Origin of the sequence: Thioalkalivibrio sp. ALE21 (genome assembly GCF_003208255.1) — a bacterium.
In the GTDB taxonomy this organism is placed as follows: Bacteria; Pseudomonadota; Gammaproteobacteria; order Ectothiorhodospirales; family Ectothiorhodospiraceae; genus Thioalkalivibrio; species Thioalkalivibrio halophilus.
Genome location: NZ_QKMA01000012.1, coordinates 1 through 57,671, shown reverse-complemented (window position 1 = coordinate 57,671; position 57,671 = coordinate 1). Strand labels below are relative to the sequence as shown.

The 57,671-nt window shown below is 68.0% G+C and carries 48 protein-coding genes, 1 tRNA gene and 1 other RNA gene (1 of these 50 running past the window's edge); 26 read left to right on the top strand and 24 right to left on the bottom strand.

Annotated features, from left to right (window positions below; translation table 11 throughout):
• A protein-coding gene (motB, locus tag D893_RS10275) for a flagellar motor protein MotB (RefSeq protein WP_110619733.1) crosses the window boundary here: on the top strand, nucleotides 1–307 show its end. It extends 593 nt beyond the left edge of the window; the window shows 307 of its 900 coding nt (coding positions 594–900); its start codon lies off the left edge, out of view; the stop codon is at nucleotides 305–307.
• Nucleotides 308–322: 15 nt separating this feature from the next.
• On the opposite strand, the gene ilvA is transcribed toward motB, so the two are convergent.
• Nucleotides 323–1,840, bottom strand: coding sequence for a threonine ammonia-lyase, biosynthetic (ilvA, locus tag D893_RS10270; RefSeq protein WP_110619732.1), 1,518 nt, complete (start codon nucleotides 1,838–1,840; stop codon nucleotides 323–325).
• Between the two features lie 124 nt (nucleotides 1,841–1,964).
• Between ilvA and rpiA the strand changes: the two genes are divergently transcribed.
• Nucleotides 1,965–2,627, top strand: coding sequence for a ribose-5-phosphate isomerase RpiA (gene rpiA / locus D893_RS10265; RefSeq protein WP_018946441.1), 663 nt, complete (start codon nucleotides 1,965–1,967; stop codon nucleotides 2,625–2,627).
• Nucleotides 2,628–2,633: 6 nt separating this feature from the next.
• The gene (locus D893_RS10260) at nucleotides 2,634–2,843 is read left to right on the top strand and encodes a DUF2905 domain-containing protein (protein WP_018870056.1); all 210 of its coding nucleotides are present in this window, start codon (nucleotides 2,634–2,636) and stop codon (nucleotides 2,841–2,843) included.
• Between the two features lie 9 nt (nucleotides 2,844–2,852).
• Here D893_RS10260 and D893_RS10255 read toward each other — a convergent pair whose 3' ends face one another.
• From D893_RS10255 to D893_RS10205, 11 genes are all read right to left on the bottom strand, one after another.
• Nucleotides 2,853–3,677 carry a rhodanese-like domain-containing protein gene (locus tag D893_RS10255; RefSeq protein ID WP_018946442.1) on the bottom strand — a complete coding sequence of 275 codons (825 nt, stop codon included), beginning with the start codon at nucleotides 3,675–3,677 and terminating at the stop codon, nucleotides 2,853–2,855.
• Nucleotides 3,678–3,780: 103 nt separating this feature from the next.
• Nucleotides 3,781–7,623 (bottom strand): DUF3683 domain-containing protein, encoded by a 3,843-nt coding sequence (locus tag D893_RS10250; protein ID WP_018946443.1) that lies wholly within the window; start codon nucleotides 7,621–7,623, stop codon nucleotides 3,781–3,783.
• A 193-nt stretch (nucleotides 7,624–7,816) separates the two neighbouring features.
• Entirely contained in the window at nucleotides 7,817–8,734 is a 918-nt protein-coding gene (locus D893_RS10245; protein ID WP_110619731.1) for an MBL fold metallo-hydrolase, read from the bottom strand.
• A 188-nt stretch (nucleotides 8,735–8,922) separates the two neighbouring features.
• A non-coding RNA gene (locus D893_RS10240) (RtT sRNA) lies at nucleotides 8,923–9,052 on the bottom strand.
• Nucleotides 9,053–9,089: 37 nt separating this feature from the next.
• A tRNA-Gln gene (locus D893_RS10235) sits at nucleotides 9,090–9,163 on the bottom strand.
• Between the two features lie 47 nt (nucleotides 9,164–9,210).
• Nucleotides 9,211–9,603: a 30S ribosomal protein S9 gene (gene rpsI / locus D893_RS10230; RefSeq protein ID WP_024328551.1), complete on the bottom strand. Its 393-nt coding sequence runs from the start codon at nucleotides 9,601–9,603 to the stop codon at nucleotides 9,211–9,213.
• A 40-nt stretch (nucleotides 9,604–9,643) separates the two neighbouring features.
• Complete coding sequence (rplM, locus tag D893_RS10225; RefSeq protein WP_018946445.1) at nucleotides 9,644–10,072, bottom strand: 50S ribosomal protein L13; 429 nt, start codon at nucleotides 10,070–10,072, stop codon at nucleotides 9,644–9,646.
• A gap of 150 nt (nucleotides 10,073–10,222) precedes the next feature.
• Nucleotides 10,223–10,726 (bottom strand): DUF4168 domain-containing protein, encoded by a 504-nt coding sequence (locus D893_RS10220; protein WP_110619743.1) that lies wholly within the window; start codon nucleotides 10,724–10,726, stop codon nucleotides 10,223–10,225.
• Between the two features lie 66 nt (nucleotides 10,727–10,792).
• A complete protein-coding gene (locus tag D893_RS10215) occupies nucleotides 10,793–11,299 on the bottom strand; it encodes a hypothetical protein (protein WP_110619730.1) in 507 nt (168 codons plus the stop codon).
• Nucleotides 11,300–11,524: 225 nt separating this feature from the next.
• Nucleotides 11,525–12,913, bottom strand: coding sequence for a sigma-54 dependent transcriptional regulator (locus D893_RS10210; protein ID WP_110619729.1), 1,389 nt, complete (start codon nucleotides 12,911–12,913; stop codon nucleotides 11,525–11,527).
• Entirely contained in the window at nucleotides 12,910–14,421 is a 1,512-nt protein-coding gene (locus tag D893_RS10205; protein WP_110619728.1) for an ATP-binding protein, read from the bottom strand. Before D893_RS10205 ends, D893_RS10210 begins: the two co-directional genes overlap by 4 nt.
• Before the next feature lie 334 nt (nucleotides 14,422–14,755).
• Between D893_RS10205 and D893_RS10200 the strand changes: the two genes are divergently transcribed.
• Nucleotides 14,756–15,406: an MBL fold metallo-hydrolase gene (locus D893_RS10200; protein ID WP_018946449.1), complete on the top strand. Its 651-nt coding sequence runs from the start codon at nucleotides 14,756–14,758 to the stop codon at nucleotides 15,404–15,406.
• Nucleotides 15,407–15,426: 20 nt separating this feature from the next.
• Here D893_RS10200 and htpX read toward each other — a convergent pair whose 3' ends face one another.
• Nucleotides 15,427–16,314, bottom strand: coding sequence for a protease HtpX (gene htpX, locus D893_RS10195; protein WP_018946450.1), 888 nt, complete (start codon nucleotides 16,312–16,314; stop codon nucleotides 15,427–15,429).
• A gap of 154 nt (nucleotides 16,315–16,468) precedes the next feature.
• Between htpX and D893_RS10190 the strand changes: the two genes are divergently transcribed.
• The gene (locus D893_RS10190; RefSeq protein WP_110619727.1) at nucleotides 16,469–19,921 is read left to right on the top strand and encodes a PAS domain S-box protein; all 3,453 of its coding nucleotides are present in this window, start codon (nucleotides 16,469–16,471) and stop codon (nucleotides 19,919–19,921) included.
• 20 nt (nucleotides 19,922–19,941) lie between these two features.
• A complete protein-coding gene (locus tag D893_RS10185; RefSeq protein ID WP_110619726.1) occupies nucleotides 19,942–21,792 on the top strand; it encodes an EAL domain-containing protein in 1,851 nt (616 codons plus the stop codon).
• A 43-nt stretch (nucleotides 21,793–21,835) separates the two neighbouring features.
• Here D893_RS10185 and parC read toward each other — a convergent pair whose 3' ends face one another.
• Nucleotides 21,836–24,091, bottom strand: a complete 2,256-nt coding sequence (gene parC, locus D893_RS10180) for a DNA topoisomerase IV subunit A (protein WP_110619725.1) — start codon at nucleotides 24,089–24,091, stop codon at nucleotides 21,836–21,838.
• Nucleotides 24,092–24,265: 174 nt separating this feature from the next.
• Here parC and cls point away from each other — a divergent pair, with 174 nt between their 5' ends.
• Nucleotides 24,266–25,690, top strand: a complete 1,425-nt coding sequence (cls, locus tag D893_RS10175) for a cardiolipin synthase (RefSeq protein ID WP_018946454.1) — start codon at nucleotides 24,266–24,268, stop codon at nucleotides 25,688–25,690.
• Here cls and D893_RS10170 read toward each other — a convergent pair.
• Nucleotides 25,681–27,366 (bottom strand): diguanylate cyclase, encoded by a 1,686-nt coding sequence (locus D893_RS10170; RefSeq protein WP_110619724.1) that lies wholly within the window; start codon nucleotides 27,364–27,366, stop codon nucleotides 25,681–25,683. The two genes, cls and D893_RS10170, sit on opposite strands and share 10 nt — an antisense overlap.
• Before the next feature lie 143 nt (nucleotides 27,367–27,509).
• Here D893_RS10170 and D893_RS10165 point away from each other — a divergent pair, with 143 nt between their 5' ends.
• Complete coding sequence (locus D893_RS10165; protein ID WP_024328540.1) at nucleotides 27,510–27,956, top strand: DUF3293 domain-containing protein; 447 nt, start codon at nucleotides 27,510–27,512, stop codon at nucleotides 27,954–27,956.
• Nucleotides 27,957–27,963: 7 nt separating this feature from the next.
• On the opposite strand, the gene D893_RS10160 is transcribed toward D893_RS10165, so the two are convergent.
• A complete protein-coding gene (locus D893_RS10160; RefSeq protein ID WP_024328539.1) occupies nucleotides 27,964–28,431 on the bottom strand; it encodes a CopD family protein in 468 nt (155 codons plus the stop codon).
• 125 nt (nucleotides 28,432–28,556) lie between these two features.
• On the opposite strand from D893_RS10160, the gene D893_RS10155 reads away from it, so the two are divergent.
• The 3 genes from D893_RS10155 to D893_RS10145 are packed head-to-tail and all read left to right on the top strand — an operon-like array spanning nucleotide 28,557 to nucleotide 32,077.
• Entirely contained in the window at nucleotides 28,557–29,648 is a 1,092-nt protein-coding gene (locus D893_RS10155) for an SO_0444 family Cu/Zn efflux transporter (RefSeq protein ID WP_024328538.1), read from the top strand.
• A 13-nt stretch (nucleotides 29,649–29,661) separates the two neighbouring features.
• On the top strand, nucleotides 29,662–30,333 hold the full coding sequence (locus tag D893_RS10150; protein ID WP_110619723.1) for a class I SAM-dependent methyltransferase: 672 nt from the start codon (nucleotides 29,662–29,664) through the stop codon (nucleotides 30,331–30,333).
• A gap of 55 nt (nucleotides 30,334–30,388) precedes the next feature.
• On the top strand, nucleotides 30,389–32,077 hold the full coding sequence (locus D893_RS10145; RefSeq protein WP_110619722.1) for a sensor domain-containing diguanylate cyclase: 1,689 nt from the start codon (nucleotides 30,389–30,391) through the stop codon (nucleotides 32,075–32,077).
• A 1-nt stretch (nucleotide 32,078) separates the two neighbouring features.
• On the opposite strand, the gene D893_RS10140 is transcribed toward D893_RS10145, so the two are convergent.
• The gene (locus D893_RS10140; protein WP_110619721.1) at nucleotides 32,079–32,831 is read right to left on the bottom strand and encodes a glycosyltransferase; all 753 of its coding nucleotides are present in this window, start codon (nucleotides 32,829–32,831) and stop codon (nucleotides 32,079–32,081) included.
• Between the two features lie 102 nt (nucleotides 32,832–32,933).
• On the opposite strand from D893_RS10140, the gene D893_RS10135 reads away from it, so the two are divergent.
• Both D893_RS10135 and D893_RS10130 read left to right on the top strand, forming a co-directional pair.
• Nucleotides 32,934–33,560, top strand: a complete 627-nt coding sequence (locus D893_RS10135; RefSeq protein WP_018946462.1) for a hypothetical protein — start codon at nucleotides 32,934–32,936, stop codon at nucleotides 33,558–33,560.
• A complete protein-coding gene (locus D893_RS10130; RefSeq protein ID WP_018946463.1) occupies nucleotides 33,557–34,063 on the top strand; it encodes a cytochrome c in 507 nt (168 codons plus the stop codon). Before D893_RS10135 ends, D893_RS10130 begins: the two co-directional genes overlap by 4 nt.
• A 41-nt stretch (nucleotides 34,064–34,104) precedes the next feature.
• Here the strand turns inward: D893_RS10130 and D893_RS10125 are convergent, their stop codons facing one another.
• Together D893_RS10125 and D893_RS10120 are read right to left on the bottom strand one after the other, a co-directional pair.
• On the bottom strand, nucleotides 34,105–36,867 hold the full coding sequence (locus tag D893_RS10125) for a cation-transporting P-type ATPase (RefSeq protein WP_110619720.1): 2,763 nt from the start codon (nucleotides 36,865–36,867) through the stop codon (nucleotides 34,105–34,107).
• A gap of 154 nt (nucleotides 36,868–37,021) precedes the next feature.
• Complete coding sequence (locus tag D893_RS10120) at nucleotides 37,022–37,558, bottom strand: outer membrane beta-barrel protein (protein WP_019589264.1); 537 nt, start codon at nucleotides 37,556–37,558, stop codon at nucleotides 37,022–37,024.
• Nucleotides 37,559–37,895: 337 nt separating this feature from the next.
• Between D893_RS10120 and D893_RS10115 the strand changes: the two genes are divergently transcribed.
• Nucleotides 37,896–38,225, top strand: coding sequence for a high-potential iron-sulfur protein (locus tag D893_RS10115; RefSeq protein ID WP_018946465.1), 330 nt, complete (start codon nucleotides 37,896–37,898; stop codon nucleotides 38,223–38,225).
• 27 nt (nucleotides 38,226–38,252) lie between these two features.
• Here D893_RS10115 and D893_RS10110 read toward each other — a convergent pair whose 3' ends face one another.
• Nucleotides 38,253–39,035 carry a hypothetical protein gene (locus D893_RS10110; protein ID WP_024328532.1) on the bottom strand — a complete coding sequence of 261 codons (783 nt, stop codon included), beginning with the start codon at nucleotides 39,033–39,035 and terminating at the stop codon, nucleotides 38,253–38,255.
• Between the two features lie 82 nt (nucleotides 39,036–39,117).
• Between D893_RS10110 and D893_RS10105 the strand changes: the two genes are divergently transcribed.
• The 3 genes from D893_RS10105 to D893_RS10095 are packed head-to-tail and all read left to right on the top strand — an operon-like array spanning nucleotide 39,118 to nucleotide 41,392.
• Entirely contained in the window at nucleotides 39,118–39,705 is a 588-nt protein-coding gene (locus D893_RS10105; protein ID WP_018946467.1) for a TetR/AcrR family transcriptional regulator, read from the top strand.
• On the top strand, nucleotides 39,702–40,268 hold the full coding sequence (locus D893_RS10100; RefSeq protein WP_018946468.1) for a carboxymuconolactone decarboxylase family protein: 567 nt from the start codon (nucleotides 39,702–39,704) through the stop codon (nucleotides 40,266–40,268). Before D893_RS10105 ends, D893_RS10100 begins: the two co-directional genes overlap by 4 nt.
• A gap of 17 nt (nucleotides 40,269–40,285) precedes the next feature.
• A complete protein-coding gene (locus tag D893_RS10095; RefSeq protein WP_038036002.1) occupies nucleotides 40,286–41,392 on the top strand; it encodes a DUF3524 domain-containing protein in 1,107 nt (368 codons plus the stop codon).
• On the opposite strand, the gene mltF is transcribed toward D893_RS10095, so the two are convergent.
• On the bottom strand, nucleotides 41,364–42,809 hold the full coding sequence (gene mltF / locus D893_RS10090) for a membrane-bound lytic murein transglycosylase MltF (protein WP_018946470.1): 1,446 nt from the start codon (nucleotides 42,807–42,809) through the stop codon (nucleotides 41,364–41,366). The genes D893_RS10095 and mltF overlap by 29 nt on opposite strands.
• A 177-nt stretch (nucleotides 42,810–42,986) precedes the next feature.
• On the opposite strand from mltF, the gene D893_RS10085 reads away from it, so the two are divergent.
• Both D893_RS10085 and D893_RS10075 read left to right on the top strand, forming a co-directional pair.
• On the top strand, nucleotides 42,987–43,190 hold the full coding sequence (locus D893_RS10085; RefSeq protein ID WP_018946471.1) for a DUF3185 family protein: 204 nt from the start codon (nucleotides 42,987–42,989) through the stop codon (nucleotides 43,188–43,190).
• Nucleotides 43,191–43,565: 375 nt separating this feature from the next.
• A complete protein-coding gene (locus D893_RS10075; RefSeq protein WP_018946472.1) occupies nucleotides 43,566–44,867 on the top strand; it encodes an outer membrane protein transport protein in 1,302 nt (433 codons plus the stop codon).
• Here D893_RS10075 and D893_RS10070 read toward each other — a convergent pair.
• The gene (locus D893_RS10070) at nucleotides 44,861–45,862 is read right to left on the bottom strand and encodes a matrixin family metalloprotease (protein ID WP_110619719.1); all 1,002 of its coding nucleotides are present in this window, start codon (nucleotides 45,860–45,862) and stop codon (nucleotides 44,861–44,863) included. The two genes, D893_RS10075 and D893_RS10070, sit on opposite strands and share 7 nt — an antisense overlap.
• Nucleotides 45,863–45,960: 98 nt before the next feature.
• On the opposite strand from D893_RS10070, the gene D893_RS10065 reads away from it, so the two are divergent.
• Entirely contained in the window at nucleotides 45,961–46,383 is a 423-nt protein-coding gene (locus tag D893_RS10065) for a DUF3617 family protein (protein ID WP_018946474.1), read from the top strand.
• Nucleotides 46,384–46,449: 66 nt separating this feature from the next.
• On the opposite strand, the gene D893_RS10060 is transcribed toward D893_RS10065, so the two are convergent.
• Both D893_RS10060 and hrpB read right to left on the bottom strand, forming a co-directional pair.
• Nucleotides 46,450–46,671, bottom strand: a complete 222-nt coding sequence (locus D893_RS10060; protein ID WP_018870091.1) for a hypothetical protein — start codon at nucleotides 46,669–46,671, stop codon at nucleotides 46,450–46,452.
• Nucleotides 46,672–46,779: 108 nt separating this feature from the next.
• Nucleotides 46,780–49,323 (bottom strand): ATP-dependent helicase HrpB, encoded by a 2,544-nt coding sequence (gene hrpB / locus D893_RS10055; protein WP_110619718.1) that lies wholly within the window; start codon nucleotides 49,321–49,323, stop codon nucleotides 46,780–46,782.
• A gap of 247 nt (nucleotides 49,324–49,570) precedes the next feature.
• Between hrpB and D893_RS10050 the strand changes: the two genes are divergently transcribed.
• From D893_RS10050 to D893_RS10025, 6 genes are all read left to right on the top strand, one after another.
• Nucleotides 49,571–49,972 carry a LysR family transcriptional regulator gene (locus tag D893_RS10050; RefSeq protein ID WP_110619717.1) on the top strand — a complete coding sequence of 134 codons (402 nt, stop codon included), beginning with the start codon at nucleotides 49,571–49,573 and terminating at the stop codon, nucleotides 49,970–49,972.
• Between the two features lie 225 nt (nucleotides 49,973–50,197).
• Nucleotides 50,198–52,504, top strand: coding sequence for a pyridoxal-dependent decarboxylase (locus D893_RS10045; RefSeq protein WP_110619716.1), 2,307 nt, complete (start codon nucleotides 50,198–50,200; stop codon nucleotides 52,502–52,504).
• Nucleotides 52,501–56,088 (top strand): response regulator, encoded by a 3,588-nt coding sequence (locus D893_RS10040; RefSeq protein ID WP_110619715.1) that lies wholly within the window; start codon nucleotides 52,501–52,503, stop codon nucleotides 56,086–56,088. The genes D893_RS10045 and D893_RS10040 overlap by 4 nt, the downstream gene beginning before the upstream one ends.
• Nucleotides 56,089–56,098: 10 nt before the next feature.
• Nucleotides 56,099–57,019, top strand: a complete 921-nt coding sequence (locus D893_RS10035) for a diguanylate cyclase (RefSeq protein WP_110619714.1) — start codon at nucleotides 56,099–56,101, stop codon at nucleotides 57,017–57,019.
• Between the two features lie 92 nt (nucleotides 57,020–57,111).
• Nucleotides 57,112–57,468, top strand: coding sequence for a hypothetical protein (locus D893_RS10030; protein ID WP_110619713.1), 357 nt, complete (start codon nucleotides 57,112–57,114; stop codon nucleotides 57,466–57,468).
• 12 nt (nucleotides 57,469–57,480) lie between these two features.
• On the top strand, nucleotides 57,481–57,671 hold a 191-nt coding region (locus D893_RS10025; protein WP_246863901.1), incomplete at its 3' end, for a helix-turn-helix domain-containing protein.

Genomic DNA, 57,671 nt, shown 5'->3' with positions numbered 1-57,671 from the left:
CTCGATCACCGGCCACACCGATGCCCGCCCGCTGCAGCGCGAGGACTACACCAACTGGGAGCTGTCCACCGACCGCGCCAACGCCGCGCGGCGCGAGCTGATCGCCGGCGGCACCGAACCGGAACAGATCGCGCGCGTGGTGGGGCTGTCCGACACCGTCCCCTTCGACCGGAACAACCCCGAAGCCGCGGTGAACCGGCGCATCACCCTGATCGTACTCAACCAGGAGGCGGAGGAAGCGATGCGCGAGGGAATCGAGACCGAGGGCACCCCGCCGGCGGATGCACTGGACGCCCCGGAAGACTGACCCCGCACGGCACCATCAGCGCAGGAACAGCGAATAGGCCGGGTTGCCGGTCTCCTCGTGCCAGGGATAGCCGACCTCTTCGAGGAATTCGCGGAACCGCTTGCGGTCTTCCTTCGGGATCTGCATCCCTACCAGCACCCGGCCATGGGCCGACCCGTGGTTGCGATAGTGGAACAGCGAGATGTTCCAGGTCTCGCCCATGTGGTTGAGGAAGTTCAGCAGAGCGCCCGGGCGTTCCGGAAACTCGAAGCGGTAGAGCCGCTCGTTGCGCACCTCGCCACCGTGGCCGCCCACCATGTGCCGCAGATGCAGCTTGGCGACCTCGTTCTCGGTCATGTCGAGGACCTCGTAGCCTCGCTCGCGCAGGTTCGCGAGGATCTCCGCGCGCTCGGCATCCCCGCCTTCCAGCTTGATCCCGGCGAAGACATGTGCGGTGCTGTCGTCGGCGTAGCGGTAGTTGAATTCGGTAATGCCCCGCTTGCCCACCGCTTCGCAGAACTCGCGAAAGCTGCCGGGCCGTTCGGGGATGGTCACCGCGAACAGCGCCTCGCGGTGTTCGCCGATCTCGGCGCGCTCGGCCACGTGGCGCAGGCGGTCGAAGTTGATGTTGGCCCCGCTGAGAACCGCGGCCAGGTGCGCCCCGCGCAGCCCCTCGCGCTGGGCATACTGCTTCATCCCGGCGACCGCCAGCGCCCCGGCCGGTTCGGCCACCACGCGGGTGTCGTCGAAGATGTCCTTGATCGCCGCGCAGATGGAATCGGTGTCCACAAGCAGCACCTCGTCCACCAGCTCGCGGGTCAGGCGGAAGGTCTCCTTGCCCACCTGACGCACCGCCGCGCCGTCGGCGAAAATGCCCACCTGTTTCAGGCTGACCCGCCGGTTCTGCTGCAGCGCCTTGTACATCGACGGTGCATCATCCGGCTCCACGCCGATCACCCGGATCTCCGGGCGCAGGCGCTTGATGTAGGCCGCCATGCCCGAGACCAGGCCACCCCCGCCGATGCACACGAACACCGCATCGAGAGGCCCGGGATGCTGACGCAGCAGCTCCATGGCCACCGTGCCCTGGCCGGCGATCACGTCCGGATCGTCGAACGGGTGGATGAAGGTGTAGCCGTGCTCCGCCTCCAGCTCGCGGGCATGCGCTGCGGCCTCGTCGAAGGAATCGCCGAACAGCACCGCCTCGCCGCCGAAGCGGCGTACCGCATCGACCTTGATCTGCGGCGTGGTGACCGGCATCACGATAACCGCGCGGATACCGCGGTGGGTCGCCCCCAGCGCCACGCCCTGGGCGTGGTTGCCCGCCGAGGCCGCGATCACGCCCTTCGAACGCTGCTCCTCCGAAAGCTGCGCGATCTTGTTGTAGGCGCCGCGCAGCTTGAACGAGAACACCGGCTGCAGGTCCTCGCGCTTGAGGCGGATATCACAGCCCAGCCGGTTCGACAGCGTGGGCATGACGTCCAGCGGCGTCTCCCGCGCAACGTCGTACACGCTGGAGGTGAGGATCTTCTCCAGATAGGGATAGTCTTTCATGACTTCGCACGATAGCACGCGCACCGCATACCTTGTGAGCTCTTCGCGCTGCGCGGCGCTTGTCCCGTCAACGTCGGGATGGTTATGCTCGACAGGTTATATCAAGAACATGCGAGACGAAGCGATGACTCAGGACGAAATGAAGAAGGCGGTGGCCGAAGCGGCCCTGTCGAAGATCGAGGACGGCTGGGTGGTCGGTGTCGGCACCGGATCGACCGCCAACTATTTCATTGATGCCCTGGCGGGCATGAAGAACCGCATCGACGGGGCCGTCGCCTCCAGCGAGGCGAGCGCGGAGCGCCTGCGCAAACATGGCATCGAGGTCCTGGACCTGAATTCGGCCGGCCCGCTGCCGATCTACGTCGACGGCGCCGACGAGGCCACCACCCACCTGCACCTGACCAAGGGCGGTGGCGGCGCGCTGACCCGCGAGAAGATCGTGGCCGCGGCCTCCGAGACCTTTGTCTGCGTGGTCGACGACACCAAGATCGCGAACTATCTGGGCAACTTCCCGCTGCCGGTGGAGGTCATCCCGATGGCCCGCAGCCACGTGGCGCGCGCGCTGTCGAACCTGGGCGGCAATCCGGAACTGCGCGAAGGCTTCGTCACCGACAACGGGAACGTCATCCTCGACGTCCACAACCTGCGCATCATGAACCCGGTGGAGCTGGAATCGGAGATCGATCACATCGCCGGGGTGGTGACCAACGGGCTGTTCGCGCGGCGCCCGGCCGACGTGATGCTGATCGGCAGCGAGAAGGGCGTGCGCGAACTGCACCACCACTGAGGCACGATGAACGAGACCGGCAAGTGGCTGATCATCATCGGCGGCGCGATCGTCCTGATCGGGCTGCTGTGGCCCTGGCTGGGAAAGATCCCCTGGGGGCGGCTCCCGGGGGACATCGTGATCGAACGCGGTGACAGCCGCTTCTACTTCCCGCTGACGACCATGATCATCGTCAGCATCGTGCTGTCACTGATCCTGAGCTTCTTCCGCCGCTGATCCCCGCTCTCAGCCCATCACCTCGTCGTAGAACGCCTCCATTCCGCCCTCGAGGAAGTAATAACGCTCGTCCTCGATGCCCAGCTCGCGCAGGCGATACTGCAGCCAGCGCACCTGCTGTCCGTGCTGGTCGAAGATCAGCAGGGTGTCGCCGTCCGCGGCGGCCGCCCGCAGGGCGTCGTCCAGGGCCGCCGGCTCATTCACCGGCATGACCCGCTCGCGTCCGCCGAACAGGGCGATGTCGTCCTCGTCCCCGGCACCACTGATGTCGAGCAGCAGGCTGTCGTCTTCCTGGGCCCGGCGTGCGAACGTCTCTCCATCCAGCAACCGCGCCGCGAACGACGCGTCGGGGATCAGATCGTCGTCCTCGACCGCTTCGCCGAACAGGCGGGAGAAGCGCGGATAGCTCCGCGCCCAGTCGTTCATGCCGGCATCATACGCCAGCACGGCATCAAGCCCGGCATCACTGGCCCGCGCCGCGGCACGGTACGCCCGATGGCTGTCGCGCCCGTTGCAGTAGAACACCAGCGGGCTGCCCTCGCGGGCTTCCAGGTCGCGGACACGCTCGTCGAAATCGGGGGCGTGCAGATTCACGTGATGGGCGTCGCGCATCCGCATCACGTCGAATTCCGCGCGCGGGCGCACGTCCACCAGGGTCGAGCCGCTGAACTGACCACGCAGGTCGAACAGTTCGATGGCCTCCACCCCGAAGCGTTCGTAAAGATGACGCCCCGGAAACTCCGCCAGCTGGGCCGAGACGATGACAGGGGTGGCCAGCAGGCCGGCGGCAAGGGCGAACACACCCGAACGAACAGCGAAATGACGAAAGCTCATGCGATCTCCGTTGACGTCAGCAGGGGGCCGCGGGATACGGCCTTCCCTGCGACGCCCTGTGAACTCCGTTTATTCCACTGCGCAGTGTACGGGAAACCGTCGTTCAGAGCAGGACCTTCTCGATGCCTCCTTCACGCGCCCGGTCGATGAAGCCCTTCTGCCAGTCCTCGCCCAGCAGCCGGTTGGCCATCTCCACCACGATGTAATCGGTGTCCAGGCCGGTATCCTCGCGGTAGCGCGACAGCCCCTGCTGGCAGGCCGGGCAGGAGGTCAGCATCTTCACGTTGCCGTTTTCCGCCTTCTCCTCGCCGGTCAGCTGCTTGATGCCCTTGTGCAGCTCCTCCTGCTTGCGGAAGCGCACCTGGGTCGCAATGTCCGGGCGGCTGACCGCGAAGGTCCCGGCCTCGCCGCAGCAGCGGTCGGACTCCAGCACCGGCTGGCCCAGCAGGTTGCCGGCCACCTCGGTCGGCTTGTGCGACTTCATCGGCGAGTGGCAGGGGTCGTGGTACATGTACTGAACCCCCTGGAGGCCTTCCAGTTTGATGCCCTTCTCCATCAGGTACTCGTGGATATCCAGCAGCCGGCAGCCCGGGAAGATCCGCTCGAATTCGTATTTGAGCAGCTGATCCATGCAGGTCCCGCAGGAAACCACCACGGTCTTGATATCGAGGTAGTTGAGCGTGGTCGCGATGCGATGGAACAGCACGCGGTTTTCGGTGCTGATCTGCGAGCCCTTCTCGAAATCGCCACCGGCGTTCTGCGGATAGCCGCAGCACAGGTAGCCCGGCGGCAGCACGGTCTGCGCCCCCGCATCGTAGAGCATGGCCAGGGTGGCCAGGCCGACCTGGCTGAACAGGCGTTCGGAGCCACAGCCGGGGAAGTAGAACACCGCATCGGAGTCCATATCGGTCTTCACCGGATCGCGCAGGATCGGCACGTAGCGCGAGTCCTCCAGCCCCAGCATCTGGCGCGTGGTCTGGCTCGGCAGCCCCGCCGGCATGGGCTTCTTCACGAAATGCACGACCTGCTCGTGCACCGGCGGCTTGCCGGTGGTCGAACGCGGGGTCTTGCCCTCGCCGGTCAGGCCGAGCTTCTTGAACGACCAGTGGCCCAGGCGCTGGGCCGCGTACCCCATCTGGATCGCGCCCTTGCGAATACCCTTGATGGTGGCGGGATCCTTGGTGTTCAGGAAGGCCATGGACATCATGGTCGCCGGCGATGCCTTGCGCTTGCCCTTCTTGTTCAGGATCGAGCGCATGTGCATGGTCACGTCGCCGAAGTCGATATCGACCGGGCACGGGTTCAGGCACTTGTGGCAGATCGTGCAGTGATCGGCCACGTCGTTCATTTCCTCGAAGTGGTTGAGGGACAGCCCGCGCCGAGTCTGCTCTTCGTAGAGGAAGGCCTCGACGATCAGCCCGGTCGCCAGGATCTTGTTGCGCGGCGAGTACAGCAGGTTGGCCCGCGGGACGTGCGTGTTGCACACCGGCTTGCACTTGCCGCAGCGCAGGCAGTCCTTGATCTCGTCGTTGAGATCCCCCAGCTCGCTCTGCTCCAGGATCAATGCCTCCTGCTTTACCAGGCGCAGCGACGGCGTGTAGGCATTGTTCAGGCCGGAGCCTTCCATCAGTTTGCCGGCGTTGAACACTCCTTCGGGGTCGATCTGCTTCTTGTACTTCGCGAAGGACGTGATCGACTCCGGGTCCAGGTACTGCATCTTGGTCAGCCCGATGCCGTGCTCACCGGAGATCACCCCGTCCAGCTCGCGCGCCAGGCGCATCACCTCGTCCACCAGGCGCTCGGCCTGATGCATCATCGGGTAGTCGTTGGAATTGACCGGGATGTTGGTGTGCACGTTGCCGTCGCCCGCATGCATGTGCAGGGCGATGAACAGACGACTCGTCAGTACCCGGTCATGGATGGCGGTCAGGCGCTTGCGCACCGACTCCATCTGGTGGCCGTTGAAGATGTCGAACAGCGGCCGTTCGACCTCCGCGCGGTAGGAGATGCGCAGGCTGCGGCGCAGCAGCAGGTGGATCAGCTTGTCATGCGGACGCATGTCCGCACGCGCGGCGTCATCCAGCAGCTCGTCGCATTCGGAGGCCAGGGTGTGGAAGTTGTCGGCGATGCGCGACCAGCGATCGCGCACGGATTCCAGCACCTCGACCGCCCGCTGGCGCTTGGACTCGAACCACTGCTGGCCCTCGCCCTCGGCGTCTTCCAGCAGCTCGCGCAGTTCGGGATGATCGCCGCGCATGCACTCCAGCATCTCGTCGATCATCGCCAGCTTGTTCTTCAGCGATTCGCGGACGTTGAGGGTCTCCACCCCCTCGGTGTATTCCGCCAGCCGCTCCAGCGGGATCACCACGTCCTCGTTGATCTTGAACGCGTTGGTGTGATGGGCGATAGCCGCGGTGCGGGCACGATCCGCCCAGAAGCGCTTGCGTGCCTCGGGGCTCACGGCGATGAAGCCCTCGCCGTTGCGGGCGTTGGCCGCACGCACCATCTGCCCGGCCAGCCGGCCCAGCGCGTCCTCGTTGTCGGAGACGATGTCGGCCACCAGGACCATCTTCGGCAGGTCGCCGCGCGCCCCCTTGGGGGTGTACTTCACCGCGCGCACGTAGCGTTCGTCGAGGTGCTCGAGCCCGGCCAGCAGGACCTCGTCCTCGGCATCCACCGCGTCCTTGATCTCGACGATCGCCGGGACCGCCTCGTGCAGGTCGGTGCCATAGAACTCCAGGCACACAGTGCGGATGTTGTCCGGCATGCGGTGGAGGATGAACTCCGCCGAGGTGATCAGGCCGTCGCAGCCTTCCTTCTGGATGCCCGGCACCCCCATCAGGGTCTTGTCGGTCACGTCCTTGCCGAGCCCCGTCTTGCGGAACTGCGCCCCGGGCATCTCGAGGATCTCGGGCTCGCCCTTCTGGGTCTTCCCGTCGGCCTCGTAGCGAGTCACGCGGAACTGCACCGTCTGCGCATCGTGGATCTTGCCGAGGTTGTGATCGAGGCGCTCGATGTACATCCAGTCGGCCTCGGGGGTGACCATGGTCCAGGCCGCAAGGTTATCCAGCGCGGTGCCCCACAGCACCGCCTTCTTGCCGCCGGCATTCATGGCCACGTTGCCGCCGATAGTGGATGCGTCCTGCGAGGTCGGATCCACCGCGAATACCAGGCCGTTATTGTCGGCCAACTCGGAAACGCGCTTGGTGACCACGCCCGCCTCGACATGCACCACCGGCACTTCCTTGTCCACACCCGGCAGCGTGCGCCGCTGCACGTCGCTAATGTTTTCCAGCTTCTCGGTGTTGATGACCGCCGAGCGCTTGGACAGCGGAACCGCACTGCCGGTATAGCCGGTACCGCCACCGCGCGGGATCACGGTCAGACCCAGCTCGATACAGGCCGCGACCAGCGGGCCCATTTCCTCTTCGGAATCCGGCGTCAGCACCACGAACGGCAGCTCCACGCGCCAGTCGGTCGCGTCGGTCACGTGCGAGACCCGCGCCAGGCCGCCGAACTGGATGTTGTCCTTGTGCGTGAGCCCGTTCATGCGCTTGCGAACCTTGTCGCGCAGCGCCAGCGTCTTGTCGAACTCCTCCGCGAACGCGGTCAGCGCCGCCTGGGCGCGCCGGGCCAGGGTCAGGGCCTTCTCGTTGCCCTCGGCACGCGCCTCGATCTGGTCGAGACGATGCTGCATCGCATCGATCAGGGAACGGCGACGCTTGCGGTCCCCCAGCAGATCATCCTGGATGTACGGGTTGCGCGTGACCACCCACATATCCCCCAGGACCTCGAACAGCATGCGCGCGGACACGCCGGTACGGCGTTCGCCACGCAGCTCGTTGAGCAGCTCCCAGGTATCGGACCCGAGGAAGCGGATAACGATTTCGCGGTCGGAGAAGGAAGTGTAGTTGTACGGTATTTCGCGCACGCGTTCGGCGGTCATTGAGGCGGGGCCTCCCGATCAGAGTGAAGCGCAAGGTTAACGGCCAGCCGGACCGAAAGCACGATCTCGCACTCGCGGTCCATTCTTTTGGCACCAAAGTAGTTGCGCAATATTAAGGAAACCCTGATCGACGTGCACGTCCGACCGGGCCCGGAACAGCCCGGGCCCGGTCGGCTGCGGAGATAATGCGGCGTCAGAACAGTTTGGATTCCATCTCCAGAAACACCGCATTGGCGTTGGAGCGGTTGGTCTGGTCGAACGCCGGCAGGTCTTCGTATTCGGACCAGTCCATGGCAGCGTAGGCCTCCTCGAAGGACATCATGTCCTCGACCGATTCCGCCATGTGCTCACGCAGCTTCACCAGGTAGTCCCGGGTGAAACGCACCGCGCGCCGGGCATTGGCGGTCGCGTCGCCATGCCCCGGGATCAGAAAGTTCGGCTCCATCGCCTCGACCTGCTCGAGGCGGTTCACCCAGTTGCCGGAATCCAGGGCATCATCGCCGAGGAAGGGGATGCGGCCATCAAACACGATATCGCCGGCAAACACCACGCCGTCTTCCTCGACCACCATGATGACGTCATCCGGTGAATGCGCCGGACCGGCATGCAGCAGGCGGAAGGTCTTGCCGCCCAGCTCGATGGTGTACTCCTCGTCGAACAGCTCGTCCGGCGGGATCACCTGGGTGTCTTCGTCCACCCACGGATAGAGCACGCCCCGGCGCTGTTCCAGCCGGTTTTCGGCCGCGGGCCCGCGCAGATAATCCTCGGCGCGCCGCTGCCCGATGATGCGTGCTTGCGTGTGATCGGCGAATGCCTGCAGACCGTAGATATGGTCCGCATGGTAATGACCGGCGATCACGTAGCGGATGGGTTGATCCGTAACCTCCCGGATCCGCCGGATCATCTCGAACCCCAGGGCCGGGGTCCCCAGGGCGTCGTAGACCACTACGCCTTCGTCGGTCACCACGAAACCGGCGTTGGAAGTGTGGCCCTCGTTGTCGGGGCCCGGGATGCCCGACAGACCGATCATGTACCAGGCATTGGTCCCTTCCACCTGGCGGGCGCGGGTATCGACAGTGACCTCGGGATACGGATTCTCGGGTACGGACATGGCTTCTCCTTGCTCGAAACCTGGGACTGACTATAGACCACAGACGCACGGAGAAGACCCGACATTCCGTAGAAAAGCCTGCGCGTGTGCGTTGCTCCGCTGCGCTCCGCCGAACCTTCCAGGTTCTCATCCTGGTCCGAGTCCATATCCATGAAAAAGGGCCCCGCGAGGGGGCCCTTTTCCATGGATGGCTGGGGGACCAGGGTTATTCGGCGCTGCGCGCCTCACCCTTCGGGCCGCACACGCTGCGCGTGTGCGTTGCTCCGCTGCGCTCCGCCGAACCTTCCAGGTTCTCATCCTGGTCCGGGCCCATATCCATGAAAAAGGGCCCCGCGAGGGGGCCCTTTTCCATGGATGGCTGGGGGACCAGGATTCGAACCTGGGTTGACGGAGTCAGAGTCCGTAGTCCTACCGCTAGACGATCCCCCAATTCTGGCCGGTGCCCGAAACCTCCGGGTGCACCGGCGAAAACCGGATCAGCGCTTGGAGTACTGCGTCGCGCGACGGGCCTTGCGCAGGCCGATCTTCTTGCGCTCCACCTCGCGGGCATCCCGCGTCAGGTGACCGCCACGACGCAGCGTGCTGCGCAGGTCCTCATTATACTCAACCAGGGCGCGGGCGATACCCAGACGAATGGCACCCGCCTGACCGTTACCGCCCCCGCCGGAGACCGTAGCCACCACGTCGAAGCCGTCGAGGGCTTCGGCCGCTTCCAGCGGCTGCCGGACAACCATGCGCGAAGTCGGACGACCAAAGAACTCGTCCAGCGGACGGCCGTTGACGGTCACGTTGCCCGAGCCGGGACGCAGAAAGACACGCGCGGAAGCCGTCTTGCGGCGACCCGTACCGTAGTACTGATTCATAGCCATTGGAATCGATTTCCCTGTTTCTGGTTGGCGGCGCCGCGGATCAGATGTCCAGCGGCTGCGGCTGCTGGGCCGCATGCCGGTGCTCGGTTCCGGCATACACCTTGAGTTTCTTGAGCATCGACCGGCCGAGCGGGTTGCGCGGCAGCATGCCCTTGACGGCCAGCTCGAGCACCTTCTCCGGATGACGTTCGATCATCTGGGAGAAGTTCGCCTCCTTGATGCCCCCCGGATAACCGGTATGGCGATAATACATCTTGTCGGAGGCCTTGTTGCCCGAGACCCGGATCTTGTCCGCATTGATCACGACGATGTAGTCGCCGGTATCCACGTGCGGCGTGTAGACGGGCTTGTGCTTTCCGCGCAGCCGACGCGCGATTTCCGTGGCGAGTCGACCGAGGGTCTTGTCACTGGCATCCACAAGGAACCAGTCGCGTTCGACTTCTGCCGGCTTGGCGCTGATGGTGCTCATGTATCGATGCTCCGATGTCGGGGCGATTCAGAAAGCGCGAAAGAATACCGTGTTGTACCCCGTCATTCAAGGGTCCCACGAGCGATCGCGCAAAAAGACGGGGCCGCCCCGAAGGACGGCCCCGTCAGCGCATGCCTGTCCCTTGCGGGCTTACATGGCGCTTTCGGCCTGCTGCTGGACCTCCTGCATCAGCTCGGGGTCGTTCTGCAGGGCCATGGCGACCTCATTGTACTCTTCAACGGTCATGCCGGCATCCTCCACGGCCGCGACCATCTCGTCCTGGGCCTCCTGCTGCATCTGCTGCGCCTCGGTCTCGTCCTCGGCTTCCTGCAGGCGCTGGGAGAAGTCCTCGCGGACCTCCTGCACACCGACAAAGGCTTCGACGAAGGTGTCGATGTCTTCATCGGACAGGTCGACCTCGGGGGCCTCCTGCTGCATCGGGGCGCCGCCACCTTCCGGCGGAGCACCACCCTGGGCGCCACCTTCCGGCGGAGCACCGCCCTGGGCGCCACCTTCCGGCGGAGCACCGCCCTGGGCGCCACCTTCCGGCGGAGCACCGCCCTCGGCGCCGCCACCCATCTGGGCGGAGGCCACGCCACCGAAGGCGAACATGGAAGTCAGGGCGAAAGCCATTGCGGTCTTGCGAAAGTTCATCATTGCGTTTGCTCCTTGGTCTTTACGACGGTCTGTATTCACGAAAATCATGATCTGCGGGCCGGACTACCAGTCCCGCTCCGTGCCCTGCCGCGGGTCTTCGCCGGGCTCGGGCATCGCCTCGCCCTCGGGCCGCTCGCCCGGGGCCGGCATCTGCTGGCCGGTGGCACCGCCACGCGGATCCGTGCGCTCGGGTTCCATGCTCCCCGGCGGCGCGTCACGCGGCTCGGGGGGCGCACCTTGCGGCCGATCCGGCTGCCCCGGTCCGGTCTGCGGGCCGGTCTGCGGTTCGGGGGGCTGCCCGCCGGGCGGGAGCCCGCGTTCCTGTCCGGTCCCGCCCGGCGGAAGCCCCCCGCCCTGGCCGCTCCCGCCGGGTGGCGGGGCATCCTGCGGTGCCGGTGCGTCCTGCCGCGGCTCGGGCGGCTGGCCCTGCCCCGGGGTTCCGGCCTCGGGAGGCATGTCGCCGGCGGGGGCACCGCCCTGGCCCGCCTGGGCCGCGGCCACCCCGGAAAAGCCGAGGGTCAGCACCGAACCGAGCGCCATGGCCGTTGCGGTTTTGCGGAAAGTCGTCATGCGACCTCCTGTGGTTTGCGGATTTCGCTACGGACAAGTCACATGATGCAACCCACGGGCCAACATTCAGAACACAAAAAAATATCTTTTCAATCAGAGATATGAAGGCCGTCCGTGCGGCCGGGAGGAGAACAGAAAGAAGATCAGAACTGTTTCTTTTCGACACATGGGTCGCAATGAAACGTGTCACCGCGTCCGCATGACACACCGCGCAAGGGAAAGGGCTCAGTTCGTATCGGACTCGCCGAGCCGCCGATAAAGCGTCTTGCGGCCGATCCCCAGCATGCGCGCTGCCCGTTGCTTGTTGCCCTCGCAGTGTTCCAGCACGCGCTGGATGTAATCGGTCTCGAGTTCGGCCAGCGAAGGCCAGTGGGCGTCCCGGGCTCCGGGAGCGCCGTCACTTGGGGACGTACCGGCGGGTGTCCCGCCGGATGCCGATGCGTGCACCCGCTCCGGCAGGTCGCGCAATTCGATCTGGTCACCGGAAGACAGGGTCGCGGCGCGTTCCATCAGACTGGAGAGCTCGCGCACGTTGCCGGGAAAGGCATAGTGGAGGAGGGCCCGCATCGCCTCGGGACTCGGACGGCGCTCCGGCAGCCCGTGAGCCAGGGCGTGCTGGCGCAGGAACTGCAGGGCCAGGCGTTCGATATCCTCGCCCCGGTCGCGCAACGGCGGGATCTCGATACGAAAGGTCTCCAGCCGATAGTAGAGGTCCTCGCGGAACTCGCCCTGCGCGATGCGCCCCGGGATGTCCTGGTGGGTCGCCGCCACGATGCGAACGTCGGTGTCCACCTCCTCGTTGCCGCCCACCGGACGCACGCGCCCGTCCTGCAGCAACCGCAGGAGCTTGCTCTGCATCGCCACCGGCATCTCGGCGATCTCGTCGAGAAACAGGGTGCCTCCGTCGGCCTCGCGGAACAGGCCGCGGCGCGCGCCCCTGGCCCCGGAAAAAGCCCCGGCGACATGCCCCAGCAGTTCCGATTCCAGCAGGCTCTCGGGGATGCCGGCGCAGTTCAGGGCAACGAAGGGACCGTCGTGGCGAGCACTCTCGGCGTGCAGCGCACGCGCCACCAGCTCCTTGCCGGTACCGGACTCACCGGTGATGAGCACCGATCCATCGGAAGCCGCGATCCTCCGGATCAGGTCGAACAGCCGCAACATCGCCGGACTGTTCCCCTGCATGCCGTGAAATCCCTCGCCGGCCGCCAGCAGCTCGCGATACTGGCGCACCTCGGCCTTCAGCCGCCGGGCCTCGATCACCCGGTCGGCCGCCAGCCGCAGATGATCGAGATCCACCGGCTTGGTCAGAAAATCATCCGCCCCCGCCTTGAGCGCGGCCACGGCCTGGTCGATGGTTCCGAAGCCGGTGAGCATGATGAAACCGGGCTCCGGCACCGCCTCGCGCGTGGCTTCCAGCACGCGAAAGCCATCCTCGCCCGGCAGTCTCAGATCGCTGACCACCAGGCCGAAGGGTTGCTGGCCCAGGGCCTGCATCGCCTCTTCGGCGCTGCCCACGGCCACCACGTCATGCCCCGCCTCGCGCAGCTCCTCCACCAGCAGATCCCGGTGACCGCGATCGTCCTCCACCACCAGCACCGACTCCGGATTGGTCATGCACCCTCCTCCGGCAATGTTCCATCCTCTCCATCCCGCGCGGCACTTCCCGCGGCATCCGCAGCCCGGGGAAACCGGATCACGAAACGGGTCTCACCCGGGGCCGAACGATCCAGCGCGATCGACCCGCCATGATCCTCCATCGCCACCTGGGCCACCGCCAGCCCGAGACCGGTACCCTTTCCGGCCGGCTTGGTGGTGAAAAAGGGTTCGAACAGGCGCTCCGCGGCCTCCGCATCGATACCGCCTCCGGCGGCCGGGCCGTCGTCGGCCACGGTGACTTCGACCTGCCCGTCCTCCACGCCCCAGGTGATCCGCACGCGCGACCGGGCTGCCTGCCCGCCGTTCTCGATCAGGTTTTCCAGCGCCTGGCCCAGTCGCAGCCGGTCCGCTTCCACCTGCAGGGGCGCGCCTTCCAGCTCGAATTGCACGTCCGGACAATGTCCCCGACCGCGCACGCGATCCACCAGTTCCCGGACCAGTTCATCCAGATTCACGCTGCGGCGCTGCAGCGGATTGCGCCGGGCAAAATCCAGCAGCTGCCGCACGATGGTCTCCACCCGTTCGGTTTCTGCCCGCAACTCCTGCATCTCCTTGCGCGCCGGGTCGTCCTCGGCCAGACGGCGGGCGGCCCGCTGGGCGCGTCCGGCGATGATCCCCAGCGGGGTTCCCAGCTCGTGCGCCACCCCGGCCGCCAGCTGGCCAATCGCCGCCAGCTTTTCCGAATGCCGCAGTTTTTCCTCCAGCGCTCGCTGCTCGGCCCGCTGCGCCTCCAGCGCGGCTTCGGACGCCTCGCGCCGTTCCAGCATCCCGTTCATGGTCGCCGCGACATGGCGCAGCTCCGCCGGCCCGGCCTCGGGTGCCCGCACGCCGCGCACCCCTTCGCCGATGTCGTGCATCACCCCGGTCAGGCGCTCGACGTGGCGCCCCACGGCCCGGTGGTACCCCACCAGCACCAGGGCCAGGAACAGCACCGTCACCGCCCCGGTCAGCACCGCGCCCTGCCAGCGCAGCTGGGAGACGTAGGCACGAAACGGAGACACGTCACGGGTTACCTGGAGCAGGCCCACGATTCGTCCCGCATGGTCCGCCAGCGGCAGAAAGAACGAAAAAACCTCCCGCCCGCGATGTTCGTCGAAAGCGCCCAGGGTTCCGGTCTCGCTGATCGCCTGCGCCTCTCCCCGATGCCGCAGCGACGGGCTGGGCGGCCCGGAGGTCGCCACCAGCTCGCCGCGCGCGTCGTAGACGTACACCCCGAAGACCTCGTCGATCTGGAACAGCGAGTCCAGCGACTCCTGAACGGCGGCCACGTCCTGTTCAACAATCGCCGTGGACACCGGCAGACGGATCGCCCGCGCAACCAGCTCGATGTCGTCCTGCATGCGGTCTTCCATCTGCGTCTGGAATTCCTGCAGGCCCAGCGCGACCACCGCCCCCACCAGCAGGAGCAGCGGCAGCAGGATGAACATCACCACCACGTTGCGCAGGCTGTTCAGGCGTCGCGTCATGATCGATGGGAACCGGGGGCGGGCATGCCGCCATGGTAGGCGCGCCGGCCGGACGATGCGAACGGGCAAAAAAAAGCGCGGGACAGAGCCCGCGCCAAGAAAACCACCAAAGGAGGATGGAGGAGTCCGCCGATGCTGTCAGGGGGGACAACATTCAGCGTATGCAGATCTTCTAATATTAGGATTTTCCTGTCAAGCACTTCCCGCGAGCGACGAACAGAAAGCGGTCGCGCCGGACCGGTTTTTCTCCTAAGCTTGCGATCTGCACACCCGTAAGACGCATACGCCGCACAACTATTCCGTCCCGACGCGTTCGCCGCGAAGCGATACCCCGATGCTTGAACACTGCACCCTTCCGGTAACCCCGCTGGAGCAGAACGCCACCCTGATCTGGTGCAACGAAACCGGTCGCGCCGCCTGGGTCGACCCCGGCGGCGAGGCCCCGACCCTGCTGGCCCGCGTGCGCGATCAGGGCCTGGAACTGGACTCCATCCTGCTGACCCACGGCCACCTGGATCATGCCGGCGGCGCGGCCGAGCTGGCACGGCTGTCCGGCGCGCCCGTCATCGGCCCGCAGCGCGAGGACGCGTTCTGGCTCGAGCAGCTGCCGCAGCAGGCCGCGATGTTCGGATTTCCGGAAATCGCGCCGCTGACCCCGGACCGCTGGCTGGACGACGGAGAGACCCTGGAGCTGGGGAACGAACGGCTGCAGGTGCTGCACTGCCCGGGACACACCCCGGGGCATGTGGTGTTCTTCAGCCCGTCCGCGCGGCTGGCGCTGGTGGGGGACGTGCTGTTCAACGGCGCGATCGGGCGCAGCGATTTCCCCGGCGGTAACGGGCGCGTACTGATCGAGTCGATCACGCAGAAACTGTGGCCACTCGGAGATGACGTCCGTTTCATCCCCGGCCACGGACCGGAGTCCACCTTCGGCGAGCAGCGCCGGCGCAATCCGTTCGTCGCCGATCACGTGCTCGCCGGATGAACCCCGGCGCGGGGCCTGCCTCAGGCCCCGGCGCGCAGCGCGGCGATGCGCTGTTCGATCGGCGGATGGCTCATGAACAGCTTCTTCAGGCCCTGCGCCATGCCGCCACGGATGCCGAAGGCGGCCATCTGATCCGGCATGTCCACCGGCCGGCCGGATGCCCGCGCCAGCGACTCCAGCGCCCCGATCATCTTCTCGCGCCCGGCCAGTTCGGCTCCGGCCCGGTCGGCGCGGAACTCGCGCTGGCGCGAGAACCAGAACACGATGATGGAAGCCAGGATCGCGAGGATGATCTCGGCCACGATGGCGGTGATCCAGAACGCCGGGCCGTGACCGGACTCGTTCTTGAACACCACGCGATCGACAAAGTGCCCGATCACGCGCGACAGGAAGATCACGAAGGTGTTCACCACGCCCTGGATCAGGGCCAGGGTCACCATGTCGCCATTGGCCACGTGGCCGACCTCGTGGCCCAGCACGGCCTCGACCTCGCCCTGCCCCATGTTCTGCATCAGCCCGGTGCTGACCGCGACCAGCGCGTTGTTCCTGCTCATGCCGGTGGCGAAGGCGTTGGGGTCCGGCGAATCGTAGATCCCGACCTCGGGCATGCCGATGCCCGCCTGCTTCGCCTGGCGCTGGACGGTCTCCAGCAGCCACTGCTCGGTGGCATTCGAAGGCTTCTCGATCACCTGGACCTTCATGGTCTTCTTCGCCATCCACTTGGAGATGGCCAGGGAGATGAACGAGCCGCCGAAACCGAACACCGCGGCAAAGATCAGCAGGGCCGTCAGGTCGAGGTTGACCCCCTGCTCGTCGAGGATGCTCTCCACCCCGAGGATGCGCAGCGTGATGCTGAGCACGATCAGGATGGCGAAGTTGGTGGCCAGGAACAGCAGTATGCGTTTCATCGGATGAACTCGTTCTCCGTTGCGGGTGGAATCAGGCATTTCGGACGGTGTATTAGATAGGGGCGATACACGCGGGTTCAAGTCCCGGCCACACACACCGTCGCCTGCATGACGTATCATCCCTCCGTAAACCATTTTCCGCCCAGGTTCACGCATGCGGGCACCCCCCACCCCCGAAGACGAAGACCGGCGACTGGCCGGCGTGCGCCGTCTCCTGCTCGAGGAGACCGACGGCGAGCGCCTGTTCGCGCCGCTGCTGCGTCAGGCAGCGGCACGCCTGGAGGTCCCGATCACGGTGGTCTCGGTGATCGACCACGACCACCAGCGACTGCTGGGCGCCTACGGCGCCTGTCACCGCCGCATACCGCGCGAGGTCTCGTTGTGCGCCCATGCCATCGCCACCCCGCAGCACACCACCATCGTCGACGACGCGACCGACGATCCGCGCTTTGCCGACAACCCGCTGGTCACCGGCGAGCCGGGCGTGCGTTTCTATGCGGGGATACCGCTGACCCTGGAAGACGGCCTCGCGGTAGGTACCCTGAGCGTGATGGATACCCGGCCGCGCCGGTTCGATGCGGACCGGATCCGCGCGCTGGAGGACTTCGCCGGGCTCGCCGGGCACATCCTGCGTACCGAGTTCCTGCGCGGAGATTATGACGCCACCCGCTCCGCACACGAGCACCAGAGCCGCAAGCTGCACGCCGTGCTCGAGACCGCGGCCGCCGGCATCATCCAGATCGACGCCGGTGGCCTCATCGAGAGCTTCAACCCCGCGGCCGAGCGCCTGTTCGGTTACTCCGCGGCCGAGGTTCTGGGCCACAACGTGTCCATGCTCATGCCGGACCCCTGGGCGAGCCAGCACGACGACTACCTGCGCCACTACCAGGCTACCGGGGAGGCGCGCATCATCGGGATCGACCGCGAGGTCCGCGGCCTGCATCGCGACGGGCACACCTTTCCGATGCAGCTCGCGGTCTCCTCCATCCGGATCGACGGCGGAGAACACTACATCGGCATCGTCAACGATCTGACCGAACTGCACGAGGCCCAGGAACGCGAACTGCGCGAAAGCCGCCTGTTCAACGCGGTGCTGCGCGGGGCCCCCAATCCGATCTACGCCAGCGACGCCGACGGCCGCTACGTGGTGGCCAACCCGGCCTGCGAGCCACTGCTGGGCTTCGCGCCGGAAAAGGCCCTCGGAAGCACGGCCCACGATCTTTTCAGTGCCGACGTGGCCGACTATGCCCGCGGCCTCGACCACGAAGTCATGACCACCGGCCAGACCCGCACCCAGCCGCTGCATTTCGAGCACAACGGCCGGAGCTGGGAACTGGAACTGATCAAGACCCCGCTGGTCGGCGAGGACGGGCGTTCCGAGGGCGTCATCACCGTCGCCCACGACCTCAGCGAGATCACCCATGCGCAGAATGCCCTGCGCGAGGCGGAACGCCGTCGCAGCCTGTCGCAGCGCTTTGCGCGCATCGGCAACTGGAGCGTGGACGCGGTCACCGGCGAGCTGGACTGGACCCCGGAGGCCGCCGCCCTGACCAAAGGCGCCGAGCATCCCGCGCTGCAGGATCCGCGTTTCCTCACCGACATTGTGCTGCCGGAGGACCGTCCCCGCGTCCAGGGAGCGCTGAACGAAAGCCTGGCCTCGGGGACTCCGCTGGACGTGGAATTCCGCATCCGCACCTCGCCGCCGCGCTGGCTGCGCGCCCAGGGCGATCTGGAACGCGACGACCGTGGCCGCCCGCGACACCTGCTGGGGATCGTCCAGGACATCGACGCCTACCGCAACGCGACCGCGCAGCAGCAGCGCCAGCAGCATCTGCTGGAGGCCATGCGCCTGGCCACCACGCAGTACATGGAGACCGACTCCGCCGAGGACGTCTGGCCGTTCCTGCTGGACACCCTGCTGCAGGTGACCGACAGTCACTACGGTTTCATGGGCGAGACCGAATGGCACGACGGCCAGCCGTGTCTCAAGATCCACGCGATCACCAACCTGGCCTGGAGTGATGCCTCCGAACGGCTCTATCAGGAACTGCTCAGCGGCGACATGCGGCTGTGCGGGGCGAACAGCCTGATCGGTCGGGTCATGCACGAGGGCCGCATGCTGATCTCCGACGACGTGATGACCGACCCCCGCGCCGGCGGCCTCCCCGAAGGGCATCCGGAACTCGGCCCGTATCTCGGCATGCCGCTCTACCACGGCGACGAGCTGGTGGGCATGTTCGGCATCGCCGACCGCCCGGGCGGCTACGACCAGGAACTGGCCGACTTCCTCGCCCCGTTCTCCGCGACCTACGCGATCCTGATCCGCGCCCTGCGCGACCGCGAGGCGCGCCGCCGCGACCGCAAGGAGCTCGAACGGGCGATGCACGAGGCCGAACGCGCGAGCCGGGCCAAGTCGCAGTTCCTGTCCAACATGTCGCACGAGCTGCGCACGCCCCTGAACTCCATCCTTGGCTTCGCCCAGCTGCTCGCGGAGAGCCCGCGCGAGCCGCTGAGCGAACGCCAGGCCCGCCAGGTCGGCCACATCCGCGAGAGCGGCACCCACCTGCTCAGTCTCATCAGCGATGTCCTCGACCTCTCGCGCATCGAGACCGGCCGCCTGACCCTGTCGCCGGAGGCCACCGCGATCGGCGCGGTACTGCGGGAAGCCCTGGACATGGTCCGGCCGCTGGCCGAGGAACGCAGCGTGGCGCTCCACCACCCCGACCCCGCGACCGCCTGGCCGACGGTGCACGCCGACCCGACCCGCGCCCGTCAGATCCTGATCAACCTCCTGTCGAACGCCATCAAGTACAACCGGCCCGACGGCCGGGTGGACGTGATCGTGCAGGCCGAGCGCAACGACGCGACTGCCGATCCGGGGCGAGATCCGGAACACGGCATGCTGAACGTGGAGGTCCATGACACCGGTTACGGGATCCCGGAGGAACACCAGGAACGCCTGTTCCAGCCATTCGAACGCCTGGAACAGGAAGGCGGCGGCGTCGAGGGCACCGGCATTGGCCTGGTCATCTCGCGCGAGCTCGCCACGCGCATGGGTGGCGAACTCGATTTCTCCAGCACCGAGGGCGAGGGCTCTTGCTTCCGCATCCGCCTGCCCCTCGGCCAGCCATCGTCGGCGGCCGACGCGCCCGATCGCGCGCCGCCGGACCCCGCCGAAGGCCACGCCGGCGATGCCGATGCCGATACCGGTGCCGCCCCGGCTGCCGTCCGGCGGATCCTGTATATCGAAGACAACCTGGCCAACGTGGAACTGATGCGCGAACTGCTGCGCAACCGGGGCCGGACCGAACTGCGCGTCGCCGGCAGTGCCGAACAGGGTCTGATCACCGCGCGCGAATGGCTGCCGGACCTCATCGTGCTCGACGTCCATCTGCCCGGGATGAGCGGCACCGCCGCGGCCCGCGTGCTCAAGTCGCGGCCGGAGACCCGGCACATACCACTGATCGCCCTGAGCGCGGACGCCACCCGTGAAAAGGCCGGTGAAGGGAACCAGAATCCCGATTTCGAGGACTATCTGACCAAGCCGCTGGATATCCCGGCCTTCATGCGCAGCCTGGACCGGCTGCTGAACCCGACCGACGACTGACCCACGAACGCCACGCCGCCATGCTCACACCCGACCAGTCCCAGACCGAAGCCCGCATCCTCATCGTGGATGACAACCCGATGAACGTGGAGCTTCTGACCACCATCCTGGAGGACGCCGGCTTTCAGCATGTCCGGGGCGAGACCCGTCCGCAGCAGGCGGTGCAGTCCTGGCGCGAGGACCCGCGCGACCTGATGCTGCTGGACATCCGCATGCCGGGCATGGACGGCCACCAGGTCATGGAGACCCTCAACGCCGAACTCCAGGACGGTGACTGGCTTCCGGTGATCGTGCTGACCGCCCAGATCGACCCCGACACCCGCCAGCAGGCGCTGGCGGGCGGCGCCCTCGATTTCATCACCAAGCCGTTCGACGCCTCCGAGGTGGTGCAACGCATCAACAACCTGCTGCGGGTGCGGGCCCTGCACAACGCCACGCACAACGAGGTGCAGGACCTGTCGCAAAGCCTCGAGACGCAATCCCTGACCCTGCAGCGCAAGGATCGCGATCTGGAATACCTGGCCCACCACGATCTGGCCACCGACCTGCCCAACCGCGCGGCGCTGCTGGAAACCCTGGAGCAATGGCTGCAGGACCCGAGGATCCCGGTGATCGATCTGGTGATGCTGCGTCTGGGAGGACACGAGCCGCTGGAACGTCTGGAGGGGCACGCGGCCGCCGACCTGATGCTGCGCGAGACGGGCCAGCGCCTGCAGGGGTGCCTGGAGACACTGGCGGGAGACACCGCGCTGTGCGGACTGTGGGGCGGGTCCACCTTTCTGCTGCTGGCCGCCAGCGAACACGGTCTGCCCGACGACACCCTGCAGGCCATGCTGGAGAGCAGCACCCGGACGCTGCGCATCGGCCAGTACGAGGTCCGCCCGGAGATCGTGGCCGGACATGCCCGGACCACGGAAGCCGGCCACGACACCGGCGAACTGATCCGCCGGCTGATGCTCACGCTGTCCAGGGCCGACCGGCGGCAACTCCCCTGGCTCACCTACGTCCCGGAGCTGGAGCAGGCCGCGCGCCGGCGCCACCGGCTGGAACACGACCTGGCCGACGCCCATAACGGCGACGGCCTGTCCCTCCTGTACCAGCCCAAGATCGATCTGGCCATGGATTCCGTGGTCAGTTTCGAGGCCCTGATGCGCTGGGAACACCCCGAGCTCGGACCGGTCTCGCCCGGCGAGTTCATCCCCGTCGCCGAGACCACCGGCGCGATCGTCAACCTGGGCGAGTGGGCCCTGCACGAGGCCCTGGCGGCCACGGCCCGCTGGCGCGCCGCCACCGGCGAGTGCTATCCGGTCGCGGTCAACGTCTCCGCCCGCCAGTTCGAGGCCCTGACCGCGCGTGGCCACACCCTGACCCAGGCCGTACGCACGGCGCTGGAGCACACCGGCACCCCGCCCGGCTGCCTCGAGGTCGAGATCACCGAGACCGCGATCATGCACAACCTGGAGGATGCACTGGACGAACTGCACGCCCTGCGCGACCTCGGGGTGTCCATCGCCATCGACGACTTCGGCACCGGCTATTCCTCGCTCGCCTATCTGCGCCGGCTGCCGGTATCCACGGTCAAGGTGGATCGCGCGCTGGTCGACGGCATTGCCAGCGACCCCGGCATGCGCGGCCTGTTCGAGGCAATTCTCGCGGTGAGCCGCGGCTTCGGCCTGCAAACCGTCGCCGAAGGCATCGAGACCGCGGAGGACGCCGCCCTGCTGCACGAACTCGGCTGCCCGGTGGGCCAGGGTTTCCTCTACCATCGCCCCCTGCCGGAGGCCGAAGCCTGCGCCCTGATCACCCCCGCATCAAGCCATCGGGCCAGACCCTCCGAAGAACGCAGCGAACGCAACGCCCGGGGCTCCTGACCCGGGGCACCTGCCCCGGACCGGGAACTGTCGGCCGCGTCCGTCAGCGCCGCACTTCCAGCCGGTCGACGTTCTGGTAGCCGCGCGGGAGCTGCCGCCCGCGCCGCGTGCGCTCGCTCACATACTCGCCCCACTCCGCCGGCGCCAGGGCCTTGAAGCGCTTGCCGGCATGCACCACCAGGGTGTCACCCGGCGCCAGAGCCACGATCTCCTGCACCCGCTCCGAGCCGTCCTTGAGCGACGCCGCCGGGATCCCGGCCAGTTTGTTGCCCTTGCCGCGGGCCAGCTCCGGCAGCGAGGCCGCGGGGAACACCAGCAGGTAGCCCCGGGTCGTGACCACCGCCAGATGGTCGTTCTCCGGATCCGGCACCGCGACGGGCGGCAGCACCGCTGCCCCGGCCGGCACGGTCAGCACGTTCTTGCCCGCCTTCTGCCGCCCCAGAAGATCCTCCAGCCGGGTGATGAAACCATAGCCATGATCGGTGGCCAGCAGCCAGCGATCCTCGCCGGCGCCGGTCGCCATGCCGACGAAATGCGCCCCCTCCGCCGGGTTCACCCGGCCCGACAGGGGTTCGCCCTGACCGCGCGCGGACGGCAGGCTGTGGGCCTGCAGGGTGTAGGCGCGGCCGGTGGAGTCGAGAAACGCCAGCGGCTGATTGCTGCGTCCGGCGACCGCGGCGCGGAAGGCATCGCCGGCCTTGTAGTTCAGGCCGCGGGCGTCCACATCATGGCCCTTGGCGGCGCGCACCCAGCCCTTTTCCGAAAGCACGATGGTCAGCGGCTCCGCCGGCACCAGCGCGGATTCGTCCAGCGGCCGCGCGGCTTCGCGTTCCACCAGCGGGGATCGCCGCTCGTCACCATAGTCGGCGGCGTCCTTCTCGATCTCCTGGCGCACGCGGGTCCGCAGGCGACGCTCGGACCCCAGGGTCTTCTCCAGCTGGTCGCGTTCCTGCGAGAGCTCGTCCTGCTCGCCGCGGATCTTCATCTCCTCCAGCTTCGCCAGATGCCGCAGCTTGAGTTCCAGGATCGCCTCGGCCTGGGTCTCGCTGAGGCCGAAGCGGCTGACCAGTTCGGGCTTCGGCTCGTCGTATTCGCGGATGATCGCGATCACCTCGTCGATGTTGAGATAGGCGATCAGCAGGCCTTCCAGCACGTGCAGCCGCGCCTGCACCTTCTCCAGGCGCCACTGCAGGCGCCGGCGCACGGTCTCGATGCGAAACTCCAGCCATTCGCGCAGCAATCCGGGCAGATCGCGCACCTGCGGGCGGCCGTCGAGCCCGATCACGTTCATGTTCACGCGGTAGTTCTTCTCGAGGTCGGTGGTGGCGAACAGATGCGCCATCAGCGCCTCGATGTCCACGCGGCTCGAACGCGGGGTGATCACCAGGCGGGTCGGGTGCTCGTGATCGGATTCGTCGCGCAGGTCCTCGATCATCGGCAGCTTCTTCGCCCGGATCTGGCTGGCGATCTGTTCCAGCAGCTTCGCCCCGGACACCTGGTGCGGCAGCGCGGTGACCACGATATCGTCGCCCTCGCGCTCGTAGCGCGCCCGCGCACGCACCGACCCCTGGCCGGTGGCGTAGAGCTTCTGCAGTTCGGCGCGCGAGGTGACGATCTCCGCCTCGGTGGGGAAGTCCGGCCCCGGCAGGTGCTCGCACAGCTCGTCCACCGTGGCCTTCGGGTGTTCCAGCAGGTGCACGCAGGCCGCGGCCACCTCGCGCAGGTTGTGCGGGGGGATGTCGGTGGCCATGCCCACGGCAATCCCGGAGCCGCCATTGAGCAGCACGTTCGGCAGCCGCGCCGGCAGCATCTTCGGCTCCTCCAGCGCGCCGTCGAAGTTCGGCACCCAGTCCACCGTGCCCTGCCCCAGCTCGGAGAGCAGCAACTGGGCGTAGCGCGACAGGCGCGACTCGGTGTAGCGCATCGCGGCGAAGGACTTGGGATCGTCCGGCGAGCCCCAGTTGCCCTGCCCGTCCACGAACGGATAGCGGTAGGAGAACGGCTGCGCCATCAGCACCATCGCCTCGTAGCAGGCGGCATCGCCGTGCGGATGGAACTTGCCGAGCACGTCGCCCACGGTACGCGCCGACTTCTTGTACTTGGCGGTGGCGGACAGCCCCAGTTCGCTCATCGCATAGATGATGCGCCGCTGCACCGGCTTCAGCCCGTCGCCGATATGCGGCAGGGCGCGGTCCAGGATCACGTACATGGAGTAATCCAGGTACGCCTTCTCGGTGAAATCCTTCAGCGGCAGCTGCTCGCCATTGGCGAACGATTCGGGAGTCAGGGAATGGCTCATGCGCGATTCTCGGCCGGGGAGCGAAACGGAGGGCGACAGGGCTGGATTCCCGCGGGCCACCGTGGCGGGCACCGGGGAAAATCTTTAAGCTGCCGCCCGGCCCGCGTACTGTAGCGGGCCTGCGGCGGTTCATCCACAACGCCGCCACGCCACACCGTCACCGGGAGACCTGCTGTGCTCGACAGCGGCTGGGCCGCCAGTGTTTTCGCCGTCGTCTCGCTCGCGATCGCCGTCGCCACCGCCGCGCACGCCCTGCTGCAGCGGCGCGACACCGGCATGCTGATCGCGTGGGTCGGGCTGATCTTCCTGCTGCCGCTGGCCGGCTCCATCCTCTACTGGCTGTTCGGCGTCAACCGCATCCGGCGCCGTGCGCATGCCCTGCGCGAGGGGCACCTGCTGTCCGGGCTGCAGCCGCACGAAGGGGCACGCCCCGCGCCGCCGGCGCGCTGGGAACGCCTGGTACACAGCGGCGACCGCCTGAGCCCGTTCCGCCTGACCGGCGGCAACGCGATGGAACCGCTGTTCGACGGCGACCAGGCCTTCGGCGCGATGCTGGAGGCGATCGATCGCGCGGAACATTCCATCACCCTGGCCACCTACATCTTCGATTATGACACTCAGGGCCAGCGTTTCATCCGGCACCTGCAGGCGGCGCGCGAACGCGGTGTGGCCGTGCGCGTGCTGGTCGACGGCATCGGGGTGCGCTACAGCCGCCGCAACACCCTGCGCCATCTGCGCCGCGCCGGGCTCGTCGCCGCCCCCTTCCTGCCCGTGCACCACATCCCGCGCAGCCTGGCGGTCTTCAACCTGCGCAATCACCGCAAGCTGCTGGTGATCGACGGGTATCGTGGCTTCACCGGCGGCATGAATATCCGCCGCGGGCACAGCCCCAGCGACCCCGGACGTCACCCCATCCAGGATCTGCATTTCGCCGTGCGCGGGCCGGTCTGCCGCCAGCTGCAACGGGTGTTTGCCGAGGACTGGGAATTCACCACCGGCGAACAGCTGAAGGGCGAGACCTGGTTCCCGCCGCTGGACGCCGACGGCGGTGCCCTGCTGTGCCGCGGGCTGCCCGACGGCCCGGACGAGGATTTCGAGGTCCTCAACTTCACCCTGCAGGCGGCGATCGCCGAGGCCCGCGAGCGCATCGTGATCGCCACGCCCTATTTCCTGCCCGACCACGCCCTGGTGGGGGCGCTCAAGGCCGCCGCACTGCGCGGGATCCGCGTGGACATCCTGCTGCCGGAACACAACAATCTGCGGCTGGTGCAATGGGCCAGCCAGCCGGGCCAGGCGGAACTGCTGGAACGCGGCTGCCGCCTGTGGCTGACCCCGCCGCCGTTCAACCATTCCAAGATCATGCTGGTCGACGGCGAATGGGTGCTGGCGGGCTCCGCCAACTGGGACCCGCGCAGCCTGCGCCTGAACTTCGAGTTCAACCTGGAATGCTACGACCCGGGGCTGGGCGGACGCCTGACGCAGTGGGCCGACGAGCTGCTGGAAGACTCGCGCGAACTCACGCTTACCGAGGTCTACCGCCGCCCGCTGCCGATCCGCCTGCGCGACGGCGCCGCCCGGCTGCTGACCCCCTACCTCTGATCCGACAGCACCAGTTCCTGGCCGGAACCGTTCTTGGCGACGTACATGGCGTGGTCCGCCTGCTGCAGCAGCTCCTCGGCCCGTTCGCCGTCGTCGGGATAGATCGCCGCCCCCAGACTCAAACCCACGCGTACCGCCTCCTGATTGATCTCCACCGGCTCGGCGAAACGCTGGTGCAGCTTGCGTCCCACGGCGCGCACGTCCTCGGGTCCGCCCACAGCCTCCAGCAGCAGGACGAACTCGTCGCCCCCCACGCGGGCGACCACGTCACTCTCGCGCACCCCGCTGCGCAGGCGCGCGGCCACGGTCACCAGCACCACGTCACCGGCATCGTGACCCAGACGGTCGTTGACCGGCTTGAAGCCGTCCAGGTCGCAGACCAGCAGCGCCAGACGGGTGCCGTTGCGCCGCGCCCGGCTCAGCGCCTGACGCAGGTGCTCCTGCAGCAGGCTGCGGTTCGGCAGTCCGGTCAGCGAATCATGATGGGCCTGATGCCACAGGCGTTGTTCGGATTGCTTGTCGCGAGTGATGTCCCGCACCATGCCCAGCACCCGCTGCGGGCGCCCGTCAGCATCACGCGATATCTCGCCCTCCACCCGCACGTGCCGCAGCCCGCCGTCGGGCAGCACGACCCGGTGCTCCAGGTGATAATGGCTGCCCTCGGCCAGCGCGGCGTTGATGCCCTGGCGCACCCGGACCCGGTCGTCCGGATGGATGGCGTGCATGTAGGCCTCGAAACCGGCCGTGTCCCGTTCGGGATCCAGACCGAACAGCTCGAACACATTGGTCGACCAGTTGAGCTGCTCGCCGCGGATGCCCCAGTCCCAGTACCCCACACCGGCGATGCGCTGGGCCTCTTCCAGACGCGCGGAGGCATCCTCAAGCTCGGCGGTACGCCGTGCCACCGCGGCCTCCAGCCCGGCCTGGGTCTCGCGCAGGCGCGCTTCGGCCCGGCGGCGCTGCACCAGCTCCTCCTGCAGCGCCGAATGATCCTGGCGGATGCGCCGGCGCACCTGAAAACCGATGCCGGCGATCAGCAGCATGGCCACGCCCGAGGCCATCACCATGACCTGCTGGGTATCCTCGTGCTGGCGCACCATCGCGCGAATGTCCGCCGCGTTCTGCTGTTCCAGGGCCGCGAGAAGGCGCTCGATCTGCTCCAGGGTGCGCTCCTGCGCCGGCATGATGCGGGAATACAGGGTCGGCAACGCCTCCTGACGGCCGCCGGCAAGGGCCAGGTCGATCATCTCGCTCATCAGCGGCGCCCCCACCGCGGTCATCTCGCGCAGTTCCGCCAGCAGACGCGCATGGCGGGGATCGTCGATCGTCCGATCCACCTCGTCGCGCGCCTCGATGAAGCGGCGGGCGAGATCACGGAATTCCTGGCGGTACTGGTCCTGCATGGCGGGGTCATCGGTGCTGAGGACCAGCGTCGCGCGCAGCGTCCGCTCGCGCACCAGCGCGCGCATGCGGTGGACACTGTCCACCCGCTGCACGTATTCCGCGGCCAGAGACTGGACCTCCTGCTGCAGCTGCTGCACGCGCAACCAGCTGACCACCGCCACCGCCGCCACCAGCAGCAGGACCAGCAGAAAGGCCCCGGTCAGATGCGAAGTCCGCCCGGGGAGCCGACCGGGGGCCGGCCCGCGGCTCACGTCCCGCCCCGCTGGATCCATGGCTTGACCGACATCCCGCTCCCCCTGTCGAATCGCCTGCCGTGCAGGTGCAACCTCGAGAGTGCCGCGATATGACCGAACAGACAAGCAGCGGGGGATCGTCTGCCCCCGGAGACAACGCAGAGATCCGGCGTCTGGAGCAGGTGTACGCCGCGGCGCACTACCGCGTGCAGCTGCCGCCGGGCCCTACCGGCAGCCTGCATACCGCCGCCACGACCCTCGACCTGCGCATTGGCGAGCCCCACGCGGAACTGGCGCGCCAGCTGAGCGCACGGGGCCATGCACGGATCACGCTGATCACCGCACACAACCCCTTCAGTCGGCCGTCCGGTGCGACGGAGAACGCCCGGCGCCAGGAACAGCTGCGGGCCACGATCACCAGCGCGGGACGGCCCGCCTGGCCGGCCACCAGCGGCGATCCGGACGGAGAATGGCCGGAAGAACCCGGCTTCGGCATCCCCGACCTCCCGCCGGCGATCCGTGACCACTGGCTGGAAAAATTCGAGCAGAACGCAGTGGTGGAGTGCGAACCGCCGCGGGCGCCGGAACTCGTCTGGCACCCGCGCCTGCGCTCCGGGCCGGGCCCCTGAACGCGCTTTACAGCGGCAGCCGGCCGCCGGAGCCCACGGCCACGGTGACCAGGCCCAGCACGGTATTGATCGCCACGAACAGGCGGATCTGGCCGATGCGGCGCAGGCCTTCTGCAACGTCCCCGGCCTCGGCGGCCTGCTTCAGGCGACGATACGGGGCAAAGTAGATGTGCGCGAAGATCAGCATCATGATGATGCCCAGCAGCAGCATGGTGTGCACGCTGGGATGCACCCCGCCCATGCCGCCGAGTACACCGAAGATCAGGTAGAAGCCCGTCACCAGAACCACCGCGATGGAGGCCCACACCCAGGGGAAGAACCGCCCCAGCACCGCCGGCCACAGGCGCAGACGCGCGGCGTCATCCAGCTCCGCGTTGGCCGCCGGGCGCAGGATGGCCCAGGCGAAGAACATGCCGCCCACCCAGATCACCACGGCCAGGACGTGGAGCACGTTCGCCAGTGCGTATCCCGTCATTATCATCTCCTTTCGTTGCATTGCGTGAATGGGCGGCAGTGTAGCCGCTCCCGCCGGGCGGTGCCGAACCGCCACCCGCACTGGTCGCTCTTGCACCCGCGCGGCACACAGCGAAGGATGGACTCATGGCAAGCGACATCCTTCAGGCCACCCTGCAACTCGCGCTCGCCGCCGCGCCCTGGCTGCTGGCGGGGCTGGCGGTCGCCGGCCTGGTGCGCGCCCTGTTGCCTCAGGAACGCCTGCAGGCCTGGCTGGGGGGATCCTCGGTGGGGGCCACGGCACGCGGGGCGGTGGCCGGGGCGCCCTTGCCCCTGTGTTCCTGCGGCGCCATCCCGGCCGCGCTGGCCCTGCACCGTGGCGGCGCCGGACGCGGCCCCGCCACGGCCTTCCTGATCGGCAGCCCCGGCATCGGGATCGATTCGCTGGCGATCAGCTACGTCCTGCTGGGACCGCTGATGGCCGTGGTCCGGGGGCTCGGCGCGGTGGTCACCGCGCTGGCCACCGGTCTGCTGGTCGGGGCGGGAAGCCTCGCCCGCCAGTCGCCGCCCGCCCCCGGCCCGGACAATGTCGGCGGCGACGCCTGCGGCAGCAGCTGCGGGAATGGCTGCGAAGACGCCTGCGACACGGAGGCCGCGCCGCCCGGCGCCGGCCCCGGTCGGCTGGCCGAACTGCGCGGCGGCCTGGCCTACGCCTTTGGCGACATCCTCGACGACATCCGCCTGTGGCTGGTGCTCGGACTGCTGGTGGCGGGCGTGCTGCTGGCCACCGTACCGCCGGATGCGCTGGCCGCGTACGGCAGCGGGCCGGCCGTCATGCTCCTGATGGCGCTGGTGGGCATCCCCATGTATCTGTGTGCAACGGCGGCCACGCCCATCGCCGCCGGCCTGCTGGTGGCCGGCGTTTCGCCCGGGACCGTGCTGGTGTTCCTGCTGGCCGCGCCGATCACCAGCATGGCGACCCTGGGTGTCTATCGTCGGGAGATGGGCAATGCCGCGCTGGTTCGCTACCTCGTCGGGATTATGGGGTCGACCATTGCCCTGGGGCTGCTGCTGGATCTGGCCCTGGCGTACACCGGATTCGATCCGCTGACCGGGGTCGAGGCCGCCACCGAATGGCTGCCGCACTGGCTGGAATGGGCGGCGCTGATCGCCCTGGTCCTGGCCGCCACCCACCCCCTGCGCGTACTGCGGCGCCTGCGCGCGGCGCGGTCCGCATGACCCGGAGGCTGCGATGTCGACACGTTCCATCGGACTCGACGACGAACTCCACCCGTATCTGCTCGACGCCTCGCTGCGCGAATCGCCGCTGCTGGCAGAACTGCGTGCGCAGACCTCAGCCCTGCCCGAGGCGCGCATGCAGATCGCCCCGGAACAGGGGCAGTTCATGGCCCTGCTCGCCCGGCTGACGGGTGCCCGGCGCTACCTGGAGATCGGCACCTTCACCGGCTACAGCAGCCTGGTCATCGCCGAGGCCCTGCCGGCCGACGGCCGGATCGTGACCTGTGATCTCAGCCGCGAATGGACCGACATCGCCGGCCGCTACTGGCGCCGCGCCGGCGTCGAGGACCGCATCGACCTGCGCCTCGGACCGGCCGCGGACACCCTGCAGGCCCTGCGCGAAGAAGATCCCGCGGTCGAGCCCTTCGACCTGGCCTTCATCGACGCCGACAAGACCGGCTACCGCGAATACTACGAACACTGCCTCGCCCTGCTGGCGCCCGGGGGCCTGGTGATGATCGACAACACCCTGTGGCACGGCACCGTGGCCGACCGCAGCGATCAACGCGAGGACACGGTAGCGATCCGCGAATTCAACCGGTTCGTTCACCGGGACGAGCGGGTGGATCTGTCGCTGGTGCCGATCGGCGACGGCCTGACGCTGGCGCGCAAACGGACCGCGTGACCCTCTGGTAAACTTGAACCATGCACGGTCCCCCATCTCCCTTCCCGCCCCCGGCATGAGCCTGCGCAGCCGCTTCCTGATGCTCGCCGGCGCCCTGCTCCTGGTCGGGCTGGTCGGCGTCTGGTTCGCCTTCGAGCGCATTGCCGAAGGCATCATCGAGCAGTGGGGGAAGCACGTCGCGGAGATCCAGGTGCGCTACGACAGCGCCCGCCTGCAGCAGCCGCTGGAACGCGAGATCGCCCTGTCGCACCAGCTGGCCGACTCCACCGCCATCCTCCGGTTCGCCCGTGAACCCGACAACCCCGACAGGGAGGCGGCCGCCATCGAGGAGATGGAGAGCTTTCGCGGCAATTTCCGCGACGAAAACTACTTCGTGGCCCTGCGCGAAAACGGCGCCTACTACCACAACAACGCCGACGACGAATTCGCCGACGACCCGCTGCGCTATCACCTGGACCCCGACGACCCCGATGATGCCTGGTTCTTCCGCCTGATCGAGGAGGAACGCGACTTCCATCTCAACGTCAATCCGGACACCGAGCTGGGGGTCACCAAGCTGTGGATCGACGTGCTGATCCGCGACCGCGACGGCTCCATCCTGGGCATGACCGGGACCGGCCTGGAACTGGACGGCATCCTGCGCGACATCGTCGACATCGAGCAGCCGGGGATCACCACGGTGTTCGCCGACTTCAGCGGCGCCATCCAGCTCTACCGCGATCCGGAGTTCATCGAATTCGCCAGCCTGGTGCAGCCGGAGGGTCAGAAAAGCACGGTGGAACGCCTGGTCGACCGTCCCCGCGACCACCAGCGCATCCGCTCCATGATGGACGAACTGCGGGATCTGTCCGACCCGGAAGGCGAGGTGCGCACCGACTTCGTCCAGGTCGACGGGCAGCGCCAGCTGGCGGGCATCGCCCGATTGCCGACTCTCGACTGGTACGAAATCACCCTGCTGGATCTCGACGAGGTGATGCCGGTACGACATTTCACGCCGGTGCTGGTGGTCTTCGGCTTTACCCTGGCCCTGGTCCTGGTCCTGCTGCACATGGCCCTGCAGCGCCTGATTTTCCGCCCGGTGGCCGCGCTGGAACAGGCGATGGCACGCATCCAGTCCGGCGACCTGCGCCCGGTGGAACTGCCCGAGGCGCGCGGCGAGATCGGCCGCCTGATGCGGCACTACCAGAGCATGGCGGAGGCCATCCGCAACCAGACCCGCAACCTCGAGACCAAGGTCCGCGAGCGCACCGAGGCACTGCACGAAATGGCCCGCAAGGATCCGCTGACCGGACTGGTGAACCGGCGGGGCATGGACGAGCTGCTGGATGACCATGCCCAGCGCGCGCGGCATTCCGGCGAGCCGTTCGGGGTCATCTATCTGGACCTGGACCACTTCAAGCCGCTCAACGATACCCACGGCCATGCCGAGGGCGATGTCACCCTGACCCGGGTCGCCGAACGGCTGCGCGAATTTCTCGGCCCCGACGACCGGGTGGCGCGCTGGGGCGGCGACGAATTCCTGGTCCTGCTGCATCCCTGCGACCCGGAACGCCTGTCCGCCATGGGTCAGGCCCTCATCGAGGCCGCCGCCGGAGTGGAAACCCCCGAGGACACGCCCGTGACCTTCAGCGCCGGGGGCCACCTCGCGCAGCCCGGAGAACCCGTCGACGAGATCCTCGAACACGCCGACCACGCCCTGTATTCGGCCAAGGAATCCGGACGCAACCGCTTCGACGTGCTCTGAGTCAGGGTTTGCGCGGGGGACGCGTGTACCAGAACCAGCTCAGACGCCGCGAACGCAGGCTCCAGGGCAACAGCAGCACCTGCAGCACCACCAGGACGTGGCGCGCAGGGTGGAACCAGTCCTCCTTGCGCCCGGAGGTCAGCACCGGCGTCTGCAGGATCTCGAAGCGCTGACCCTGCGCGCGTCCCCGGCGTTTCAGTGCCCGTGACAGGAACACCTCCTCGCCCGCATAGACCGCCTCGCTGAAACCGCCCACGGCCGCGAACGCCTCGCGGGTGCAGAATACGTAGCAACCCGCGGCCAGCCCCAGGCGCGCGGAGAGGGCGTTCCATACGGCCGCGCCCCAGCGATAGATGCGATGGTCGAGATGATCAAAGGCGACCCGGGCGCCACCGCCGCACACCCTTCCGCTGTCGAGCGCGTCCAGCGTGGCCTGCAGCAGTTCGGCACCGGGCCAGGTGTCGGCATCGACGAACAGCAGGTACTGCCCGCGAGCCGCCCCGGCACCCGCATTGCGCGCCCGGCTGATCCTGCGCTCCGGCTCGTACACCACCCGGCAGCCCGCGCGCTGCGCGATCTCCGGGGTGGCATCCGTGGAGGCATTGTCGACCACGATGATCTCGCTGGCCCGTTCGACACCGGCCAGCGCCCCCTGGACCGCGGCCAGGGTCCGCGGCAGCCATTCCGCCTCGTTCCACGCGGGGATGATCACGGACAGGCCCGGAGCACCGCGGACAAAAGCGTCGAAATTCACGGATTCACCTCCTGGTCGGCCGTCGCGCACGGAACTGGGGAAACTACACCGGGCCGCACTCGTCTACCATGGTGGACAAATCGAGGCATCCGGAGACTCCTCATGACCCGCAATCCAGCCACCCGACTGTTACTCCTGGCCGTGCTCGGGCTCCTGCTGGCGCTGCCACCGGCCACCTGGGCGGAATCCGGCGACGGGACCACCGCTGCCGCAACCACCAGCGAGTCGATGAAGAGCCTGCGCGAGGACTGGCAGCAGCGCCGCGAGCAGCTGCAGCGCGATGCCGAAGAAGGCGACGAGACCGCACGCGAACGCACCCGGGATACCCTGGACGCGATGGATGACACCCTGCAGCGCCTGCACCGGGAGGCCAGCGAGACCTGGGACGATCTCGCCGACGCCACGCGCGAAAACCGCGAACGGGCCTTGCAGGCCCTGGACGACGAACGCGATGCCCTGGCCGCCTGGTACGACGACATGGAACTGCGCAGCGGGCGCGCCGGCGGGTCGATCCGCGAAGGCTCGCGCAAGGCCTGGGAAGGCGTGCGGGACGGCTCGCGCGAGGCCTGGGGCGGCGTCCGCGAAGGTTCCCGCGAGGCCTGGGATGGCGTGCGCGACGGGTCGCGGGACGCCTGGGGCCGCATCCGCGACGGCTCGCGCGACGCCTGGGACGGGGTCCGTGATGCCTTCGGCGGGGACGACGCGCCGGACGAAGGAGAAGCCGAATGACCGCGACCCTGCGAACGTCCCCGCTTCTCGCCCTGGCCCTGGCCCTGCTGGTGACCGGCTGTGACGGCGGCTTCTGGTCCGGCGAGCCGGAACACCGCGAACGCACCGACAACCCGGAGATCCTCGCGCGCGGCGAGCACCTCTACCAGCAGTACTGCGCGGCCTGCCATGGCGAGGACCGCGAGGGGGCGGAGAACTGGCACCAGCCGGACGAAGACGGCAACTGGCCCCCGCCGCCGCTCGACGGTTCGGCCCACACCTGGCACCACCCCTGGTGGCAGCTCAAGGACATGATCCGTTACGGCGGCCAGGCCCGTGGCGGCACCATGCCCTCGTTCGAGGAACAGATCGACGAAGAAGACGCCGAGGCCATCATCTACTGGCTGCAGTCGCACTGGCCCGACGAGGTCTACGAGGCCTGGCTGGACTACGACCGCAACACCCCCACGCCCGCAGACTGGGAAGAGGCCACCGGCCGCGAGTGGGTCACCCACACCGACTGATACCGGGCGGGGCGGGAACTGACCGGACCCGACCGGCGCGGTCAGTTCCCGGCCCAGCCCATGCGCCGGAACACCAGCTTCTCGCCCTCCACGATCAGGAACACCGCCAGCCCGAACAGCAGGATGCGCGCCCAGTCCCCGGCATCGATCGCAGTGGTGCCGAACAGGGTGTGCATCACCGGCACGTAGGTGAACGCCAGCTGCAGCACGACCAGCACCCCGATGGCGATCCACATCGCCCGCGAGCGGAACAGCTCGCCACCCGCCAGCACCGGCTGATGGATCAGGCGCAGGTTCAGCAGGTAGAAGGCCTGACCGGCCACCAGGGTGTTGATGGCCACGGTGCGGGCGAGGTCATCGGCCACCCCCAGCACCTCCTCCATGTACACGAAGTGGCCGAAGGTCCCGAGCCACAGCAGGATCGCCACGAACGGGATGCGCCACAGCAGAAACCCCGACAGCAGCGGGGTGTCCGGCGCACGCGGCGGACGGCCCATCACCCCCGGCTCGGTGCGCTCGAAGGCCAGCGCCATCGCCAGGGTCACCGAGGTCACCATGTTGACCCACAGCACCTGCACCGGGGTCAGCGGCAGGGCCAGGCCCATCAGGATCGCCATCATGATGGTCAGTGACTGCCCGGCATTGGTGGGCAGCATGTGCAGGATGGCCTTGCGGATATTGTCGTAGACCGTACGGCCCTCTTCCACCGCATGCGCGATGGAGGCGAAGTTATCGTCCGCCAGCACCATCTCGGAGGCCTCCTTGGCCGCCTCGGTCCCCTTGCGCCCCATGGCCACGCCAACATCCGCGCGCTTGAGCGCGGGGGCGTCGTTCACCCCGTCCCCGGTCATGGACACGATACGGCCGTTGCCCTGCAGCGCCCTGACCAGCCGCAGCTTGTGCTCCGGCGTGGTGCGTGCGAACACATCGGTATCCTCCACCGCGCGCGCCAGTTCGGCGTCATCCATGGCTTCCAGCTGCTGGCCGGTCAGCGTGCCGCCCTCGCCGCGCAGGCCCAGCTGCTCGCCGATCGCCCGCGCGGTGGCCGCGTGGTCGCCGGTGATCATCTTGACCCGGATCCCGGCCCGCTGGCACTCGGCTACCGCGGCGATCGCCTCGTCGCGGGGCGGATCGATGATCCCCACCAGCGCCAGCAGGATGAATCCACCCTGCTCCACGTCACCATAGGTCAGCTCGCGCTGCTCGGCGGTGGTCTCGCGCCGGGCGATGGCCAGCAGGCGCTGACCGCGTGCCGCGATCGCGTCCATCGCCGCATGCCATTCATCCGCCCGCAGCGGCTCGCGACCGTCGGCGGTGGCCTGGTGCTCGCACAGCTCCAGCACCCGTTCCGGGGCCCCTTTCAGATAGATGCGCCCGTGGCCGTCGTGGTCGTGATGCAGGGTCGCCATGTAACGGTGATCCGATTCGAACGGGATCACGTCGGTTCGCGGCAGGCACTCGTGCTCGTGGCGTGTGCTCAGGCCGGCCTTGAACGCCGCTGTCACCAGCGCCCCCTCGGTGGGGTCGCCCTGCATCACCCACTGGCCGTCCTTTTCGAAAACCTCTGCGTCGTTGCACAGCAATCCCGCACGCAGGACCTCTTCCAGACACGGGGCATCGGCCGGCTCCACCTCCACCCCGTCACGCGTGAAATCGCCGTGCGGCGCATAACCGACCCCGCTGACCCCGTATTCGCCAGCACCGGTCATCAGCGCCTGCACGGTCATCTCGTTGCGGGTCAGGGTCCCGGTCTTGTCGGAACAGATCGCCGACACCGAACCCAGCGTCTCCACCGCCGGCAGCTTGCGGATGATCGCGTTGCGCCGGGCCATCTTCTGCACCCCGATGGCCAGGGCGATGGTCAGGATCGCCGGCAGGCCCTCGGGGATGGTGGACACCGCCAGGCTGGCGGCCGCCAGGAACATCTCGTCCAGCGGGTAATCGCGCACCCAGAAGCCGAAGGCAAAGGTCGCCGCCGAGATGACGATGATGACGCCGGCCAGCCAGCGGCCGAACTGCGCCACCTGGCGCACCAGCGGGGTCTCGAGGCTCTCCACCTCGCCCAGCATGGTGGAGATGCGCCCGATCTCGGTATCGCCGCCGGTGGCCACCACCACCCCGGTACCCCGGCCGAAGGACACCAGCGTGCCGGAGAACGCCATGCCGCGCCGATCGCCCAGATCGGCGCCTTCGTCGACCGCGGCCGTATCCTTCTCGACCGCCACCGACTCCCCGGTCAGCACCGCTTCCTCGACCTGCAGGTTGCGGGCTTCGAACAGCCGCACGTCGGCCGGCACGCGATCCCCGGCCTGGAGATAGACGATATCCCCCGGCACCAGGGTATCCGCGGGAACCTCCCGGCGTTCGCCATCGCGCAAGGCCACCGCCTGCGGCGAGAGCATTCTGCGGATCGCGTCCAGCGCCTTTTCCGCCTTGCCCTCCTGGACGAAGCCGATCAGCGTGTTGATCAGCACCACCGCCAGGATCACCCCGGTGTCCACCCAGTGGCCCAGCAGGGCGGTCCCGATGGCCGCCAGCACCAGGATGTAGATCAGAATGTTGTGGAAATGACGCAGGAAACGCCGCAGCACCCCGGCCTTTTCCGGCGGCTTGAGCGCGTTGGGGCCGAAACGCTCCAGCCGTTCACGGGCCTCGTCGCCGTTCAGCCCCTCGCGTGCGGCGTCGTGGCGCCGCAGGGCCTCGTCGGCTTCCAGTGCATGCCACGGAGTATTGGCACCGGTATCGTCCCCCGAGCCGCCGGGCGTGTCAGGGGTGTCAGGGGCATCGGGACGGGATTCATCCATGGGCGGGCTTCATCCGGGTGGTTGGTGCGTCATGGTTCAATCCTGTCGGAGTTCGGCGCCGGCCACAAGCCCGCCGATTCCGTGACAGAACGCACAAAAAAGGCCGCCCCGGTCGCCCGGGACGGCCCTTTTTCTCAGTGAAGGCCCTGCCGGTTCAGAAATTGAAACCGACCTTGGCCATCACGCGCATGTTGTCCATGTCCTCGCGCGAGCCGGCGAAGCGATCGCTCTCGGTGATCTGGTAGCGCGCTTCCATGCCGACGAACAGGGTGTCGTCCACGTCGTACTGCACCGAGCCGCCGAACTGCCCGGCCCACAGACCGTTGCGGTCACCGTCCAGCTTGGTGTTCACATAGCCCAGCCCGGGCCCGAAGCCCATGGTCACGCTGTCGGCAACTTCAAACTCCCAGTGGGTGTTCAGTTCGGTGCTGGTCATCCGCAGCGGGCCGTCGTCGAACTCGGTCACGCTCAGACGATGGCGCAGCACGCCGTTGTCCGGCTGGAACAGCAGGCAGTCGGCGCCGATTTCCAGACCATAGGCCGGGTCATCTCGCAGATCGGAGTCGGTGGTCCAGAGGCCACCCCCCATCACCGCAAAGCTCGGGTTGAGCCCCATCCCGTCGGCGCTGGCGGTGCCGACCGCCAGGAGCGGAGCGGCGGCCATTGCGAACATCATCCTGCGTACCTGCATGTCGAACTCCCGGAAAAGCTTGTGTTTCACGGTAGTTTAACGCTGACACCCGATCCGTAAAACTGCCCGGGGCAGGTGCTGGTGCCCCGCAAGCCTGCCGGAGGCGGTACCGATCGACCGCACCGGCGGGAGCGGAAGGAATTTCCCGCGACCCCATGTCATCTACTCAGGCTGAGGCCCATGTGCAGACCGGAGCCCCGCGACACGGATCCCGGATCTGGCCGGGAACCCTCATCGTCTGTAACACTCGAAAGCAGCGTCCGGAATACACAGTAAAGAACACCGGACGTTGTCAGCGAAGAACATTCACAAGCCTACGCAAGTACGGAGGTTTTCCATGTCCGACAAGCACAACGCCAATCGCCGTGCCTTCCTGCGCCGCGCATCCGCCGCGGTGGCCGCCATTCCGGTGGTGAGCCTGATGGGCACGCAGTCCGTCCACGCCGCGGACGAGAAGGCCGAAGACGGTCACGCCCACGACTACGTCAACGACGCGGCCGATGCCGCGGATCACCCGCAGTTCCAGGAAGGCGCGCGCTGCGACAACTGCGCCTTCTGGAACGCCAACGCGGATGCCCCGGACGGCTGGGGCGGCTGCTTCCACCAGGACTTCCAGAACGTCCTGGTCAACGAAGCCGGCTGGTGCGACGCGCACGTGATGAGCTGATTCACGGGCACGTCCCGACCCCGCCGGTCACGCATCGGCGGGGTCTTCCCTCACGATCTCCGCGTCCTCCGACGCTCCGCCGGCATCGCGATAAACCACCCGCCGGTCGGTGATCTCGAATTCCCCCTCGGCGTGCCGCACGTCGCCCGCCAGCATGCGTTCGTCCAGACGTTCGAACAGGCGCTGCAGCGCCAGCGCAATCGCCTCCCGGGCCCGCACGTCCAGACCGTATCCTTCCCAGTTCGCGCGCGCGCTCGCCAGACGCGCGTACCCGGCCTGCACGAAACCCGCAACCAGCAGTGCCCGCAGGGCCCCCTGCCCCGCCCACTGCGCCAGCCCGCGCAGATGTTCCGGATCGGGGCGCGTATCCGTGCCGGGCCGCAGGGCTTGCGGCAACAGGGCCGGCCAGTCGTCCGCGACCGGACGCCCGGGCAGCAGGTCCTCGTCGATCATCTGACGATAGTCCTCCACCGGATCCGAGCCCGTGCGCAGCGCCAGCTGCATCAGCGCCCCCGCCTCGTCGAGGTAACCGGACAGCGCGAAGCCGCACAGATGGTGATCCACGATGTCATGCACGAAGACCGAGGTGGGGATGCGTTCGCCGGTGAACGGCGTCGCGGCAATCACATCCTCGCCCAGTCCGGGAAGGGCCAGCTTCCAGCCGCGCGCGCCGAAGCCATCCTCCCATGTCCTGCGATACCGCACTGGCACATGCACCGGCGACGTGGCCGATCCACCGGAGGTACCCGGGGCCCCGTCATCCGAAACGCCGCCCTCAAGGCCTTTCGCTTCGTTCGTTGGATCTCCCATTGGATTCCCTCCCCTTGCGTTTACCGATCGGTCAACTAGACTGTAGATCATGACGACCGGAGACCAAAGCCGACAGGCCCTGATGGATGCCACCCGCGGTCTCGTGCTCACCCGCAGCTACGGTTCGGTGGGCATCGCCGGCATCTGCGAGCGCGCCGGCGTGCGGCGGGGCAGCCTGTATCACTTCTTCCCGGGCAAGGAGGATCTGGTCATCGCCACGCTGGAGGCGCTGTATACCGAGTTCACAGCGGAAGTCCTGGAGCCCGCCCTGCGCGGCCCCGGTGGACTGCGCGAGCGGGTCACCGCCTTCGTCGGCGCGATCCACGCATTCCAGGCCCGCATGCAGGCCGCGGAGGGCCGCCTGCCGGGCTGCCCGTTCGGCAGCCTGGCGGTGGAAACCGGCACGCAGAGCCCACGCCTGCGGGCAGCCATGCAGGGCCATCTGGACGCGATCCGCGCGCAATTCCGCGCGGCCCTCGACGCGGCCGTGGCGCACGGCGAACTGGACGCACGCACCGACACCGCCCGCCTCGCCGATCACTGGCTCGCGCTGATGGAGGGCATCCTGCTGATGGCACGGGCGGAACAGGACGCGGACACCATCCTGCGTCTGGCCCCGGCGCTGCAGGACCTGCTGCTCACCACCCATCCCGACGGAGACGCGCCATGACGACCGAATCCGATTTCCCCCTGCATGACCGCGCATCGGCCCCCGCGGCGGCCGCCAGTTTCGACCGCGCCGAGGCCACCTTCGGCATGGTCCCCAACCTGATCCGCAAGATGGCCACCGTCCCGGCCCTGGCCGCGGCCTATCTCGATCTCAACGAACTCCTGCAGCAGACCTCGCTGAGCGGCGAGGAACAGGCCGTGCTGCTGCTCACCGTCAGCCGTTTCCACGCCTGTGATTACTGCATGGCCGCCCACAGCATGACCGGCCGCATGGCCGGCGTCGCCGATTCGGTGGTGGACGCCCTGCGCGAGGACCGGCCGCTGGAGGACCCCGCGCTGGAGGCCCTGCGCGGGTTTGCCCGGGCCATGCTGGAACACCGCGGCTGGGTCGACGAGACGGCCAAGCAGGCCTTTCTGGAGGCCGGCCACACACCGCAGAAAATGCTGGAGGTCATCCTCGCCATCGGCCTCAAGACCCTGTCCAACTACACCAACCACATCGCCGCCACACCGGTGGACGAACCGATGCAGGGCGAACGCTGGACGGCCCCGGCCGGCGGCTGAGGCAGAGCGCAGTCCGAATGAACCGGGAAATGCGTCCACGCGTGCTGCTGCTGTCGGCCTATCGTGCCGACAGCCATGCCGCGTGGGCGGACGCCCTGGTGACCGCCTTTCCCGGGATCGACTGGCAGCGCTTCGAGCTGCCCGGGCGCCATTTCCGCTGGCGCATCCGCGGCAACCCGATCTCCTGGCTGGATGCGCTGGAAGGCGTGCGGGCCGACGCGATCGTTGCCACCTCGATGGTGGATCTGGCCACGCTGCGGGGCCTGCACCCGCCGCTGGCGGGCCTGCCCGCGCTGTACTACTTCCACGAAAACCAGTTCGCCTACCCGGTCGGCGAGCATCAGGTGCGCTCCATCGAGCCGCAGATAGTGCAGGTCTACGGCGCGCTGTCGGCCGGGCGCATCGCATTCAACTCCGCATTCAATCGCGACTCCTTCCTCGACGGCCTGCGAGCCCTGTTGCGGCGCATGCCCGACGCAGTCCCGCCCGGCGTCCCGGAGCGCCTGGCCGAGCGGGCGCGCGTACTCCCGGTCCCGGTCGCGCCGCCGCGGCGACCCGACGGGGGCACACCCGAACGTGACCCGGGGCTGATCCTGTGGAACCATCGCTGGGAATACGACAAGCGCCCGGAACTCTTCGCCGAGGCGCTGGAAAGACTGGCCGCGCGCGGGCGGGATTTTCGCCTGGCCCTGCTGGGTCCGCGCCCGGAACCGCCCCCCGACGCCCTGCAACGAATACGGCAGCGTTTCGGTGCATGCATCGTCGCCGACGGGCGCGTGCCACGGGAGGAATACGACGCCCTGCTGCGGCGCGCGGGCATCGTGGTCAGCAGCACCGCACACGAATTCCAGGGACTGTCGATGCTGGAGGCCAGCGCCGCCGGCGCCCGCCCGCTGGTCCCGGACGCCCTTTGCTACCCCGAACAGTACCCCTGCGAGTACCGCTATCCGACCGGCGACTCCGAGGCCCTGGCCGCGCGACTGGACGGCTGGCTCACCGACGGCCTGCCGCCACCGGTGGACGTCTCGGCGCTGGAAACCACCGCGCTGCTGCCGGCCTGGGCGCGGGCCCTGGAGGAGCTGACCGGGCGCGTGCTCAGTCCAGCGCCACCCGCGGCCCGGTGAGCGGCGCCGATTCGTCCTCGACGAACACCGGCCGGATCACGTCGCGGTAATTGCGGATGCGCTGGACGTAGTACACCGGCTGGTAGCCACGCGCATAGCCGTAACGCAGGTTGCTGTAGTAACGCTCCTCGGTCAGCAGCGGCAGCACCTCGCGCATGTCCGCCCAGCGGTCGGGATCGCGGCCCAGCTCGCGCGCCAGACGCCGCGCGTCCAGCAGATGCCCGCGGCCAATGTTGTAACTGGCCAGCGCGAGATAGGTGCGGTCCGGTTCCGGGATGTCCTCATCCAGGCGCTCGTGCATCTGACGCAGGTAACGCGCCCCGCCGCGAATGCTCTGCTCCGGATCCAGGCGATCCTCGATGCCCAGCTCCTGCGCGGTGCGCTGCGTGAGCATCATCAGGCCGCGCACCCCGGTGGGACTGCGGGCTTCCGGATCCCAGTGCGACTCCTGGTAGGCCAGCGCGGCCAGCAAGTCGGCGGGCAGTTCGTGCTCGTCCGCGGCCTCCTCGAACACCGGGCGGAAATCCGGCAGCCGCTGGTCGATGCGCCGGGTCAGCGCGCGCAGGTCGACGAAATCGAATTCGGGTACATAGGCGTAGTACAGCTCGTCCACCCGGGCGCGGGCCTGCGCCCCTTCGTCGGTGTCCATCCAGGCGCTCGCCTGTGCGGCCAGGCCCTCGAAATCGGGGTGCAGGTACCAGCCGATCGCGCGGACGTCACTCAGGTCGAAGGCCACTTCCAGATGCGGGAACATCCGCCGGTTGAGTTCGGCGATATGCGAATCCGCCACGGTGCAGTCCAGCCGGCCCTCTTCCACGGCCGCCAGCAGCCGCTCGGTACCCTCGGGTTCGGCACGGTAGGGCACGGGCTCCTCCAGCGCCTGCAGCGTTTCCACGTAGGCACTGCTGGCGCTCACCGCCAACTCCAGCCCGTCCAGGTCGGCGGCCGTCTGCGGCTGCGGGCGCTGGTCGCGATGACAGACGACCTGCTCGGTCACCTCGGTGTGCTGCGGCCCGCGGAGGAAATCAGCATCGCGCGACTCGAGGTGCGTGAGCCCGGCCGCGGCCATGTGGACCTCTCCCGAGGCGAGGGCCCGCAGCACGGCATCGACCGAATCCACCACCTGCCACTCGACGTCCCAGCCGCGGGCGTCGGCGAACGCCTCCACCAGATCGTGTTCGGGGCCCGCGGTCTCGGTATGGCGGTCGTAGAACCAGGCGGTGGGTGCGTTGCGGGTGACCACCACCAGTTCGCCCGCTTCCTCCGGATGCGCCAGCGCGGACGCCTCCACCCCGGGCACCTCGGACTGCCCTTCACCGGGGCTGCAGGCCATCAATATGGCCGCGCCGGCGGCCACCAGGCCCGACCGAAACCAGTGACGTGCGTGCTGCGAATGGTTGAGCAAGAACGATGACATGAGATCCCTCCCGATTGGCTGTCTCCTGACAACCCACTATCCTGAATGGTCATTACCACCTTCGAGCACTGAGACCCCGTTCACAACCAACCCCGGTGAGATCAGGGTTGGGATGCGAAATGGGGGAACGCAACGCATGATCCATGATGCAGGATCCGTCGTTCGCCCGGGAGCTTCATGGAATACGCCGCACTGCTGGACATCTTCGGCATCATCCTGCTGGTCGCCGGCGCCATCACTGCGCTGGTCGCCGTGCAGGATGCCTTCACCCGGCGCGAACGGGCACGCCCGGTGATCGGCCGCTTCACCGCCCGCACCCTGGGGCTGGCCGGTGGCGGCGCGGCGGCCGCCGGCATCGGGCTCGCCCTGCTGCTGATTTAAGGAAACACTGATCAATGTACACGCTCGCGTTGGCACCCCGGGTTTTCCGAGACAAGGCGCGGTACGCAGCCGGTAGTGGTTCTACCGGCAAGGGCCGCAACGCAGGATCGGGGAACCCGGGGTGCCAACCCCCACAAGTTATTGAATGCAGGGGCTCGACCGCTTTTGCGCGCGCACGGCGTTGCGGCTCCCTTGTGCAGAATGACTGCACGGCGGTCGCCGCGCCTTGTTCCCACGCAAAAGCGACTCGAGCGCGAGCGTGTACATTGATCAGTGTTTCCTTAAGCCGGCCCTTGTGTCCGGCCGGCGGGGTCGCTACCTTCGGCTGCCAGTCGGATCGCGAGAATCCGTGTCACGGGTGTGAAGGGGGGAACCATGCCTGTTCGAGCGCGCCATCTCGCGGCCGCGGCCATCGCCGCGCCGCTCGGTCTGGCCCCGGCCACCGTGCTGGCCGCCGGCTTCTACCTGCAGGAACAGGGGGTGACCGGCCTGGGCCGGGCCTATGCCGGCGAGGCCGCCATCGCCTCCGACGCCAGCACCATCTATTTCAACCCCGCCGGCATGACCCGCCTGGAAAGCGCCGAGGTGCAGGCCGGTGCGCATCTGCTGTTCCCGCGCTCCAGCACCCGCAACGACGGCTCGAGCTTCACGAATGCCAACGGCCAGACGCTCCCCGTGGAAGGCAGCGAGGGCGACAACCCCTACGACCCCACCCCGCTGCCCAATTTCTACTGGGCCGAGCCACAGTCGGATCGCGTATGGCTGGGCTTCGGCCTGGGCACCCATTTCGGACTGAAGGGCGAGTATGACGACGATTTCTTCGCCCGCTACGACTCGCTGGAGACCGACCTGCGGGTGCTCAATCTGCAGCCCAGCATCGCCGTGCAGGTCAGCGATCGGGTCTCCGTCGGCGGCGGCATCGACCTGCAGTACGCCGATGCCACGCTGCGTGCGGCCATCCCGGACCCGATTGGTCCGGACCCGGCACTCGACGGCGAATACCGCCTGGAAGGGGACAGCTGGGACGTGGGGTACAACCTCGGCGTGCTGATCGACCTCGCGGACACCACTCGCCTCGGGTTGCACTATCGCAGCGGGGTGACCCACACGCTCAAGGGCACGGCGCGCGTCGCCATGCCGGAGAACGGCCCGCCGCTGACCGGGCCGGTGGTGGCCACCGGCGAGGCCGACCTCAAGCTCCCGGACATCGCCAGCGCCGCGCTCAGCCATCGCTTCAACGAACGCTGGACCGGGCTGCTGCAGTACACCTGGTTCAACTGGTCGAATTTCGACGAGATCGCGGTGGAGTCCAACCACCCGCTGGCCGAACAGGAGCTGGAGCAGGACTATCGCAACAGCTACGCGCTGGCGATCGGGGCCGAATACGAGCTCAACCCGGCCTGGACCCTGCGCGGCGGCATCCAGTACGACCGCACCCCCACCCGCGACAGCCATCGCTCGACCCGAACCCCGGACGGCGACCGCACCTGGCTGTCGCTGGGGGCCTCCTGGCATCCGTCGGAACGACTGAGCGTCGACCTCGGTTACTCCTACGTCCACGTGTCGAGCGAGGACATCGAACTGACCCGCGAATTCGACACCGGCACGGTGGAATACAGCGGCAGCACCCGCGGGCGGGTGAACATCCTGTCGGCAGGGCTGCGCTACCGCTACTGACCCCGTGCGGGCCCGGTGGGCCCGGTGGACTCGGTGGTCACGTCGCAGGCCTGTTCCAGCGCACGCCGGTCGGCCTCCGCGAGCCGCTCGCGCCCCGCATTCTCGGCACCCAGACTGGCGTGCATCACCGCGGCCGGATCCGCGACGTGGCCGATGCCCAGCGCATGCCCCAGCTCGTGCGCCAGCACCAGCGTCAGCTGCTCGCGATCGGTAGCCTGATAGACGGTGATCGAACGCCCTTCGCCGGAGCGCTCGTACAATCCCACGTTGAATCCGCTCGCCTCGCGCGAGCGTTCGTTATGGCCGTCCGCACGTGCATTGTAGTCCGCGATCGCCGCGTCCAGCTCCGCTCGGCGGTCCTCCAGTTCATCACGGCGTTCGCCCAGCCGCTCGGCCCGGTGGTTCAGCTCGCGCCGCTGGCGCTCGATGGCCTCCGCTTCGCGCTCCAGCCGCGCACGACGCGCCTCGGTGCGGCGCCCTTCTCCGGCATTCCATGAGGCCACGTCGCGCTGGTGGGCCGCCTGACGTTCCGCCAGCTCCTGTCGGTTTTCGTCATGGCGCCGGATATCCGCCTCCAGCGCGGAACGTGCGTGATCCAGACGCTCGCGCCGGCGCTCGATCTCCGCATACAGCTCCTCCAGGCCCGTCCGGGCCTGATCCCGCCGCAGGGCCGCAGCCTGACGCTCGTCGAACACCAGCCGCACCGCAACCCCCTTACCCTCTTCCTCACGGAACAGCTCCGCGTCAGTGGTCTCCTCCCACATCCCCCGGGCATCGCGCAGGGCCGCGCGCACCTCGCGCTCCGACAGTCCGAACTCGGCGTCGACCCGGTCGAGGTGAAAGCTCACCGGCAGCCGGCATCCCGGAGCGACCGGATGCTCCGCGAGGGTGGTGACCGGATTCCCCGGTTGCTCCGCCCCCTCCTCCACCAGTTCGCGCCACCCCCCGATCGCGACCAGCACCACGACCAGAGGCAACCACCAGCGTCCCGTCATTGCGTACTCCTCTTCCCCTGCAAATGCAGAGTTGCCACACCTCCGGCCCCCATGCAAGATGGATCGGGAAAGCCCTTTTCCGCATCCGGAGAACCGTCATGCTGCGATTCCTGATCCCGCTGGCCCTGCTGGCCCTGCCCGTGGCCGCCCAGGCCGAGACCCCCAACATCGAACCCGGCGAATGGGAGTACACCCATACGACCACCATCGAAGGCATGCCCCAGATGCAGGACCAGGTCGAAGTCACCCGCGAATGCGTGACGCAGGAAGACATCGAAAAGGGCGAGGACGTCATCGAGGTTCCGGAAGAATGCACCCTGGATCACGTGGACGTCCGCTCCGACGGCGCCGACTTCGCCATGACCTGCACCGATCCGCAGGGCGGCCGCGCCACCATGGAAGGCGAGATGCGCTTCATGGGGACGCGTTCCGAAGGCACCATGACCACCGACGTCGACAGCCCCATGGGCCCGATGACGATCATCATGGAGATCGAGGGCGAGCGCATCGGGGACTGCTGACCCGCGGCTCGACCCGCGGGGCCTCTCCTCGGCGAGGCCCCGCACACCGCTTGCGGGACGAACGGACTACAGCAGTCCCAGATGTTCCGTCAGCAGGTACCAGACGACATACCCCCCGTACAGGATCAGGAAGATCACGCTGAGGATGGTGATCGGCCGATAACCCTTGATCCGCACCTCGTAGGAGATGTCCTCGCCGCGTGCCCGGCGCCGGCGCACCTCCAGCCAGCGCGACACCCGCCACCAGATGAACAGCAGGATCAGGATCGCGGTCAGGAACTTCAGCATCGGGGGAATCTTCTCGCAGTGGTGCTGAACGCGACACTACCCGAGAACGCCGCGCGCCGCATCGTGGACCCGAGCCGGAGCCGGACTCCGGGGGAGCGGTCCCCGCGATCACCGCCGCTTCGCATGCCGGGTCGCCGGCGCGTTCCACGGATCCTCCGGCCACGGATGCTTCGGATAGCGCCCCTTCAGCTCGCGGCGCACCTCCGGGTAGCCGTTCGCCCAGAAGCTTTTCAGATCCTGAGTGACCTGTACCGGGCGCCCGGCCGGTGACAGCAGATGCAGCATCACCGCCACCCGGCCGCCGGCGACCGTCGGGGTGTCGGTCAGACCGAACAGCTCCTGCAGCTTGACCGCCAGCACCGGCGGGTCGCAGGTGTAGTCGACCCGGTGCGCGGAACCGGACGGCACCTCGATGCGCGCCGGCGCCTCGCGCTCCAGTTGCTTCTGCTGCGCCCAGTCCAGGCGTGCGCGCAGGATCGCCGCCAGATCGAGGCGTTCCAGATCGCGCCGCCGCGTGATCCCGGCGAGATACGGGCCCAGCCACTGCTCCAGGTCCGCCAGCAGCGCGGCATCGTCCATATTCGGAAAGCCCGCCTCCGGCATCGCCTCGTGCAGCAGGCGGATGCGCGCGCGGAGCTGGCTCGCCGCCGCGTCCCACGGCAGCCGCTCCAGCCCCTCGCGACGCAGCCGCGCGCACCACGGGGCAACGGTGTCGGCGGGATCCTCCAGCGCGATCATCTGCCGTTCGATCACCAGCGTCCCGACCCGGCGGATGCGCGCATTCTCCAGGCGCGCACCGTCCTCCACCCAGTCGCAGCGGGTCTCGCGGTGGAACAGCTCCGGCGCCTCGCGTTCCAGCTCCGCCGGATCCAGCGCCACCGCGCAGCGGATGCGGGCCTCGCGTTCGGCATCGCTGCAGTCCACCGCCACCAGGAATTCCGCATGCGCCAGGCGTTCGCGCTCCGGCAGCACCGCGCCGCGGCCGTTGCCCATCACGAAACGCCCGGCCGCGCCGCCACGGCGCCGGGCGATGCGCTCCGGCCAGGCCAGCGCGGCCAGCACGCCCGGGGCGGCGGACTCGTCCATTGCCTCGTTCGCCGCCGCTTCGCCGACTCCGGCCGCGCCCGCGCCCCGTTCCAGTCCCTGTTCCAGACGCCGCAGGGATCGCTGCCAGGTCCGTCCGCCCGCGCGCCGCGCCCGCTCCAGCCGCAACTCCAGATCCAGCGGGGCCTGCGGCCCGACCAGCCCGGGTTCTTCCACCAGTACCGCCAGTTCGCAGGCCAGCCGCGACCACCCACGTTCCTGCGCACGCAGCAGCATGTGCGCCAGCCGCGGATGGGTCGGCAGGCGCAGCAGCGCGCGTCCGTGATCGGTGATGCGCCCCGCTGCGTCCACCGCACCCAGTTCCGCGAGCAGCGCCTGCGCCGAGGCCAGTCCCTGCGCCGGGGGCGGTTCCAGCCAGTCCAGCCCGGCCACCGGCTCGCCCCAGCCCGCCAGCTCCAGCGCCAGCGGCAGAAGGTCCACCTGGCGCAGTCCCGGGGTTGCGTAATCCGGCCGGGCGACCTCGTCCGCCCGCGCCCACAGCCGGATCGCGACGCCGGGTTCGGTGCGTCCGGCACGCCCGGCACGCTGTTCGGCCGCAGCCTTCGAGGCCACCACCGTCACCAGGCGCGAAAGCCCGGTGGCCGGGTCGAAACGCGGCTCGCGGGCCAGCCCCGCATCCACCACCACCCGCACGCCTTCGATGGTCAGGCTGGTCTCGGCGATGTCGGTGGCCAGCACCACCTTGCGTTCGCCCGCCGGGGCCGGCTGCACCGCGCGCGCCTGCTCCTCCGCGGCCAGACGGCCGAACAGCGGCACGACCCGCACACGACCGGCCGGCGTGTCCAGTGCGGCGTCCCCGCCCGTTTCCAGGCGTGCCGCCACCTCGCGGATCTCGCGCTCCCCGGGCAGAAAGACCAGCAGGGACCCGCTCTCGGCCGCCAGCGCCTCGCGCACCGCCCCGGCCACCGCATCCGCCAGCGACGCGTCCGGCGCCGGCGGCGCATGCCGCACGTCCACCGGAAACTGCCGGCCGCGCGCCCGCAGCACCGGCACGGGTTCGGCCCCGCCCTCTGAGCCGCCGTCTGGCCCGCCCCCGGCCAGCAGGCGCGCCACCGCATCGTCATCCAGCGTGGCCGACATCACCACGATGCGCAGCTCCGGGCGCAGCAGCCGGCGCACCTGCAGCGCGAAGGCCAGCGCCAGTTCCGCCTCCGGCCGACGCAGATGGAATTCGTCGAAGACCAGGGTATCGACGCCCTCGAGCAGCGGGTCGGCCTGGATGCGGCGCAGGAAGATCCCGTCGGTGACCAGCTCCACCCGGGTCTGCGCCGACACCTGCTGCGCGTCGCGCACCCGATAACCCACCGTCTGACCCACGGCGTCGCCGCACTGCCCGGCCATGAACGTGGCCGCCATGCGCGCGGCCAGGCGCCGCGGCTGCAGCACCACCACGCGCCCGGGCGACTCCCCGGAGGCCAGATGCAGCGGCACGCGCGTCGTCTTGCCCGCCCCGGGCTCGGCCACCAGTACCGCCGCCCCGTGCGAGGACAGCGCCGCATCCAGCGGCCCCAGCAGATCCTCCAGCGCCGCCGCTTCTTCACGGGCCATCGTCGCGCTCATCGCGAACGGGGCAACCGCCACCGGACGTCGAGGTCGGCGCGGCCGACGCGAAACGGGACCGATCTGGAAAGCTTGCTCACCATGTCCTCAGTCTCGCAGATACCGCCGCACCGCGCCGCCCGCCCGGTGCATCCCGGAACCATGCCGGGCCCACCCCGGGCCCGTACCCGCCACACGCCTCGCAATCCGCGGCCTTTCACGGCACCATCCCCGCAGATTTCGACCATGGCCAGCCATGAGCAGCGACCCCGACAACCCCGACAGCGCCCCCAACAGCCAGAACCGGCATGACCCGACACCCCGCCTGCGGATCCTGCTGGGCGAGGTGACGGCCCTGGGACCGGGCAAGGCACGCCTGCTGGAGGCGATCCGGAGCGCGGGTTCGATCTCCGCTGCGGCGCGTGACATGGGCATGTCCTATCGCCGGGCCTGGAACCTGGTGGAGACCATGAACCGCAGCTTCCGCGAACCGCTGGTGGACACCGCCCGCGGCGGCACCCGGGGCGGCGGCGCGCGGGTCACGCCGCTGGGCGAGGACGTCCTCGCCCGCTACCGCCGCATGGAGGAGCGCGCCGCCGAGGCCATCCGCGACGAGCTCGACGCCATGCGCCCGCTGCTGCGCGACGACAACGAATAGCCTTCGCCCACCGACATGCTGCCAGCATAACGAATGTGGCAACAGCCATGTTTGCCACTGGTATGCCAGAAACGAACCTCGCTGATCACCATTCCCCGCACAAACCCTCACTCAATCTGTTTCTTTTCTTTCGGTTCGGTGATATTTTTCAACCCGAAACCTTGAAGGGTTATGTCCGCGGCCACACCGGGCCCGTAACGCCCGATCGTACCGGAGGATTCGCTGATGAACTGGCGCCGTTTCGCACACCCGGATCTGGTGGACAACCGCAGCGACCAGTCGTGGCCCATACCCGACATCACGGCCGGCTCTCCCGGCCGGACGGCGGCCTGGTTCCTCGGCCCCAACGCCGAGAATGCCGAGCTGCTCGAACGGCTGATCCAGCGGGCGCTGGACAGTGCGTTCGATTTCCGCCGTGATTTCTCCGATCGCTTCGGTGATCCGCCGGTCATCACCGAAGCGATCCGGCATGAACCCGCGTATCGAGAGGCCGTGACAGCGCTCGAGGAGGCTTTCGAGGAGCTGGTGCAGTTCCTGGAACGTTACTCCACCCCGTACGCGAGCCTCCGCTACCAGCGCCACATGCTGTGGGACAACACCCTGCCCGCGCTGGCCGGCTATTTTGCCGCCATGCTGCACAACCCCAACAACGTCACCATTCAGGCTTCCACGGCCACCACGCCGCTGGCCATACTGCTGGGCTGGGACCTGTGCCGCATGGTGGGTTACCCGGAACGCGAGTACGGCGATCCATGGGCTCACATCACCGCGGACGGCTCTATCGCCAATATCGAGTCCACCTGGGCTGTCCGTGAGCAAAGCTACCTGCCCTTTGCCCTGGCCTTGCTGCTGGACCACGCCGCCGAGTCTGACCCTCCTCATGCCCTCTATCCCGTGCGCGACTTCGAGGTCACCATGCTCGACGGTGAAACACGGCCGCTACGGAAGATCCCTTCCTGGCCGCTGTTCAATCTGCCGATGGACACCACCCTGGACCTGCCCCGCCAGATCGCCGAGCAGGCCGGACTGGATTCGGCATTCCAGGTGTGGAGTCTTGCCATGCCATATACCCTGAACACCCTGGGACCGCACGGCATGTGGGAAGAGATTCGCAAGCGGGACGACCAACTGAACGCGCCACCGCTTTCACGGGCCGCCGGACCGCCGGTACTCTTCACGCCTTCCACCCGCCACTACAGCTGGCCGAAGGCCGCGGCCGTCACGGGCTTCGGCATGCAGGCTCTGCATTTCATCCGGGTCGACGCCCGTGCCCGCCAGCCCGTGGCAGGGCAGGATGGACTTGCAGCCGCCCTGGCCAAGTGCCGCGCCAACCGCCAACCCGTGGCGATGGTGGTGACAGTGCTGGGCAGCACCGAGGAGAGCGCGGTGGATCCTCTGGAGACTATTCTCGAGGAGCGTGAATCCTGCCGACGCCAGGGCATGGACTTCAACGTGCACGCCGATGCCGCCTGGGGTGGCTACGTGGTTTCCGCCCTTCGCCGGGACTATCGATTCGTCGGCTCCGCACGCGATGCGGAACGCGACCCCGACCTGCCGATCCCCACCGATCCAGAGCCCTATATCGACGACGTCTCCGACGTGCCGATCAGCGACTACGTGGTGGCGCAATACCGTAAGCTTCGGGAAGCCGACTCGATCACGGTCGATCCGCACAAGATGGGTTACGTTCAGTACCCGGCCGGCGCCCTGATCTACCGCAACGGCGAGCTGCGCCGCCTCACCACCTTCACGGGGAGCTATATCGGGGGTACCGGCTCGGTCAAGCCCGGCGAGCCCACGGTTGGCATTTTCGGACTGGAAGGCTCCAAACCTGGTGCCGCCTCGACGGCCGTCTACCTGAGTCACCGCGTCATCCGTCCCACCGTGTCCGGTTACGGCCGCATCGTCCGTCGCTCCATGGCCAATGCCAAACGCCTGTTCCTCAAACTCATGGCCCTTAACGTCGACAATCAGGTCTATGAATGCATACCGCTTACCCCGCTGCCGGACGAACAGGAAGGTCTCGACCGTTCGAGAGACTACTACCGCTGCCAGGAGCTGGCCGGACGTTCCCCGGAAGAACTCCTGAACGGGCCGGACGCCGACTACTTTCGCAATATCGGGCCCGACCTGAATATCGTCGACTATGTCTTCAACCCGCTCCGGGCGGACGGTCATCCCAACAGTGACCCCGAGCGCTTCACGAAGCTCAACGCCGGGGTCTATGACGCCTTCCACGTCGCCTTCAATCCACCGGAACCGATCCGGGACGACGGCCCGCCCCTGATGATCACCCGCACCGAGTTCGCGCGAAAAGATTACGGCGACACGTTCATGGATACCTTCGCCCATCGAATTGGTCTCGACGGCCAGCCGGAAACCCTCGACTGCCTGCGCTCGACGGTGATGGACCCCTACGTGACCACTACGGCGGAAGGCGACTTCCTGGACACCGTGGTTGCCGAACTGGATCGCAAGGTACGCGAACTCTGCTCCCGGGGTGGACCGGAAACGGGTGAGCGAAAGCCATGAACCAGGCCCGCGCAACCCCCCTGGAGACGCTGTTCGCCGCACACCCGGACGGCATGCTCCTGGTGAATACCGATGGCCGCATCCTGGAGGCCAACCACGCCGCCGCGCGCATGCTGGGGCACGACGACCCGGCCGAAATCACCGGTCAGAGCCCGGCGGCGTTCTCGCCGCCGCATCAGCCCGACGGACGCGATTCGCTGAACGCGGCGGGACACATGGTCCGGACGGCACTCGAACAGGGCTGGCACCGGTTCGAGTGGCTGCACCGCACCGCCAGCGGCGAGGACATCCCGGTGGAGGTGCTGCTGACCCGCCTGGACGATCGGGGCGACGAACCACTGGTACACGCCCAGTGGCGGGACATCTCCGCCTGGAAGCACATGGAGGCCAACCAGCGCTACCAGGCCGCTTTTCAGGAGAGCGAGGCGCGGCACACACTGGAGCGCATGATCGAAAACTTGCCGGTGCCCATGAGCGTCACCGAGGGCCCCGATCAGCACCTGGTCATGCGTAACCGCAAGTGGCACGAGCGCATCGGCTACGCCACCGGCGAGGTGGACTGTATCGCCGACTGGTTGCCGCTGGCCTACCCCGATCCCGAGTACCGGGCCTACGTAATCCACGAATGGAACCAGCGTCTGGAGCGCGCCAGCGCGGAAGGCACGGAAATCGAACCGCTCGAGGCCTGGGTGCACTGCCGCGACGGCGCCACCCGCGCGTTCCAGTTCCACGCCACGCCCCTGGGCGACCAGACCCTCATGGTGTTGGTGGAGGTCACCGAGCTACGCCGGACAGAACTGGCGCGCCGCAACCAGGAGCGCCTGCAGGCCATGGTGGCCGACGTGTCCGCGGAGCTGGTCAACCTCCCTGAAGAGGGGGTGGACGCCGCCATCGACCGCGCCCTGGAGCGTACCGGGGCGTTCCTGGGCGCCGACCGCAGCTATATCTTCCGCTTTGACGAGTCGTTCGCCACGATGACCAACACCCACGAATGGTGCAACGAAGGCGTGGCTCCCCAGCTCGAGCGTGTGCAATCGACCCCCGTGGACATCCACGCCTGGGCAACAAGCAAAATCCTGAAGGGGCGGACCATCCACCTTCCGGATATCGCCGAACTTCCCGACGACCTGCCGGAAAAGCGCGAGTTCGAGCACCAGAACATTCAGTCCTTGCTGAACCTGCCCCTGATCAGTGACCAGCGGATCTACGGTTTTCTGGGCTACGACATGGTGGCTCAAAGACACGAATGGTCCGAAGAGCAGATCGGCGCGCTGAAGCTGGTCGCCGAGATCATCGCCGGCACGTTCGCCCGCCGCCGCGCCGTAGAGGGCCTCCGGCAGGCGAAACAGGAGGCGGAGGAAGCCACCCGCTCCAAGAGCGAGTTCCTGGCCAACATGAGCCACGAGATCCGCACGCCGATGAACGCGGTCATCGGCATGGGGCACCTGCTGGCACGCACCGAGCTGGGGGAACAGCAGCGGGAATATCTGGAACGCCAGCAGACGGCCGCCAACGGGCTGCTCGGACTGATCGACGACATCCTCGATTTCTCGAAGATCGAGGCCAACCGCCTGCAGCTGGAGCAGGTCCCGTTCGACCTCGACACCGTCTTCAACAACCTGTCAGCCGTGGTCGGCTCGCGCGCCGAGGAGAAGGGTCTGGAGTTCCTGATCGCCTTTTCCCGGAGCGTTCCTCGTGCACTCAAGGGCGACCCCCTGCGCCTCGGGCAGATCCTTAACAATCTGGCCGGCAACGCGGTCAAGTTCACCGAAAAGGGAGAAGTGGTGGTGGAGGCTGCCCTGGTCGAGGACCACGGGGACGAGGTGGAACTGCGCTTTTCCGTGCGCGACACCGGTATCGGCCTGACCCCGGAACAGCAACAACGGCTGTTCCAGTCGTTCAGCCAGGCGGATGCATCCACCACCCGCCGGTTCGGCGGCACCGGCCTCGGCCTGGCCATTTCGCGCCACCTGGTGGAGATGATGGGCGGGAGCATCGGGGTGCAGAGCGAGCCCGGGCAAGGCACGGAATTCCATTTCACCGTGCGCCTGGCCCGCAGCGCCGAAAACACCCTGCAATCTGTCAACCCGTATGCCCTGAATCAGCGGCGGGTGCTGGTGGTGGACGACAACCCCTCCGCCCGCGAGGTGCTGCGCGCGATGCTCGGCGACTTCGGCGCCGAGGTCACCGAGGTGGCCGGCGGCCGGGAAGCCCTCGCGGAAATCGATCGCGCGGCGCGCGAGGACGAGTCACCCTACGACATCGTGCTGCTGGACTGGCGCATGCCGGAGATGGACGGCGTCCAGGTGGCACACCGCCTGCGCCAGGACCACGAACTGCCGCCCCCCCCAACGGTGATCATGGTGACCGCCTACGGTCGCGAAGAGCTGCTCACCCACATCGACCGCGACGAGCTCGACGCACTGCTGCTCAAACCCTTCACCCCCTCCCGGCTGCACGACACCCTGCTGGAGACCCTGAGCACCGGTCCCGCAGACGCGCCGGTTCCCCGAAGACACACGCCGGCACCGACCGATGCCTCGCTGGTCGGCCACGTACTGCTGGTCGAGGACAACCCCATCAACCAGCAGGTAGCCCGCGAACTGCTGCAGGGTACCGGCGTCACGGTGGAAGTCGCCAACAACGGGCAGGAGGCGCTGGATCGACTCGAATCGGGCACCTTCGACCTCGTGCTGATGGACGTACAGATGCCCGTCATGGATGGCTACGACGCCACCCACAATCTGCGCCGCCGGCCCGGTCTGGAGTCGCTGCCGGTGATCGCCATGACTGCGCACGCCATGTCCGGTGATCGCGAACGCTGCCTCGACGCCGGCATGAACGACTACCTTTCCAAACCGGTGCAGCCGGATACCCTGCACACCATGCTGGCGCGCTGGCTACCCGCGGCGGAGGAAACAGCAGCCGCCGCGAATCCCGCGCAAGACACCGGAGACTCGGCAACAACCGGGGAAGACACCAGCGCTGCACTGCCCGCGCACCTGCCCGGGGTAGACGTCGACACCGGGCTGCAACGCCTGGGCGGCAATACCGGCCTCTACCGACGTCTGCTGCTGGAATTCCTGCACGACAACCGGGAGGCCGACCACCGCCTGCGGGAGATGCTGGAATCGGGGGATCTTACCGGTGCGGAACGGCTCACCCATCTGATCAAGGGCACCGCCGCCAACCTGGTGCTACCCGAGCTTGCCAGGACCGCCGGCGCGCTGAACGCCGCGCTGCGCGAGGGCACCCCCGACACCACCACCGTGGATGCGTTCGCAGACGCGCTCCGGCAGGTACTCGATGCCCTCACGACCCTGGAAGGGCCGCCCGAAGGCACGCCGCCCGACTCGGCACCGGACACCAACGCCGATCCCGACCAGGCCCGGGCCCTTCTCCGGACCCTGCGCACGCGGCTCGGTGAATTCGATCCCGAGGCCGCCGATCTGCTGCCCGCCCTGCGCAAAGCCCTGGCCGCGGAACAGCATCCGCAGCTCGACGAACTCGGGGAACACCTGGACACCTTCGAGTTCGAACAGGCGCTCGAATGCCTCGACCGGATCCTTGCCGATGACACCTGAGAACAGCCCCATGGCCACCGACGAACCGCCGCGCATCCTGGTGGTCGACGACGAACGCATCAACGTGCAGATGCTCCACGAGATGCTGCGCGACGAATACCGGGTCAGCGTCGCCCTCGACGGTGAACAGGCACTCCAGCGCGCTCGAACCGTGCAGCCCTCCCTGATCCTCCTGGACGTCCAGATGGAAGGCATGGATGGTTACGAAGTCTGCCGGCGGCTGCAGGCGGACGAAGCCACACGCGGCATCCCGGTAATCTTCGTCACCGCCATGGACAGCGAGGAAGACGAACGTCGGGGCCTCGACCTGGGCGCCATGGATTACATCACCAAGCCGTTCCGGCCCTCCATCGTCCAGGCACGCATCCGCAACCACCTGGAACTCAAGCGCCAGCGCGACCTGCTCAACCGCCTCTCCAGCATCGACGGCCTCACCGGCCTGGCCAACCGACGTCACTTCGAACACACCCTGGAACGCGAATGGAAGAATGCCGCCCGCAGCGAAACGTCGCTGGGACTCCTGCTGCTCGATATCGATCACTTCAAACACTACAATGATCACTATGGCCACCAGGCCGGCGACGAAACCCTGATCGCCGTCGCTGGCACGGTCGCGGATTCGACCCGGCGCCCCACCGACCTGGCCGCCCGTTACGGCGGCGAGGAATTCGTCTGCGTCCTGCCAAACACCGATCTGGACGGGGCCCGCACCACGGGCGAGACGATTCGCGCGGCGGTACACGAACTCGCCATCCCCAGCGAGGCCGCCCCCGCAGGTCGGGTTACGGTGAGCGTGGGCGCCACCGCCCTGCAGCCCGGCCCGGAAGAAACCGGCGCCGCGATGCTGGTGCACACGGCCGACCAGCTGCTCTACCGTGCCAAGGAAGCCGGCCGCGACCGGGTAGTAGCCGAGGCGCTCACAACGCCATAACCCCCCACGGCAGCATTCCCATCCAGGCGTTCGCCCGCCATCGCCCTGCCTGAAGTCACGGAACAAACCCTACAGCGGCGAGGAGTCAGGTCATGCTGGATTGGTTCAGGACAAAATTGCCGACCGGCGCTCACCACCAATCGCCGGCCGTGATCCGCCAGGTGCTGATCACCAACCTGACTGCCACAATGTCACTCGTTCTGACAACGTTGTACCTGCTGTTTTACCTCACGCACGATGCCGTCTATTTCCTTCCGCTGATTCTGGCGAATCTCTTCTTCGCCGGGGGGTACCCGGTAGCAATCCTGCTGAATCGTGCAGGGCGATTCGATGCCGCCCGCAACCTGGCCATGGGAACGGTCGTCGCTCACTTGTTTGTAGTTGTCAGGTCTCGCCTGATTGCATACCGCGAGAGAAGGCACCCCTGTTTCATGCCCGGGAGTGGATGAGTATTGTGCCCGATGAGCGAACGGGAGGCTGACCGCATGGCGAGTACCATCCATTCCAACGCCCGCACCACACCCCGGATCCGGCAGGAACTGCAGGAGGCGCCGGCCGGCGTCAGCGACCCGGAACTGGCCCGGCGCTACGGCATCAGTCGCATGACGGTGCGCAAGTGGCGCCGCCGGCGCACCGAGGTGGAAGACCGGAC

Coding starts and splice junctions, on each gene's coding strand:
- ilvA (WP_110619732.1), bottom strand. CDS start 1,840: ATGAAAGACTATCCCTATCTGGAGAAGATCCTCACCTCCAGCGTGTAC.
- rpiA (WP_018946441.1), top strand. CDS start 1,965: ATGACTCAGGACGAAATGAAGAAGGCGGTGGCCGAAGCGGCCCTGTCG.
- D893_RS10260 (WP_018870056.1), top strand. CDS start 2,634: ATGAACGAGACCGGCAAGTGGCTGATCATCATCGGCGGCGCGATCGTC.
- D893_RS10255 (WP_018946442.1), bottom strand. CDS start 3,677: ATGAGCTTTCGTCATTTCGCTGTTCGTTCGGGTGTGTTCGCCCTTGCC.
- D893_RS10250 (WP_018946443.1), bottom strand. CDS start 7,623: ATGACCGCCGAACGCGTGCGCGAAATACCGTACAACTACACTTCCTTC.
- D893_RS10245 (WP_110619731.1), bottom strand. CDS start 8,734: ATGTCCGTACCCGAGAATCCGTATCCCGAGGTCACTGTCGATACCCGC.
- rpsI (WP_024328551.1), bottom strand. CDS start 9,603: ATGGCTATGAATCAGTACTACGGTACGGGTCGCCGCAAGACGGCTTCC.
- rplM (WP_018946445.1), bottom strand. CDS start 10,072: ATGAGCACCATCAGCGCCAAGCCGGCAGAAGTCGAACGCGACTGGTTC.
- D893_RS10220 (WP_110619743.1), bottom strand. CDS start 10,726: ATGAACTTTCGCAAGACCGCAATGGCTTTCGCCCTGACTTCCATGTTC.
- D893_RS10215 (WP_110619730.1), bottom strand. CDS start 11,299: ATGACGACTTTCCGCAAAACCGCAACGGCCATGGCGCTCGGTTCGGTG.
- D893_RS10210 (WP_110619729.1), bottom strand. CDS start 12,913: ATGACCAATCCGGAGTCGGTGCTGGTGGTGGAGGACGATCGCGGTCAC.
- D893_RS10205 (WP_110619728.1), bottom strand. CDS start 14,421: ATGACGCGACGCCTGAACAGCCTGCGCAACGTGGTGGTGATGTTCATC.
- D893_RS10200 (WP_018946449.1), top strand. CDS start 14,756: ATGCTTGAACACTGCACCCTTCCGGTAACCCCGCTGGAGCAGAACGCC.
- htpX (WP_018946450.1), bottom strand. CDS start 16,314: ATGAAACGCATACTGCTGTTCCTGGCCACCAACTTCGCCATCCTGATC.
- D893_RS10190 (WP_110619727.1), top strand. CDS start 16,469: ATGCGGGCACCCCCCACCCCCGAAGACGAAGACCGGCGACTGGCCGGC.
- D893_RS10185 (WP_110619726.1), top strand. CDS start 19,942: ATGCTCACACCCGACCAGTCCCAGACCGAAGCCCGCATCCTCATCGTG.
- parC (WP_110619725.1), bottom strand. CDS start 24,091: ATGAGCCATTCCCTGACTCCCGAATCGTTCGCCAATGGCGAGCAGCTG.
- D893_RS10170 (WP_110619724.1), bottom strand. CDS start 27,366: ATGGATCCAGCGGGGCGGGACGTGAGCCGCGGGCCGGCCCCCGGTCGG.
- D893_RS10160 (WP_024328539.1), bottom strand. CDS start 28,431: ATGACGGGATACGCACTGGCGAACGTGCTCCACGTCCTGGCCGTGGTG.
- D893_RS10155 (WP_024328538.1), top strand. CDS start 28,557: ATGGCAAGCGACATCCTTCAGGCCACCCTGCAACTCGCGCTCGCCGCC.
- D893_RS10150 (WP_110619723.1), top strand. CDS start 29,662: ATGTCGACACGTTCCATCGGACTCGACGACGAACTCCACCCGTATCTG.
- D893_RS10145 (WP_110619722.1), top strand. CDS start 30,389: ATGAGCCTGCGCAGCCGCTTCCTGATGCTCGCCGGCGCCCTGCTCCTG.
- D893_RS10135 (WP_018946462.1), top strand. CDS start 32,934: ATGACCCGCAATCCAGCCACCCGACTGTTACTCCTGGCCGTGCTCGGG.
- D893_RS10130 (WP_018946463.1), top strand. CDS start 33,557: ATGACCGCGACCCTGCGAACGTCCCCGCTTCTCGCCCTGGCCCTGGCC.
- D893_RS10125 (WP_110619720.1), bottom strand. CDS start 36,867: ATGGATGAATCCCGTCCCGATGCCCCTGACACCCCTGACACGCCCGGC.
- D893_RS10120 (WP_019589264.1), bottom strand. CDS start 37,558: ATGCAGGTACGCAGGATGATGTTCGCAATGGCCGCCGCTCCGCTCCTG.
- D893_RS10115 (WP_018946465.1), top strand. CDS start 37,896: ATGTCCGACAAGCACAACGCCAATCGCCGTGCCTTCCTGCGCCGCGCA.
- D893_RS10110 (WP_024328532.1), bottom strand. CDS start 39,035: ATGGGAGATCCAACGAACGAAGCGAAAGGCCTTGAGGGCGGCGTTTCG.
- D893_RS10105 (WP_018946467.1), top strand. CDS start 39,118: ATGGATGCCACCCGCGGTCTCGTGCTCACCCGCAGCTACGGTTCGGTG.
- D893_RS10100 (WP_018946468.1), top strand. CDS start 39,702: ATGACGACCGAATCCGATTTCCCCCTGCATGACCGCGCATCGGCCCCC.
- D893_RS10095 (WP_038036002.1), top strand. CDS start 40,286: ATGAACCGGGAAATGCGTCCACGCGTGCTGCTGCTGTCGGCCTATCGT.
- mltF (WP_018946470.1), bottom strand. CDS start 42,809: ATGTCATCGTTCTTGCTCAACCATTCGCAGCACGCACGTCACTGGTTT.
- D893_RS10085 (WP_018946471.1), top strand. CDS start 42,987: ATGGAATACGCCGCACTGCTGGACATCTTCGGCATCATCCTGCTGGTC.
- D893_RS10075 (WP_018946472.1), top strand. CDS start 43,566: ATGCCTGTTCGAGCGCGCCATCTCGCGGCCGCGGCCATCGCCGCGCCG.
- D893_RS10070 (WP_110619719.1), bottom strand. CDS start 45,862: ATGACGGGACGCTGGTGGTTGCCTCTGGTCGTGGTGCTGGTCGCGATC.
- D893_RS10065 (WP_018946474.1), top strand. CDS start 45,961: ATGCTGCGATTCCTGATCCCGCTGGCCCTGCTGGCCCTGCCCGTGGCC.
- D893_RS10060 (WP_018870091.1), bottom strand. CDS start 46,671: ATGCTGAAGTTCCTGACCGCGATCCTGATCCTGCTGTTCATCTGGTGG.
- hrpB (WP_110619718.1), bottom strand. CDS start 49,323: ATGGCCCGTGAAGAAGCGGCGGCGCTGGAGGATCTGCTGGGGCCGCTG.
- D893_RS10050 (WP_110619717.1), top strand. CDS start 49,571: ATGAGCAGCGACCCCGACAACCCCGACAGCGCCCCCAACAGCCAGAAC.
- D893_RS10045 (WP_110619716.1), top strand. CDS start 50,198: ATGAACTGGCGCCGTTTCGCACACCCGGATCTGGTGGACAACCGCAGC.
- D893_RS10040 (WP_110619715.1), top strand. CDS start 52,501: ATGAACCAGGCCCGCGCAACCCCCCTGGAGACGCTGTTCGCCGCACAC.
- D893_RS10035 (WP_110619714.1), top strand. CDS start 56,099: ATGGCCACCGACGAACCGCCGCGCATCCTGGTGGTCGACGACGAACGC.
- D893_RS10030 (WP_110619713.1), top strand. CDS start 57,112: ATGCTGGATTGGTTCAGGACAAAATTGCCGACCGGCGCTCACCACCAA.